This is a genomic window from Aeromonas salmonicida subsp. salmonicida (assembly GCF_001643305.1).
Lineage (GTDB): Bacteria > Pseudomonadota > Gammaproteobacteria > Enterobacterales > Aeromonadaceae > Aeromonas > Aeromonas salmonicida.
Window position 1 is genome coordinate 1 of the sequence record NZ_LSGW01000095.1, and the last position, 57671, is coordinate 57671.

The 57671-nt window shown below is 58.3% G+C and carries 43 protein-coding genes, 6 tRNA genes and 9 pseudogenes (1 of these 58 running past the window's edge); 37 read left to right on the forward strand and 21 right to left on the reverse strand.

Annotated elements, in window-relative coordinates; all coding sequences use genetic code 11:
- Positions 1-927: 927 nt before the first annotated feature.
- Positions 928-1003 (reverse strand) — tRNA-Asn (locus tag AXW79_RS17755).
- A 2-nt stretch (positions 1004-1005) separates the two neighbouring features.
- A tRNA-Asn gene (locus AXW79_RS17760) sits at positions 1006-1081 on the reverse strand.
- A 567-nt stretch (positions 1082-1648) separates the two neighbouring features.
- Here AXW79_RS17760 and dauA point away from each other — a divergent pair.
- Together dauA and AXW79_RS17770 are read left to right on the forward strand one after the other, a co-directional pair.
- A complete protein-coding gene (gene dauA, locus AXW79_RS17765; protein WP_005310683.1) occupies positions 1649-3385 on the forward strand; it encodes a C4-dicarboxylic acid transporter DauA in 1737 nt (578 codons plus the stop codon).
- A 275-nt stretch (positions 3386-3660) separates the two neighbouring features.
- Positions 3661-3748, forward strand: a tRNA-Ser gene (locus AXW79_RS17770).
- 746 nt (positions 3749-4494) lie between these two features.
- Here AXW79_RS17770 and AXW79_RS17775 read toward each other — a convergent pair.
- Positions 4495-4946: pseudogene (locus AXW79_RS17775) on the reverse strand (transposase); the annotation flags it as partial.
- Between the two features lie 72 nt (positions 4947-5018).
- Between AXW79_RS17775 and AXW79_RS17780 the strand changes: the two are divergent.
- The 19 genes and pseudogenes from AXW79_RS17780 to AXW79_RS22500 form a co-directional block, all read left to right on the forward strand.
- Positions 5019-5568, forward strand: a pseudogene (locus AXW79_RS17780) (tetratricopeptide repeat protein); the annotation flags it as partial.
- A 768-nt stretch (positions 5569-6336) separates the two neighbouring features.
- On the forward strand, positions 6337-6840 hold the full coding sequence (gene tssB, locus AXW79_RS17785) for a type VI secretion system contractile sheath small subunit (RefSeq protein ID WP_005310687.1): 504 nt from the start codon (positions 6337-6339) through the stop codon (positions 6838-6840).
- A gap of 37 nt (positions 6841-6877) precedes the next feature.
- A pseudogene (tssC, locus tag AXW79_RS17790) lies at positions 6878-8357 on the forward strand (type VI secretion system contractile sheath large subunit).
- Between the two features lie 6 nt (positions 8358-8363).
- The gene (gene tssE / locus AXW79_RS17795) at positions 8364-8795 is read left to right on the forward strand and encodes a type VI secretion system baseplate subunit TssE (RefSeq protein ID WP_011898822.1); all 432 of its coding nucleotides are present in this window, start codon (positions 8364-8366) and stop codon (positions 8793-8795) included.
- 3 nt (positions 8796-8798) lie between these two features.
- Positions 8799-10565 (forward strand): type VI secretion system baseplate subunit TssF, encoded by a 1767-nt coding sequence (gene tssF / locus AXW79_RS17800; RefSeq protein WP_005310691.1) that lies wholly within the window; start codon positions 8799-8801, stop codon positions 10563-10565.
- The gene (gene tssG / locus AXW79_RS17805) at positions 10529-11533 is read left to right on the forward strand and encodes a type VI secretion system baseplate subunit TssG (RefSeq protein ID WP_005310693.1); all 1005 of its coding nucleotides are present in this window, start codon (positions 10529-10531) and stop codon (positions 11531-11533) included. Before tssF ends, tssG begins: the two co-directional genes overlap by 37 nt.
- Before the next feature lie 40 nt (positions 11534-11573).
- Positions 11574-12797: a type VI secretion system-associated FHA domain protein TagH gene (gene tagH, locus AXW79_RS17810; protein ID WP_005310695.1), complete on the forward strand. Its 1224-nt coding sequence runs from the start codon at positions 11574-11576 to the stop codon at positions 12795-12797.
- Positions 12797-13312 carry a type VI secretion system lipoprotein TssJ gene (tssJ, locus tag AXW79_RS17815; RefSeq protein ID WP_005310697.1) on the forward strand — a complete coding sequence of 172 codons (516 nt, stop codon included), beginning with the start codon at positions 12797-12799 and terminating at the stop codon, positions 13310-13312. Before tagH ends, tssJ begins: the two co-directional genes overlap by 1 nt.
- 2 nt (positions 13313-13314) lie before the next feature.
- Positions 13315-14649, forward strand: coding sequence for a type VI secretion system baseplate subunit TssK (gene tssK, locus AXW79_RS17820; RefSeq protein WP_005310700.1), 1335 nt, complete (start codon positions 13315-13317; stop codon positions 14647-14649).
- A 23-nt stretch (positions 14650-14672) separates the two neighbouring features.
- Positions 14673-15452 carry a type IVB secretion system protein IcmH/DotU gene (gene icmH, locus AXW79_RS17825; protein WP_005310702.1) on the forward strand — a complete coding sequence of 260 codons (780 nt, stop codon included), beginning with the start codon at positions 14673-14675 and terminating at the stop codon, positions 15450-15452.
- Positions 15453-15473: 21 nt separating this feature from the next.
- A complete protein-coding gene (gene tssH / locus AXW79_RS17830; RefSeq protein WP_005310704.1) occupies positions 15474-18116 on the forward strand; it encodes a type VI secretion system ATPase TssH in 2643 nt (880 codons plus the stop codon).
- Positions 18117-18118: 2 nt separating this feature from the next.
- Positions 18119-19657, forward strand: a complete 1539-nt coding sequence (locus tag AXW79_RS17835) for a sigma-54 interaction domain-containing protein (RefSeq protein WP_005310706.1) — start codon at positions 18119-18121, stop codon at positions 19655-19657.
- Positions 19657-20262 carry a type VI secretion system-associated protein VasI gene (vasI, locus tag AXW79_RS17840; protein ID WP_005310708.1) on the forward strand — a complete coding sequence of 202 codons (606 nt, stop codon included), beginning with the start codon at positions 19657-19659 and terminating at the stop codon, positions 20260-20262. Before AXW79_RS17835 ends, vasI begins: the two co-directional genes overlap by 1 nt.
- Positions 20263-20270: 8 nt before the next feature.
- Positions 20271-21686, forward strand: a pseudogene (gene tssA, locus AXW79_RS24065) (type VI secretion system protein TssA); the annotation flags it as partial.
- A pseudogene (gene tssM, locus AXW79_RS23855) lies at positions 21672-25161 on the forward strand (type VI secretion system membrane subunit TssM). The pseudogenes tssA and tssM, both read left to right, overlap by 15 nt.
- Positions 25162-25205: 44 nt before the next feature.
- Positions 25206-26642 (forward strand): VasL domain-containing protein, encoded by a 1437-nt coding sequence (locus tag AXW79_RS17855; RefSeq protein ID WP_005310710.1) that lies wholly within the window; start codon positions 25206-25208, stop codon positions 26640-26642.
- A 291-nt stretch (positions 26643-26933) separates the two neighbouring features.
- Complete coding sequence (locus AXW79_RS17865) at positions 26934-27221, forward strand: type VI secretion system PAAR protein (RefSeq protein WP_005310714.1); 288 nt, start codon at positions 26934-26936, stop codon at positions 27219-27221.
- Between the two features lie 11 nt (positions 27222-27232).
- A pseudogene (locus AXW79_RS22495) lies at positions 27233-27530 on the forward strand (contractile injection system protein, VgrG/Pvc8 family); the annotation flags it as partial.
- Between the two features lie 2 nt (positions 27531-27532).
- Positions 27533-28268 (forward strand): IS1-like element ISAs8 family transposase gene (locus AXW79_RS22500; RefSeq protein WP_085941623.1). Its coding sequence is split into 2 segments (ribosomal slippage): positions 27533-27862 and positions 27864-28268, totalling 735 coding nucleotides; the frame shifts between segments, so codons are not numbered across the junction.
- A gap of 50 nt (positions 28269-28318) precedes the next feature.
- On the opposite strand, the pseudogene AXW79_RS23860 reads toward AXW79_RS22500, so the two are convergent.
- The 4 genes and pseudogenes from AXW79_RS23860 to AXW79_RS17895 form a co-directional block, all read right to left on the reverse strand.
- Positions 28319-28483, reverse strand: a pseudogene (locus AXW79_RS23860) (IS481 family transposase); the annotation flags it as partial.
- A gap of 121 nt (positions 28484-28604) precedes the next feature.
- Positions 28605-28680, reverse strand: a tRNA-His gene (locus tag AXW79_RS17885).
- Between the two features lie 52 nt (positions 28681-28732).
- A tRNA-Arg gene (locus tag AXW79_RS17890) sits at positions 28733-28809 on the reverse strand.
- A 37-nt stretch (positions 28810-28846) separates the two neighbouring features.
- A tRNA-Pro gene (locus AXW79_RS17895) sits at positions 28847-28923 on the reverse strand.
- 203 nt (positions 28924-29126) lie between these two features.
- Here AXW79_RS17895 and folD point away from each other — a divergent pair.
- Entirely contained in the window at positions 29127-29990 is an 864-nt protein-coding gene (gene folD, locus AXW79_RS17900; protein WP_005310722.1) for a bifunctional methylenetetrahydrofolate dehydrogenase/methenyltetrahydrofolate cyclohydrolase FolD, read from the forward strand.
- 110 nt (positions 29991-30100) lie between these two features.
- Here the strand turns inward: folD and cspD are convergent, their stop codons facing one another.
- A complete protein-coding gene (gene cspD / locus AXW79_RS17905) occupies positions 30101-30319 on the reverse strand; it encodes a cold shock-like protein CspD (protein ID WP_005300025.1) in 219 nt (72 codons plus the stop codon).
- A gap of 229 nt (positions 30320-30548) precedes the next feature.
- Between cspD and clpS the strand changes: the two genes are divergently transcribed.
- Positions 30549-30866 carry an ATP-dependent Clp protease adapter ClpS gene (gene clpS, locus AXW79_RS17910; RefSeq protein WP_005310725.1) on the forward strand — a complete coding sequence of 106 codons (318 nt, stop codon included), beginning with the start codon at positions 30549-30551 and terminating at the stop codon, positions 30864-30866.
- Between the two features lie 59 nt (positions 30867-30925).
- Positions 30926-33178 carry an ATP-dependent Clp protease ATP-binding subunit ClpA gene (clpA, locus tag AXW79_RS17915; RefSeq protein WP_005310727.1) on the forward strand — a complete coding sequence of 751 codons (2253 nt, stop codon included), beginning with the start codon at positions 30926-30928 and terminating at the stop codon, positions 33176-33178.
- 68 nt (positions 33179-33246) lie between these two features.
- Here clpA and infA read toward each other — a convergent pair whose 3' ends face one another.
- From infA to aat, 3 genes are all read right to left on the reverse strand, one after another.
- A complete protein-coding gene (gene infA, locus AXW79_RS17920) occupies positions 33247-33465 on the reverse strand; it encodes a translation initiation factor IF-1 (protein WP_005300033.1) in 219 nt (72 codons plus the stop codon).
- 68 nt (positions 33466-33533) lie between these two features.
- Complete coding sequence (locus AXW79_RS17925; RefSeq protein WP_005310729.1) at positions 33534-34250, reverse strand: arginyltransferase; 717 nt, start codon at positions 34248-34250, stop codon at positions 33534-33536.
- Positions 34247-34954, reverse strand: a complete 708-nt coding sequence (aat, locus tag AXW79_RS17930) for a leucyl/phenylalanyl-tRNA--protein transferase (protein WP_005310730.1) — start codon at positions 34952-34954, stop codon at positions 34247-34249. The genes AXW79_RS17925 and aat overlap by 4 nt, the downstream gene beginning before the upstream one ends.
- Before the next feature lie 19 nt (positions 34955-34973).
- Here aat and AXW79_RS17935 point away from each other — a divergent pair, with 19 nt between their 5' ends.
- The gene (locus AXW79_RS17935) at positions 34974-35444 is read left to right on the forward strand and encodes an outer membrane lipoprotein (protein ID WP_005310731.1); all 471 of its coding nucleotides are present in this window, start codon (positions 34974-34976) and stop codon (positions 35442-35444) included.
- A gap of 102 nt (positions 35445-35546) precedes the next feature.
- Here AXW79_RS17935 and AXW79_RS17940 read toward each other — a convergent pair whose 3' ends face one another.
- The 4 genes and pseudogenes from AXW79_RS17940 to AXW79_RS22505 all read right to left on the reverse strand — a co-directional run.
- Positions 35547-36794, reverse strand: a complete 1248-nt coding sequence (locus AXW79_RS17940; protein ID WP_005310733.1) for a diguanylate cyclase — start codon at positions 36792-36794, stop codon at positions 35547-35549.
- A 57-nt stretch (positions 36795-36851) separates the two neighbouring features.
- Positions 36852-37802 (reverse strand): thioredoxin-disulfide reductase, encoded by a 951-nt coding sequence (gene trxB, locus AXW79_RS17945; RefSeq protein ID WP_005310734.1) that lies wholly within the window; start codon positions 37800-37802, stop codon positions 36852-36854.
- A gap of 218 nt (positions 37803-38020) precedes the next feature.
- Positions 38021-38212 (reverse strand): hypothetical protein, encoded by a 192-nt coding sequence (locus AXW79_RS23080; protein ID WP_073536599.1) that lies wholly within the window; start codon positions 38210-38212, stop codon positions 38021-38023.
- A 313-nt stretch (positions 38213-38525) separates the two neighbouring features.
- Positions 38526-38726: pseudogene (locus AXW79_RS22505) on the reverse strand (alanine dehydrogenase); the annotation flags it as partial.
- A 150-nt stretch (positions 38727-38876) separates the two neighbouring features.
- Here AXW79_RS22505 and lrp point away from each other — a divergent pair.
- From lrp to miaE, 8 genes and pseudogenes are all read left to right on the forward strand, one after another.
- The gene (lrp, locus tag AXW79_RS17950; RefSeq protein WP_005300047.1) at positions 38877-39368 is read left to right on the forward strand and encodes a leucine-responsive transcriptional regulator Lrp; all 492 of its coding nucleotides are present in this window, start codon (positions 38877-38879) and stop codon (positions 39366-39368) included.
- A gap of 202 nt (positions 39369-39570) precedes the next feature.
- On the forward strand, positions 39571-42096 hold the full coding sequence (locus AXW79_RS17955) for a DNA translocase FtsK (protein ID WP_005310739.1): 2526 nt from the start codon (positions 39571-39573) through the stop codon (positions 42094-42096).
- Between the two features lie 77 nt (positions 42097-42173).
- Positions 42174-42782: an outer membrane lipoprotein chaperone LolA gene (gene lolA, locus AXW79_RS17960; protein WP_005310741.1), complete on the forward strand. Its 609-nt coding sequence runs from the start codon at positions 42174-42176 to the stop codon at positions 42780-42782.
- A gap of 118 nt (positions 42783-42900) precedes the next feature.
- Positions 42901-44244, forward strand: a complete 1344-nt coding sequence (locus tag AXW79_RS17965) for a replication-associated recombination protein A (protein ID WP_011898819.1) — start codon at positions 42901-42903, stop codon at positions 44242-44244.
- 356 nt (positions 44245-44600) lie between these two features.
- A complete protein-coding gene (gene serS / locus AXW79_RS17970; protein ID WP_005310745.1) occupies positions 44601-45896 on the forward strand; it encodes a serine--tRNA ligase in 1296 nt (431 codons plus the stop codon).
- Between the two features lie 187 nt (positions 45897-46083).
- Positions 46084-46572: a CvpA family protein gene (locus tag AXW79_RS17975; protein WP_005310746.1), complete on the forward strand. Its 489-nt coding sequence runs from the start codon at positions 46084-46086 to the stop codon at positions 46570-46572.
- A 21-nt stretch (positions 46573-46593) separates the two neighbouring features.
- Complete coding sequence (purF, locus tag AXW79_RS17980; RefSeq protein ID WP_005310748.1) at positions 46594-48114, forward strand: amidophosphoribosyltransferase; 1521 nt, start codon at positions 46594-46596, stop codon at positions 48112-48114.
- Positions 48115-48337: 223 nt separating this feature from the next.
- Positions 48338-49085: pseudogene (gene miaE / locus AXW79_RS17985) on the forward strand (tRNA isopentenyl-2-thiomethyl-A-37 hydroxylase MiaE).
- Positions 49086-49241: 156 nt separating this feature from the next.
- On the opposite strand, the gene AXW79_RS17990 reads toward miaE, so the two are convergent.
- The 6 genes from AXW79_RS17990 to pspF all read right to left on the reverse strand — a co-directional run bounded on the left by AXW79_RS17990 (position 49242) and on the right by pspF (position 55763).
- Positions 49242-50027 (reverse strand): peptide ABC transporter ATP-binding protein, encoded by a 786-nt coding sequence (locus AXW79_RS17990; protein ID WP_005310752.1) that lies wholly within the window; start codon positions 50025-50027, stop codon positions 49242-49244.
- Between the two features lie 34 nt (positions 50028-50061).
- Complete coding sequence (locus AXW79_RS17995; protein WP_005310754.1) at positions 50062-51060, reverse strand: peptide ABC transporter ATP-binding protein; 999 nt, start codon at positions 51058-51060, stop codon at positions 50062-50064.
- The gene (locus tag AXW79_RS18000; protein ID WP_005310755.1) at positions 51060-51953 is read right to left on the reverse strand and encodes an ABC transporter permease subunit; all 894 of its coding nucleotides are present in this window, start codon (positions 51951-51953) and stop codon (positions 51060-51062) included. The genes AXW79_RS17995 and AXW79_RS18000 overlap by 1 nt, the downstream gene beginning before the upstream one ends.
- A gap of 35 nt (positions 51954-51988) precedes the next feature.
- Positions 51989-52948, reverse strand: coding sequence for an ABC transporter permease (locus AXW79_RS18005; RefSeq protein WP_005310757.1), 960 nt, complete (start codon positions 52946-52948; stop codon positions 51989-51991).
- A gap of 2 nt (positions 52949-52950) precedes the next feature.
- The gene (gene sapA, locus AXW79_RS18010; RefSeq protein WP_005310759.1) at positions 52951-54546 is read right to left on the reverse strand and encodes an ABC transporter substrate-binding protein SapA; all 1596 of its coding nucleotides are present in this window, start codon (positions 54544-54546) and stop codon (positions 52951-52953) included.
- A gap of 182 nt (positions 54547-54728) precedes the next feature.
- The gene (pspF, locus tag AXW79_RS18015) at positions 54729-55763 is read right to left on the reverse strand and encodes a phage shock protein operon transcriptional activator (RefSeq protein ID WP_005310760.1); all 1035 of its coding nucleotides are present in this window, start codon (positions 55761-55763) and stop codon (positions 54729-54731) included.
- A 195-nt stretch (positions 55764-55958) separates the two neighbouring features.
- Here pspF and pspA point away from each other — a divergent pair, with 195 nt between their 5' ends.
- From pspA to AXW79_RS18035, 4 genes are all read left to right on the forward strand, one after another.
- Entirely contained in the window at positions 55959-56639 is a 681-nt protein-coding gene (pspA, locus tag AXW79_RS18020; protein ID WP_005310762.1) for a phage shock protein PspA, read from the forward strand.
- A 3-nt stretch (positions 56640-56642) separates the two neighbouring features.
- Complete coding sequence (gene pspB / locus AXW79_RS18025; protein WP_005310764.1) at positions 56643-56879, forward strand: envelope stress response membrane protein PspB; 237 nt, start codon at positions 56643-56645, stop codon at positions 56877-56879.
- On the forward strand, positions 56876-57280 hold the full coding sequence (gene pspC / locus AXW79_RS18030) for an envelope stress response membrane protein PspC (RefSeq protein ID WP_005310766.1): 405 nt from the start codon (positions 56876-56878) through the stop codon (positions 57278-57280). The genes pspB and pspC overlap by 4 nt, the downstream gene beginning before the upstream one ends.
- Before the next feature lie 131 nt (positions 57281-57411).
- Positions 57412-57671, forward strand: the 5' end (the start) of a protein-coding gene (locus AXW79_RS18035) for a YcjX family GTP-binding protein (protein WP_005310768.1). The gene runs 1147 nt beyond the window's last position; 260 of the gene's 1407 nt are visible here — the first part of the coding sequence; its start codon is at positions 57412-57414; the stop codon falls past the right edge of the window.

The window sequence follows — 57671 nt, forward strand, 5'->3', positions numbered from 1 at the left end:
AGCGACGAGCATGTCCTTTATCACGGGTGGCATGGATGATTTTGTGAATGCGGCGCAGTTGTGGTCGTGGCAGGGGTGGGAGGGTAGGCATCAACTCAGTCCTTTGGGTGTGGCTTGTTTTGTTTGGCGACTAATGGGATCGCACAAACTGGACTGAGTTCCCTTCCTCCGGTAAACTACTATTCGGAACAGCTATTTAGGTTTGAACTAATATTGGACAATATAAAGGAATAATCACAAGTTTCGGAGTATCAAAACAGCGATTGCAGATTTCGTCAAACTGGATCGCTCACACGAGACGCTCTATTACTCGCAAGGCAGGGCATACATTAGCTCCATGCCTTTGAGGCTTACAAGCCAAGCATCAAAGACAAGAGGGGCGGTAAATATTTCTTGTGAAAGTTGCCGACGGTCGCGTCGGCGTGATGCCCCGCCACCTCGTCGGCATCGACGTGACTTTGCACAACTCCTGGCAAACTCAGCCACAGCCCCAAGCGACCGGATATCCCCCAGACTTGCTCCGGTTTGCACCAAGAACCATTCCTCGTCCCTCGTCCCTGGTGAGCGTCTCCATCTTTCAATCTGTGTTATCTCTACGTCAGTGCCACCAGTTCCGGTCTGAGCATCCCCATGGTCTCCCAGCAGAAAGACCGGAAGCTGTGACCGGAGGGGGTGTCTGGAGGTATTTGCGTCAGGGAAGGGGATGACTTCTGGTTCGGGCTAGATCGTGACCTATTCACCGGCTGAGTTGACCGGATAGGGACCGGAGCCTGCGTTAGTCGGGTTTGAGTCGAGAGAAAACAGGTAGTGTTGCTTGTTCACTGCGAGAGTAATGTGGGGGCATGCAATGAGGGCTTACTGGATCGTCTGGTAACAAGCAAACGACAGACATTAAAAAGCCCAGTCCTGAGACTGGGCTTTGAAATTTGGCTCCCTCGACAGGACTTGAACCAGTGACATACGGATTAACAGTCCGCCGTTCTACCGACTGAACTACGAGGGAATTGGCTCCTCCTACTGGACTTGAACCAGTGACATACGGATTAACAGTCCGCCGTTCTACCGACTGAACTAAGGAGGAATTGCCTGTCTCGTTGAGACGGTGCGGATATTAATAGCCTGTCGACCGGGTGTCAACCCGCGATCCGGCGCAAAAAATGGAATTTCGCCCTGTTTGTCCAAAACTTGGTCATTGTGGACTATTTTCAGCACAATCAGCAGCTTGAGATTGGCCTCTGGTGGCCACGTTATCAATTTTTGCGCTGGTGGCCGATTGCGTTCTGGATGCTCAGTGATGGCCAACCATCCCTGCCCGTTCAATAAAAATGGGGTGGGTGAATGGGAGGACCCATGCCTCATAAACCGCCCTGATGGGAGACAAATGTCTGTCGCGGGTTGTGTGCATTTGGTTAGCAGGCGAAGTGAAAAATCTGCGTAATGGTGATAAAAATCGGCGATATGCCAGCAACAAACCGCTATTTTGCGGTGTAATGGTCATTCATTGATCCTGCCCATCGAAATATTTCCTCGGCTGGAGTATGGTTGCCCCGGATACCATCGCCGTGTCGACAGTTCTGCCGGCCCTTGATGATGATCGGGCGCCGGTTCAATCCGGCCTTTATCTCCCTCTTCTGGTATTACGACATACATGCACAACCAAGCTCCCTTGCAAAGCGTGAAGCTGGCCATTGCTTTACGCCAATCCTGTATTGATGAACCCTATAGCATCCCTCGCTTTGGCCGTGACCTGATCGCCGGCGTCACGGTCGGCATCATCGCCATTCCGCTGGCCATGGCACTGGCGATTGCCAGCGGCGTGCCACCGCAACATGGTCTCTATACCGCCATCATCGCAGGTATCGTCATTGCCGTGACCGGTGGATCCCGTTTCTCCGTGTCGGGGCCGACCGCCGCCTTCGTGGTGATCCTCTACCCGGTGGCCCAGCAATTCGGGGTCGGTGGCCTGCTGATGGCGACCCTGATCTCGGGCTTCTTTCTGGTCGCCATGGGGATGGCCCGACTTGGGCGCCTGATTGAATACATTCCGCCGTCAGTGACCCTAGGTTTTACCGGCGGGATCGCCATCGTGATAGCCACCTTGCAGATCAAGGACTTCTTCGGGCTCCAGGTGCCCGATATGCCGGAAAATTACATAGGCAAAGTAGAGGCGCTGGTACATGCCCTGCCAAGCTGGCAATGGGGTGACACGTTGGTCGGGATTGCTACCCTGGCCGTGTTATTGCTCTGGCCACGGCTGCGCTTGCCGGTGCCCGGTCACTTGCCCGCCGTGCTGGTGGGTGTGGGGCTGGGGTTTGGTCTGCACTACTTTGGTGTCGATGTGGCCACCATTGGCAGCAAGTTCAGTTATACCCTGGCCGATGGGACACAAGGCATGGGGATCCCGCCCATAGCGCCGACTCTGGTAATGCCCTGGGCACTGCCGGGGCCGGATGGTTCACTGGTCGAATGGAACCTGGCGGCCATCGAGCGCTTGCTGCCGGCTGCGTTTTCCATGGCCATGCTGGGGGCCATTGAGTCGCTGCTCTGCGCCGTGGTGCTCGATGGCATGACGGGTCGCAAACACAGCTCCAATGCCGAGCTGGTGGGGCAGGGGTTGGGCAACATATTGGCGCCTTTCTTCGGTGGTATCACGGCAACGGCGGCCATTGCCCGTTCCGCCGCCAACGTACGGGCAGGTGCCACCTCGCCGGTTTCCAGCATAGTGCATGCGCTTGTGGTACTGGCCGCCATTCTGGTGCTGGCACCCTGGCTCTCCTGGTTGCCGCTCTCGGCCATGGCCGCGCTGTTGCTGATCGTGGCCTGGAACATGAGTGAGGCACACAAGGTGGTAGAGCTAGTGCGCCGCGCCCCCAAATCCGATGTGTTGGTGCTGGTGGTGTGTTTGTCGCTGACCGTCATATTCGACATGGTCATTGCCATTACCTTCGGGGTGATCCTGGCGTCGCTGTTGTTCATGCGTGAAATTGCCAAGATGACCAAGCTGCACGATTTGGCCGATCACAAGCGCTATGCCGACGAAGTACCGGCGAATGCCTTGCTTTACAAGATCAACGGCCCGCTGTTTTTTGCGGCAGCAGAGCGTGTCTTTGGCGAGCTGGTGGCTCAGGTTCAGGGGCACAAGCTGCTGGTATTGCAGATGGAGGCTGTCTCCATCCTGGATGCCGGGGGACTCTCTGCTTTCCTGCAGTTTGAAAAGCAGATGACCAAGGCCGGAGTGGAGCTGCGGGTAGCCGAGTTGCAGTTTCAGCCGTTGAAGACATTGGCGCGTGCCAAAGTGCGCCCTGTGCCGGGTCAGTTGGAGTTTTATGGCTCTCTGGAAGAGGCATTGAAAGGCGAGCAGAGTCACGAACAGGCCGCCAGTTGATGGTATGGGATGCAGAGGTGGAAAGATTTTGCGCAGTTGGCTCGTTTCTTGAGCAAACAGATTGAAAACCGCAAAAATTGCATTGACCCCAACACAATGCATCCATTAGATTACGCCCCGTTGCTGCGGCATGGCCCGCAAGCGATGGTGTAACTCAGGCACCTGAAAATGTGAGAGAAATTCTGGTGCGGTGTCTGCAAGGCTGCCCACCGACGAAGTCGGCAAGAAAGCATGCGTAGTGTACTCCGAAAGCCACTTCAAAGAAGTAAAAATTTGGTGAGGTGTCCGAGTGGCTGAAGGAGCACGCCTGGAAAGTGTGTATACGGCAACGTATCGAGGGTTCGAATCCCTCCCTCACCGCCAAATATAACCCGTTGATTTTCAACGGGTTTTTTCATTTCTAGACTTACGTGATTTTTCCTGGATCAACTGGGTGGAACAATCATGTATCTGAGTAAAAATGCCTCCGGCACCTACTACACTCGTCTCCCGCTGCCTAAGTCATTACGTGACCGTGGCTTGCCCTTCGCTATCCGTACTTCCCTTTGCGCCAAAGATCGTCAGCTCGCCGTAGATCAAAATCTGGCTGTGGCAGCTCGAACTCGCGCACTTATCGCGGCTACCCCTGCCGATACTGCCCCCGCAGTTTCTATCGCTGGATCCGCGCCGATCTAGACGCTTTCAAAGCAGCGGGGTTCATCCTTCCTCAAACACCTTCCGCACCTCGTGAACCTTCTGTTGATGCTTCAGCTTGCCCCAGCAGTGGGATCACGCTCACCCACGCACTGGCGAGATTCATCGAGACTAAAACCAGTGAGGGGATCCAGCACAAGTCGGTGGGCAAGCTCCAGCTTCGGATCAACGCCTTCGTCACCTGGGCCAAAGGGGTCAAAGCCGATGAGGTGACACCAACCTTGGCGTAGGAGTACCGCAACATCTTGCTGCGCAAGAGCGACACCAGTTTCAAAACTAAGACCGATTATCTGGCTGCCCTGAAACAGTTTTTCCGTTGGTGCGTGGCGCTGGACTATTGCAGCTGTAACCCTTTCGATGGGCTTACGGCAGGTAAGAGACCGAGCGGACGGGCGGATGAGGAGAGAGTGTGCTGGCATCGCCAGATACAACTTGCGCCACACTTGCCGCTTTTCGGCGCCGTGTTTCCATTCGCCTTCACCAAATACCTGAAGACCAGTCGAATCGATAACCATGTCGGTGATATACCCCTTGGAGGGCTGCCGATAGGCCACTTTCATCGTGCGGACTCGCTTGCTGACAGCTATAGTTCGGTTCATACAGCGCAGCGGCACATTCATCAACTTGAACAAGGAGTCGAGTAGCCCTGAGTCGCTCGCAGAGTGAGGCTGAAAATCCCCCTGAGCATCAGGAAGGTAGAGATGGTCTGGTCGGTGTAGAGCTGGCTGCGGCCCCGTCGCCCGTGATGGTCATAGTGAAACCAGTTGTTCATGGCCTCGGCATCAATCCAGAAGGTGAGTGAGCCACGGTTAATGAGAGACCTGTTGTATTGAGACCAGTTGGTGATGGGGTTAAGCGACTTGCCCATGATGCAGACTTGAAGGGGATGGTGGAGATCAGAGCACCGCCCCTTCAATTAGTTCCACTCAGCAGCATCGATTTGGGAAACAATGCCGTTTATACCACAACTACGTCAGTCACTGAGTCCGAGCTATCTAAAACTGCCCAGCAGGGCCATGGCAAAGCCCAGTATGAACTGGCCAAGCGTTTGGCGGCCAAGCCTGATTATCCCGAGGCGATACGCTGGATGAAGCAGGCGGCGCAGCAATCTGGCCCCTTGGCGGCGGATAGCGATATTCGTGGTGAAGCGGCGTTGCAGGTGGGTCGCTGGTATGGGTGAGCCGAAGAGCCCAACGTTGGCCAATGACTGGTGGCAACGTGCGGCCAAACTGGGTAATCGTGAGGCCAGTTATCAGCTGGGGATGGATTGCCAGCTCCACTATAAAGGCAAATTGGTCAGCGAGTGTCTCGATTGGTTCGAACAGGCGGCCAAACAGGATCATGCCCAAGCGCAACTGATCCTGGGGCAATGGTATGCCAAGCAGTCCGGTGCCGATACAGAGGCCATCAAATGGCTGGAAAAAACGGCCGAGCAGGGTAATCGTGACGCTCAGTACCAAGTCTGGCTGCGTTACGAGCAGGAAAAGGGGGATGACATAAAAAGAGAAGAGTACCGGTCAGAAACTGGCGCAGTACTGGTTTGTAACACTAATAGTGTTGGAGAGTTAGTTAACAATAAGAAATAGATCCCCCATGATTTTATAATACATTTTTGCATAAACAAACAACGTATGCGGCATGGTTTCGGCTAACATTGTTTTCAACAAGTCAATGTTCATTAACCTCTACACTTTTCAATATGATGAAGTTTTTTTGTTCAAAATATCATTTTTTGTTACACAATTTCTTCTTTTTATGCGTCTGATTCTGTCGTTAATGTGTTAATGACAAGGGTAGGTGATAATAAAATGGTCTTTTCGGAAAATAGTAGAGGGTGACTTGATTGATTTTTAAGCTTACTTTATAAAACATATATCTTTATGAGTGGTTAACAGTCAGCGTTACTGTGCAACTAATTGTTTTTTAATTGTTTTTTATTTTTCAATATGTCTTCAATAAAGAGTTGATTGACTTGCTGTAATGCTCGCATATACCATGCGGCGAAAATGGCTCTTAAGCCAATATGACCTCTGACAAAGAGTAGAGGCATGATCGGGTTGTATAGATAACAAGATGCATACTGCGTTTTTGATTATTAGAGCTTTAGCTTTATATGTATCAAAAGTGCATCGTCGGCTGACGAACTCTCCGTCAGGTCTCCCGATGGTACTGTCAACTGTCATTTCTTACAGTTGCTGGTAAGGGCGTTGGCTATAAGCTTTAGGGTCTTTGTTGACCCTTAACTTGGTATTTAGAGCATGGGAAAAGGAATTGATGGTGCCACTGTTGCGCCCAAAGAACGTATCAATATCAAATATGTACCGGCAACGGGTGGTCAGCAGGCGGAAATAGAGCTTCCGTTGACCATGATGGTCGTCGGAAATATGAAGGGGCGTACTGAAGAAACGCCTATCGAGGAACGTCAGACCGTCTCCATCGACAAGAATAATTTCTCTTCTGTCATGAAAGAATCCGCACTGGAACTGAAGTTTTCCGTTCCCAATCGCCTGGAGGAGAACAGCCAGGACGAGATGCCGGTTTCGATCAAGATCCAGTCTCTGGAAGACTTCACACCTGACAGCGTGGCCCAGCAGGTACCCGAGCTGCGCAAGCTGCTGGAACTGCGTGAGGCCTTGGTTGCCCTGAAGGGACCGCTGGGAAATATTCCCTCCTTCCGCAATCGTTTGCAGGACCTGCTGTCCAGTGATGAGGCTCGTGAGCAACTGCTCAAGGAGCTGGATTTGATTAAGCCTGCCGAGTGATCGGTAGGTTGGATTGATTGACGAGAAAGGAAAAAACATGTCTTTGGTCGAAGAACAGGTTCAAGCGGGGGCGAGTGTAGCCTCCTCGTCCTTGCTGGACGAAATCATGGCACAGGCCCGTATCAGCCCGGTCGATGAGGGTTACAGTGTTGCCAAGCAAGGCGTTGCCGCCCTTATTGCCAACATTTTGGACAACGGAACCAGTGCGGAGCCGGTCAATAAGGCGCTGGTAGATAGCATGATTGTCGAACTCGACAAGAAGCTGAGCAAACAAATGGACGTCATCCTGCACGCCAAAGAATTGCAGGAGATGGAATCTTCCTGGCGTTCACTCAAGTTGCTGGTGGATCGCACCGATTTTCGTGAAAACATCAAGATCCAGGTACTGCATGCGACCAAGGAAGAGTTGCTGGAAGATTTCGAGTTCTCCCCCGAGATCACCCAGTCCGGCCTCTACAAGCACGTATATTCCACTGGTTATGGCCAGTTCGGTGGCCAGCCCGTCGGTGCCGTGATCGGTGATTATGCCTTTACCCACAGCTCACCCGACATCAAGTTGATGCAGTATGTCAGTGCAGTGGGGGCAATGGCCCCCGCTCCTTTCATCTCCTCTGTTGCACCGGCCTTCTTTGGGGTCGACAGCTTTACCGACCTGCCGTCCATCAAGGATCTCAAGTCGGTGTTCGAAGGGCCGTCCTACACCAAGTGGCGTTCGCTGCGTGAATCGGAAGATGCTCGCTATCTGGGGCTGACCGCACCGCGTTTCTTGGCCCGTCTGCCATATGATCCAACCGAGAATCCCATCAAAGGCTTCAACTACTCAGGAAGACATCAGCTCGGATCACGACCACTACCTGTGGGGTAATACCGCGTATCTGATGGGTACCTCCCTGACTGACAGCTTTGCCAAGTATCGCTGGTGCCCGAATATTATCGGTCCGCAGAGCGGTGGTGCCATCTACGATCTGCCGGTACATGTCTACGAGGCCATGGGGCAGCTGCAGGCCAAGATACCGACCGAAGTGCTCATCACCGACCGTCGCGAATATGAGCTGTCAGAAGAGGGCTTCATTACCCTGACCATGCGTAAAGACAGCGACAATGCAGCCTTCTTCTCCGCCAACTCGGTGCAAAAACCCAAGGTGTTCCCCAATACCAAGGAAGGCAAAGAGGCGGAGACCAACTACAAGCTGGGTACCCAGCTGCCCTACATGTTCATCATCAACCGCCTTGCGCACTACATCAAAGTGCTGCAGCGCGAGCAGATCGGCTCCAGGAAGGAGCGTCAGGATCTTGAGCGTGAACTGAACGGCTGGATCAAGCAGTACGTTGCTGACCAAGAGAATCCGCCGGCAGACGTTCGCAGCCGTCGCCCATTGCGCGCCGCCCAGATCAAGGTGCTGGACGTGGAAGGGGAGCCGGGTTGGTACCAGGTTGCCATGGCTGTGCGTCCGCACTTCAAGTACATGGGAGCCAGCTTCGAGTTGTCTCTGGTAGGTCGACTGGACAAGGAATAATGCCCGATGCCGTATCTCTCTTCCTGGGATAGAGGAAATGCGGCCAGTCTGTTTGATCGTATCCGGGGGGAGGGGCTGAGCTCTTCCCCCTGTTCGGAAGTTGATGAACTGGTCGATTCTGTCAAACGGCAGCTTGACCAGATTCTCAATACCCGTCCCGGTAATTGCCGCAGTGCCCCTGATCTTGGCGTCATCGATCTCAATGATGCTACTCAGGGCAGTGCGGATATCAAGGGGCGGATCCGTGAGGCGATCCGGCAGTGCATCCGTCGTTATGAACCTCGGATCATTCATGTGGATGTACCGTCACCCGACTATCAGGCGAGTCCGCTTGAGATGTCGTTTCAGGTGACGGCCCACGTGAGGCTGGAGCATATCGAGCAGGTCACCTCGTTCAACGTCCATATGGACAGTCACCGTCACTACCGCATGGTCTGATCAATGTCGCTGGAACATTACTTCAGGGATGAATTGGCTTTTTTGCGCCTGCAAGGGCGCGAATTTGCCGATACCTATCCCGAGCTCACCCGTTTCCTGTCGGAGCAAAATACCGATCCGGATGTGGAGCGCCTGCTGGAAGGCTTCGCGTTTCTCACCGGCAATCTGCGCGCCAAGATCGAGGATGAGTTTCCCGAGCTGACCCATGGTCTGCTCAATATGCTCTGGCCCAACTATCTGCGCCCCGTACCCAGCATGACCATAATGCAGTTTTCGGTTATTCCGGGTGCCATCGCTCAACCGGCGCTGGTCAAGCAGGGGTGTCAGCTCGACAGCCTGCCCATCGACGAGGTGACCTGTCACTTTCAGACCTGTCACGATGCCTGGGTCTATCCGGCAGATATCCGCCATATCTCGGCGCAAAGTGGTAACGATCTCTCCACCATCTCGCTGGATATTGCCCTGCATGCTCCCTTGCCGCTCTGCGAGTTGCAGCTGGACAAGCTGCGTTTCTTCCTCGGTGGCGATAGCTATACCGCCTATGAGCTCTATTTCTGGCTCGCCAACCAGCTCTCCCACATAGAGCTGGAGATCGATGGCAAGCGCTTTCGCCAGGAAGCCAAGGCCCTGAAATCGGTCGGTTTCGAGCGCGACGACGCGCTCCTGCCCTATCCGAACAATGTCTATTCCGGCTACCGGATCTTGCAGGAGTATTTCTGCTTCCCGGAAAGCTTCCTCTTCTTTGAACTCTCGGGCGGCGACTGGCCGAAGCAACCCTTGCCGGTGAGCGAATTCAAGCTCCATTTCTGTTTCGACAGGCCCTTGCCTGCGGAGCTCAAGATCCGGCCCGACTCCTTCATGCTCAACTGTGTGCCGGCCATCAACCTGTTCCAGCACGACAGTGAGCCGGTCAACCTCAATGGCCGTCAGGCGGAATATCCTCTCAAGGCGAGTTATCGCCATGCGGACAGTTTCGAAATCTTCTCGGTGGATCAGGTCGAGGGCTGGGTGGAAGGCAACCTGGGTCGCTCCCGCGGTACGCCGCGTATCTACCAGCCGTTTGAAAGTTTTCAGCACCAGATCGAACGGGCCAAGCACAGGTTGGCACTCTATTACCGGGTGCGGGTCAAAGAGTCGGTCAGCGGGGATGGCTTCGAGCACAACCTCTCGTTTGTACGCGGGGATGAGACCACCACGGTCGAGCTGGACGAATCCATTTCGGTCACGCTGACGTGCACCAACCGCTCCCGAGCTGCCCGTCTCAAGGCTGGCAGCATTTGTGTGCCCACCGGCAGCTCGCCTTCCTTTGCCACCTTTCGCAACCTGATCCGGCCGACCCGGCCGCTGCGTCCGGCGCTGGATGGCAGTCTGCACTGGACCCTCATCTCCAATCTGTCGCTCAACTATGTCTCTCTGCTGCGTCGGGATGCCCTGGTGCAAGTGCTGCGCACCTATGACTTCCCCGCACTCCATGACAAGCAGGCAGAACAGGCATCGCGCAAGCGACTGGCGGGGATTGAGGAGATCGAGACCAAACCGGTGGACAGGCTGGTGCGCGGCATGCCGGTGCGCGGGCTCAAGTCGGTACTCTCCATTCGCCAATCCGCCTTTGGCAGCGAAGGGGAGCTTTATCTCTTCAGCACCGTGCTGGCTCACTTTTTCTCCCTGTATGCCAGCGTCAATGCCTTCCACCTGCTGGAGGTGGTCAATCTCGACAACAAGGAGCGCTATCAATGGCCAGTCCAGATCGGTCAGCACTCCCTGATGTGACCTCCACCAGGGACGCGCCCCGTTTCAATTTCTTCCAGCTGGTTGAACTGCTCAACCGGCTGGACGGTGCCGATCAGGAGCGCGGCCTCGACCATTTGCCGAGTGACGAAAATATCCGCTTCAAGGCGACCGCGTCTCTGGGTTTTCCCACCAGTGATGTATTGCAGGTGGGTCGCGATGGCAAGGGTCGCCATGAGCTTGAAGTGGCGTTTCTGGGTTTGCACGGCAGCCAGTCACCCATGCCAGGTTATTACCTGGATTCGTTGGCGTGGGAGTACGCGCAAGGGGAGCAGAAGCTAGGGTTGTTTCTGGACTTCTTTCACCACCGCCTGCTGACGCTGCTGCACAGGATCTGGCGCAAGTATCGCTATCACGTGCGCTTTCAGGACAACGGCGAGGATGGTTTCTCCCGCCTGATGTTTGCCCTGGTGGGGCTGGGCAATGATGCCGTCTGCCAGAGCCTGCCGGTCAATCGCGCCAAGATGCTCTCTTATGCAGGCATGTTGGCCAGCCCCAGCCCCAGCCGCTCGCCCGAGGTGGTGGCCGGTCTGGTGGCGCACTGTTTCGATCTGGCGGATGTGGAAGTGAGTGCCTGGCAGTGGCGCAAGGTACCCATCCATCAGGATCAGCAAAACCGGCTGGGCGGTGCTTGCGCCACGTTGGGCGGCGACTTCGTCATCGGTGACAAGGTGAACGATTGTGCGGGCAAGTTTTTATTGAAGATCAATGACCTGAGTTTTGGCCAGTTTCTCGGTTTTCTCCCGAACGGGGAACACTTCCATGCGCTGGTGACCTTTGTCTCCTTCATCCTGCGCGACCAATTGGCCTGGGATCTGCGACTCGGCTTTGGCCAGGAGCAGGCCAGGGGGTTGCGATTGGGGGAAGAGCAGAGCGCGCGCCTGGGGTGGAGTACCTTTCTCGGCCAACCGCCGAGCGACCCGTTTGTGACTATCTGTGTACAGGAATAAACGCAGGAAATTCGGTGTAGGAATCAGTGCAGGAGTGAATGTGGACGATTTTAATCAGCAACTTTCCCTGGTGGTGCTCAACAGCGAACAGCTCGATGGCAGCCAGCAGGTGCAGTACCGCTTCGACGAGATGGGGGGCACTCTGGGTGCCTCAGAGCAGGATGATTGGCAATTGCGTGACAGGTTGGGCTCGGTCATGCCAGCCCACGCCCGGATCGAGTTGAACGATGGCCGTTTCTGCCTGTGCGATCTGAGCGGTCAGACCTACATCAACGGCGCGACCTCGCCCATAGGGCGGGCCCGCAAGGTACACCTTGAGCAGGGTGACGAACTGATCGTCGGTCCGTTCCGGATGCGCGCCTATCTGGGGGCCATCTCCCCCGAGCAGAACTTGCATCAGGTGCTGGGCAACCGGCCCTCCGAGCAGCTCGATGAGTGGCTTGCCGGGGAGGAGACCAGTCAAGCCATGGAGGATCCACGCGCCCTCGCCGTGGCACTGCAACATGAACGCTCGGTGCTGACCCCGCTGGTGGATCCTCGCCAGCCGTCACCACTGCGTTCACAACCGGATATGGATGCCGTATCCCTCGCCCCTTTTTCTGCTGTCGAGAACACCATGAACCAAGAATTTCTGGATATGCCCACCATAGAGAATCACCCCGACTACCACCCTCCGCTGGAGGGGGTGGATCACGTGGCGCTGACCCCCTTGATGCGCGGCCTGGGTCAGTCCCTGCAGTTGCAGGATACCCAGCAGGCTCACGACATGCTCGAAGAGATGGGCAAAACGGTGCGCGCCATGGTGGAAGGACTGCTGCAGTTGCAAACCGAACAGGCGGCGCTGGCAGACAAGCACCTGCGTCCCATCGAAGACAACCCGCTGCGCCTTGGCCTCGACTATGACGAGACCCTGGCGGTGATGTTTGCCGAGCAGAAGAGTCCGGTGCACCTGACGGCACCGGCGGCCGTGGCCGAGAGCCTGCGCAATGTGCGCATTCATCATGTGGCGAACCAGCAGGCCATTGGCGCGGCGCTGGACAGCATATTGCAAGCCTTCTCGCCAGAGGCACTGATTGGCCGTTTCGAGCACTACCGCCGTACCGGCGCCCCCGGTGTAGCCGACGAAGGCTGGGCCTGGAACATGTACCAGCACTACTACCGCGAGCTCACTTCTGCCCGTCAGCAGGGGTTCGACAAGCTGTTCCATCAGGTCTATGCCCAGGCATACGACCAAGCCGTGCGTCAGCAACAGGGACTGATTTGATGATACGTGCGCTGATGCTGGGGGCCTGTCTGCTGGCCCTGGCAGGCTGTACCACCATGGGCAAGATGGCCGATGTGGCCATGGACCCGGATATCCAGGTGGGCAGCAATGATGAACAAGCCACCACCCTGGGGCTGAGCCTGCTGGCCGAGCGGGATGTCAATCCCAACGAGAGCGGGGAGGCGGCACCCATCGAGTTCCAGGTGGTGTTGCTGGCCGAAGACTCCAAGCTGCTTGCCACTGATTACGACCAGGTGACCGAGGATGTGGAGAAGGCCCTTGGCAAGAACTACCTGGATCATCAGGACTACACACTGCTGCCGGGCCAGTTCAAGTATCTGCCGCCCATCAAGCTCGATGAGAAGACCCGCTACATCGGCGTGATTGCCCGTTATGCCGATCCGGACAGCGCCGAGTGGCGCAAGGTCATCAAGGTGAAGAGCATGGGGCGAGCCTATCAAATCCTGGTTCATCTGCGTCTGGATGAAGTAGAACTGCAAAAAGAAGAAGAATAACCATGTCGAGTCGAAATCGGGTTATCTGGCGTGAGGGGCTCTTCATCAAGCCCCAGCACTTCCAGCAACAACAAAGACATTCAGAGTATGCGCTGCACGCCAGACTGAGTGCGCTCAGCGACTATTTCTATGGCTTGCAGTCGCTGGCCATCAACGAGGACTACCTGGGGTTTGGCCGTATCGCCCTGGTAGGTGCCACCGGCATACTGCCCGATGGCACCGTCTTCAATATTCCCAATGACGATGTGCTGCCGGCGCCCCTGGAAATTACCGACGCTTCGGTCGCCAACCAGAAGGTTTACCTGGCATTGCCGCTCTCGGTGAACGGGGTCAACGAAGTCAATCAGGGCGGTCAGGTCGCGACCCGCTTGCAGGCCCATCGCCACGATGTGCGCGATCTGCACAGCGAAGGAGGAGATGTTGTCTCCCTGGAAGTGGGGCGAGTCAGCCTGCGGCTGATGCTGGAGCGCGAAGATCGCAGCGCCTACGCCTCGCTCGCCATCGCTCGCATTCTGGACAAGCGTCCGGACGGTGGTCTGGTGCTGGATCCCAACTTCATGCCCTGCAGCATCAGCGTCTCTGCCATTCCAACCCTCAAGCGCTTCCTCGGCGAGTCGGCCGGGCTGGTGGCCGAGCGGGCTCGCAGCCTCTCCCAGCGTATCGCCGCGCCGGGTCAGCAGGGGGTCGCCGATGTGGCCGAGTTCATGATGTTGCAACTGCTCAACCGCGCTCAGCCCCAGCTTTCACATCTGGCGCGTCTTGGCACCCTGCATCCGGAACGGTTGCACGAGGCCCTGGTGCAGATCTGTGGCGAGCTGATGACCTTCACCGATGAGTCCCGTCTGCCGCCCGAGTTTCCTGCCTATCGTCACGACGATCAGCAGGTGAGTTTCGAGCCTGTGATGCTGGCCCTGCGTCAGGCACTGAGCACAGTGCTGTCGCCGCGGGCTGTCTCCATCCAGCTGCGCAAGCACCAGTACGGCGTCATGGTGGCCATGGTCAACGAGAGCGAGCTGATGCAAAGCGCCGACTTCGTGCTGGCGGTGCGTGCCCGCATGCCCCAGGAGCAGCTGCGCAAGCAACTGCTGCAACAGACCAAGGTGGCGTCCAGCGACAAGATCCGCGAGCTCATCAGCCTGCAACTGCCCGGCATTCCGTTGTTGCCGCTGCCGGTGGCGCCGCGCCAGCTGCCCTATCACGCCGGTTACAGCTACTTCCAGCTCGATCGGCAAAGCCCGGCCTGGCAGATGCTGGCGGTCAGCAACACGCTCGCCTTCCACATTGCCGGTGATTTCCCCGAGCTCGACATGCAGCTTTGGGCCATTCGCAGCCAGTGATCGCATCAAGGAAACAAGCAGAGATGACCACGGACATTATCAAGAACGAGCAACTCAGCGATCTGCTGTTCGATCATGCCGAGCAGCTGGACATGGACTCGGACTACTGGTTCCGCCTGCGCGGCCAGAGCATCAACCCCATGATTGATGCGGTGACCCCCTTGCTGGGGCTGGTACAGCGGGTGCGCCTGCTGTCGAGCTACGACCGGGTGCCGGAGCTCTATCAGCGGGTGGTGACCGAGATCCAGGCCATAGAGCAGGAGCTGATGGCTCAGGGTTACGAGAACGGTGTGGTGTTGTCGTTTCGCTACATCCTCTGCACCTTCATCGACGAGGCCGTCATGGGTCGCGACTGGGGTAGCCAGAGCGAATGGTCGGAACACTCCTTGCTGACCCGTTTCCACAACGAGACCTGGGGCGGGGAGAAGGTGTTCGTGCTGCTCGCCCGTCTGCAGGAAGACCCGGTGCGTTATCGCGACATCCTGGAGTTCATCTATCTGTGCCTGTGTCTCGGTTTCGAGGGGCGCTACAAGGTGATGAGCAAGGGGCGGGACGAGTTCGAGCGTATCGTCAAACAGTTGCACAAGCAGCTGGCCCCCGAGACAAGCGGTGAAGCCCCCAGCGTCTTTCACCTCGACCTCGGTCGTCAGGCTTCCCGTTACAGACTGCGCAAGCAGATTTCCCTGCGCAGCCTGTTCATGGGAGGCGCGCTGATCCTGGCCATTATCTTTGGTCTCTATCATCACCAACTCAATAACCAGACCCAGGACGTACTGCGTCAACTGGGCGAATTATTAAAATAATTATTCTGAGGAGAGCACGCCTTGATTCGTATAGAGCTACCCGTACTGGTGGAAAGACTCAACCCCATCTGTCGTCATATGCTGGAGGAGGCTGCGGCCCTCTGCGTCAACCATCAGGGGGCGGAGATCCGCATCGAGCACCTGCTGCTCAAGATGCTGGATACCCCCTTGTCTGATGTACGCCAGATCCTCAAGCGGGCCGACGTCGGGGTCGACGAGCTCAAAACCCTGCTCCAGCCTGCTGGTGCAGACAGTGGTTATGCCCAGGGTTACCCCTCCTTCTCGCCGCTCCTGGTGGAGTGGTTGCAAGACAGCTGGCTGCTGGCTTCCGCCGAGCTGCAGCACGCCCAATTGCGCAGTGGCGTCATGCTGCTGGTGCTCTTGATGACCCCCCAGCGTTACCTGCCAGGCTCTGTGACGCGCCTCTTGGCCAACGTCAACCGCGAGCTGTTGCGACAGCAGTTTGATGAGTGGGTGAAAGAGTCCGCCGAGACCCAAGTTACTGTTTCTACAAACGGCACCTCGACTCAGGCAGCCCTGCCAGCCGATGCCAGCCTGCTGGCCCGCTTTACCATCAACGTGACCGAGCAGGCACGCCAGGGCAGCCTGGATCCCGTGCTTTGCCGGGATCACGAGATCGATCTGATGATCGACATCCTCTCTCGGCGTCGCAAAAACAACCCCATCGTCGTGGGGGAGGCCGGGGTGGGCAAGAGCGCCCTGATCGAGGGGCTGGCCCTGCGCATCGTGGCGGATCAGGTGCCTGAAAAATTGCGCGAGGTGGAGCTGATGACGCTCGACCTTGGTGCCATGCAGGCCGGTGCGTCGGTCAAGGGAGAGTTCGAGAAGCGCTTCAAGGGGGTAATGCAGGAGGTCAAGGAGGCGGTGCGTCCTGTCATCCTCTTTATCGATGAGGCCCACACCCTGATCGGGGCTGGCAATCAGGCCGGTGGGCTGGATGTCTCCAACCTCATCAAGCCGGCGCTGGCCCGGGGCGAGCTGCGTACCATAGCCGCCACCACCTGGGGTGAGTACAAGAAATACGTGGAGAAAGATGCCGCCCTCTCGCGCCGCTTCCAGCTGGTGAAGGTGGGCGAGCCCAATGCCGATGAGGCTACCGTGATCCTGCGCGGCCTGCGCAGCATCTACGAAAAGGCCCATGGTGTGCTGATCGACGAAGAGGCGCTGCAAGCCGCTACCCAGCTTTCCGCCCGTTATATTTCAGGTCGTCAGTTGCCGGACAAGGCGATCGACGTGCTCGATACCGCCTGTGCCCGGGTGGCCATCAACCTGACTACGCCGCCGCGTGCCGTCAGCCATCTGCAAAACGCATTGCGTCAGCGTGAGCTGGAGATCCGCCAGCTGGAGCGCCAGAGTCTGATCGGGCTGGGTGACAACACAGAGCGACTGGCCGAGCTGCAGTCTGCCCAGCAGACCAGCCGTGATGCCCTGCGCGAGCAGGAAGCCAAGTGGCAGCAACAACAGGGGCTGGTGCATCAGATTGTTGAACTGCGCGCCGCCCTGCTCGCCGATCAGCAGGATGAGATGCTGACCAGAGAGGCGCTGGATCTCGCTGATGCGCCTCTGGATCCGCAAGCGGCTGCCGAGCAGCTTGCCGGGCTCGAGCGCGAGCTGGCCGAGCTGCAACAGGGTGAGGTGCTGGTCTCGGCCCATGTCGACAAAACCCAGGTGGCGGCCGTGATCGCCGAGTGGACCGGGGTGCCGCTCAATCGCATCTCGCAAGGGGAGCTGGATGTGGTAACCCGGCTGCCGGAGTACTTGGGCGAGCTTATCAAGGGGCTGGATGTGGCGGTGGCCCATCTGCACAAACACCTGCTGACCGCCCGCGCCGACTTGCGCCGCCCGGGCCGTCCGCTGGGGGCCTTCCTGCTGGTGGGGCCAAGCGGGGTCGGCAAGACTGAAACTGTGTTGCAGATTGCCGAGCTGATGTTTGGCGGTCGCCAGTATCTGACCACCATCAACATGTCCGAGTATCAGGAAAAACACACAGTCTCCCGCCTGATCGGCTCGCCTCCCGGCTATGTCGGCTTTGGCGAAGGGGGCGTGCTGACCGAAGCCATTCGTCAGAAACCCTATTCGGTGGTGCTGCTGGACGAGGTGGAAAAAGCCCATCCGGACGTGCTCAACCTCTTCTATCAAGCGTTCGACAAGGGCGAGCTGGCCGACGGGGAAGGGCGCATCATCGACTGCAAGAACGTGGTTTTCTTCCTCACCTCCAACCTCGGCTTCCAGACCATAGTCGATTACGCCGAGCAGCCCGACGATCTGCTCAATGCGCTGTATCCGGAGCTGGCCGCCTTCTTCAAGCCGGCCCTGCTGGCACGGATGGAAGTGATCCCTTATCTACCGCTGGGTCACGACACGCTAGTGCAGATCGTGGGTGGCAAACTCAACCGACTGGTCAAGCTGCTCAAGGAGCGTTTCGGTGCCGAGGTAGTGCTGGAGGACGAGGTGGCGGAGGAGATACTGCGCCGCGCCAATCGCAGCGAGAACGGGGCCCGCATGCTGGAATCCGTCATTGACGGTGCCCTGCTGCCGCCTGTCTCCCTGCAACTGCTGCAGCGCCTCTCGGCCGGTGAGCCCATCAAGCGGGTGCGTTTCTCTGTGAGCGAGCGCCAGTTCGTGGCCGAGGTGGAGGGCTGAACATGGAACAAGCCCTCGCATTTGCCCTTGCCTTGACCCAGCAGCGCGATGAGCAGCACCTGTGTCATTGGTGGAGCTCGACCCTCAATGCCAGCTTTCAGCCCAAGGGGATACTGCTGGGCATGCTGGATGTGAGCGGCCGTCAGCTCGAATGCAGCGGCTGGGTCAAGGGGCAGGCGGTGTCGCTGGCGCTGGCGGTGGATGACTTTTCCCATCCGCTCGCCTATGTGCTGCACAAGGCCCAGTCCCGTACTTGGGACTCCCTGCACGGCGGCGCCCGCATCGAACACGCCGCGTTTCGCACCCTGCTGGCCAATCTGGGCCAGCAGTGCGGCCTGCATGCCTTTCCCCTCAATGATGGCAACGGCAAGCCGTTCGCCGTGCTGGCCATGATGGACAGCGGTGAGGTGCTGCAAGAGTGGGCGGCCCGCCCTGAGCTTGCCCAGTTGTCACAGGTGTTCTGCAACCAGCTCACCCTTATCCGTGATCTGGGGCTTAGCCGCCGGGATCAGAGCGTGCTGCGCGACTCCTTGCGCCAGATGAAGGGGGAGGGAGAGCGCCAGCGCCAGTATGAGAAGCTGCTGGGCGATCAATTGATCGGCCAGTCGGCGGTGATCCGCGGGCTGCGCGAGCAGATAAGCCTGGCGGGCCGGCACAAGCTGACCGTGCTCATTCAGGGGGAGACCGGCAGCGGCAAGGAGGTGGTCGCCCGGCTGGTGCACCAGTGCTCGGATCGCGCCGCCAAGCCGTTCGTGGCCATCAACTGCGCCGCCATTCCGGAGAACCTCATCGAGAGCGAGCTGTTCGGTTACCAGAAGGGGGCCTTCTCCGGCGCGCTGTCTAACAAGACAGGGCTGGTGGCCCAGGCCAACGGCGGCACCCTGTTTCTGGATGAAGTGGGCGACATGCCCGCCGCCATGCAGGCCAAGCTGCTGCGGGTGCTTGAGACTCGCAGTTACCGGCCGCTCGGGGCCGAGCAGGAGTGCCACTCCGATTTTCGCCTCATCGCCGCGACCCATCAGCCGCTCACCCGCCATGTGGAGGAGGGGCAGTTCCGGGCCGATCTCTATCACCGCCTCTGCCAGTGTCTGCTGCTCATCGCCCCCCTGCGGGAACACATGGATGACATCCCCCTGCTGTGCCAGCACTTCATGGCCCAGTTTGCCGCCCAGGATGGCAAGACCCTGGCGGGGCTGCAGCGCAAGTTCTTGAAGCAACTGCAAAGTTATGACTTTCCCGGCAATGTGCGCGAGCTGCGTAATCTGCTGGAGGTCGCCTGTGCCCACACCCGTCAGGGGGAAGAGGTGGTACTGGAAGCGCTGCCCCCCGAGCTGCGCGAGCGGGTCTGCGTCGAGTTGCCCGGTTCCATGGATGATTACAACCACATTCGGGATCTGCGCCGGGCCATGCAGCAGTACGAGGCTTCCGTCATCGAGGCGCGTCTGCGCTACTTCCAGGGCAATCGCATGCTGGTGGCCGAGAGTCTGAATATTCCCAAGCGCACCCTGGATCACAAGTGCCAGAAACTGGAGGTGAACTGATGAGCGCCCTTGGCCTTTTGCCCCTGTTGCTGGCGACCGGCAGCGCATTACCCCCACAAGACATGGCCAGCTTGCAGGCGTGTCGCCGCGAGCCATCGCCGCTGATCCGGCTGGCCTGCTACGACGCCATTGGCAATGGCCTCGCCCAGACGAGCGAGGGCGGTGCCTCCAAGTCTGCCGCCTGGCAGGCCATCTGGGCACAGGAGCAGGCCCGCAAGCCAGAGAGTGCTCCCTTCCTGCTGCAAAGCGATGCGGGGCGTGGCAGCGAAACCCTCACTCGCCCAGCCTTGCGCGGGGCGACCCTGGCCATAGGCTGTGTCGACAGCATTACCCATATCCGGTTAAGGCTTGATGCCCCCTGGGTTGGTGAGCGGGTACAGATTGAACTGGATGGCCAGCCCAGCCGCAACGCCCAGAGCTGGTTTATCCGGGATCAGGGCCTGCTGCTGGAATATGGCCGTGGCTTGCCCGCCATCGAGGAGCTCAAGCGCTGGATAGGTCATCGCGAGCTGCAGGTGAAGGCCGACAACGGCGCCTTGTTCCGGGTCGATCTCAGCGGTTTGAAAGAGGCGCTGCAGCCCCTGCGCCAACAGTGTCGCTGGTAGGGGGCGCCATGAGCTATCAACACCCCTGGTGTGCCCGCTTGCTCACCAGTTTGCCGGAAGATCAGATAAAAAGTGCCGTGCTGGCCGACGAGCCGCGCTGGGATTATGTGGAGACCGAACTGGTCAAGCTGGGCTCCCTGGCCCACAGCCAGGTGGATCTCAATGCGGTGGCCGAGGCGTGCCTCGGCCTGCTGGAGAGCCGTACCAAGGACATGCGGGTGCTGGCCCAGTTGCTGCGCTGCCTGCAACATCCGGCCAAGGCGACCCCTCTGGGGGCCGCGCTCAGTTTGCTGGAGTCCTGGATCCGGGCCTACTGGCTGCAAGCCTGGCCCGGTAATACCAGCCAGAAACAACGGCTGATGGTACAGATCGTCAAACGCTTTGAAGGGGCTTTGCCGCGGGTGAGCGAGAGCGCCTCGCCGGCTGAACTGGCCCAGTTGCTGGCCCAGGCCGAGCAGCTGGAGGCTTGCTGGCTGGCCCAGTGCCCGGACAAGGGCGAGCTGCTCGATCCCTTGTTGATGGGGCTGAAACGGGCCCAGCGCCAGCAGGTTGCCCAGGCCCAGGCAGATGCCGGTGGCCAACCTTCAAGCAGCACTGTTGCTGCCACCGCCAGTGCGAGTGGCATGTCGGGAACCATGGTGCTCAGTGGCAGCAGCAAGGGCTCCGGGGTCGAGATTGACAGCTCCAACGATCGTGCCTGGCGCCAGACCCAGCTCAAGGTGGCCGAGTTGCTTATCGAGCGCCAGCCGGAAGCGGCGGTGGGCTATCGTCTGCGTCGCCACGCCATCTGGGCAGGGATCACCACGCCACCCATGACGGCTCAGGGCAATAAAACCCAGCTGGCCCCCATGTCGGTGGACATGGTGGATGAGTACCGCGCCGCTCTGGCCACACTGGAGCGGTCCGCGCCGGATCTGGCGCTCTGGCAGCGGATCGAACAGAGCCTGACCCTGGCGCCCTACTGGTTCGAGGGGCATCGGCTCTCGGCCGAAGTGGCCCATAAGCTGGGGTTTGGCACCGTTGCCCAGGCCATAGCGCAGGAGCTGGATGGTTTCTTGCAGCGTCTGCCGGCGTTGCGGGATCTCACCTTCAGCGATGGCAGTCCCTTCCTGTCACCCGAGTGCAGCCGCTGGTTGCAGCCCGCCAAGGTGGGTGGTGCAGGTGGGGATGGGGAGTCCAGTCTGGCCGAAGAGGTTGCCCTGCGTCATGGGGAGCTGGGGGTGGCTGCGGCCCTCACCCTGCTCGATGAAAGGATGGCGCAGTTGAAAGAGCCAAGAGCCCGCTTCCATGCCCAGTTGGTGCAGGCGGAGCTGTTGGCGCAGGAAGGCATGAATTCGCTGGCTAGCCAGCACTATCAACACTTGTGGCAAGAGGCAAGTCGCCTGGGATTGGCGCAATGGGAGCCCGGGCTGGTCAGTCGCCTGGAAAGCCATGCGGCCCCGTTGTCGAAATTGAAACCCTCCTGGCCCCTGCTCGGCGTGGTGCTCTGGGGACTTGCCCTCATTCTGGTGTGGTGGTTGGGTCCTCGCCTCGAGATCCGCGGCGCCAAACCGTTCGAGCCGCTGTGGGGGCGGGTGGTATTCACCCTGCTCTGGCTCTGGCTGATGCTGGGGATCCTCTCCTGGCGAGTGTGGCGCAAGATGCAGCAACTCAAGGCCGAGCGTCAGCATGAAACCGTGCTGGTGCAGGATCCGGTGAAAGGGCTCATCGACAAGCACGCGCTGTTTCTCAATCGCTGGTTGCAGGCCCTTGGCGAACACCTGGGCAAGGGCGCGCTCTACGCCATGCCCTGGTATCTGGTGCTGGGTCTGCCCGGCAGCGGCAAGAGCAGCCTGATCCACAGAGCCAATCCGGCCAACAAGCTCAACCCCAGACTCGATACCGAGCTCAGGGACGTGGCGCAGGATCAGCTGATCGATTGCTGGCTGGGGGAGCAGGCAGTGATGCTGGATCCCGCTGGTGAGCTCTTGTCTCAATCCGAGCCGGAACTCGATCCGCTGGCGCGCAAGCATGAGCGGCTCTGGCTGCACCTGTTGAACTGGCTTTCCGAACACCGCCGCCGCCAGCCCCTCAACGGTCTGGTGCTGACCGTGGATCTGGCCTGGCTCTCCGGCGCCAACGTGGCCGAACGCAAGGCTTATGCCCAGCTGATGCGTTCTCGCCTGCAAGAGGTGTCGGCCACCATGAATACCCGGTTGCCGCTCTATGTCACTTTTACCAAGCTCGATCTGTTGCGTGGTTTCGATGTGGTGTATGAGCAGCTCGACAAGGAGGCCCGCGAGGCCGTGCTGGGGGTGACCTTCAACCCGGCCGACAGCCGTGGAAAATCCTGGCAGCAGGATCTGGCCCTGTTCTGGGATCAGTGGGTGGACAACCTTAACCAGAACCTGCCCGAGCTGATGCTGGCACGACTCGATGCCACCCAGCGCAACGCGCTTTTCTCGTTCGTGCGTCAGTTGGCGGGGCTGAAGGATTATGTGACTGCGCTGCTCGATGAGACGCTGCAAATTGAGGAGAGCAAGCCACTGCTGGTGCGCGGCGTCTATATCAGCTCCGTCTATCAGCAAGGGGTGCCGTTCGATGCGTTTGCCCAGGCGGCCTCCCGCCGCTACAACCTGCCAGAGCCCATTCACTCGGCCCTGCGCGGGGAGTCCAATACCTATTTCGTGCGCAAGTTGTTCTCCTCCATCATTTTTCCTGAAGCCCACCTGGCCGGGGAGAACCGGCTGCATACCCTCTATCGTCGTCGGCGCATGGCCATTGGCCTCGGTTGCCTGTCACTCTTTTCGGCGGCCCTGATCGGCGGTTGGCACTACTTTTATCGGGTCAACGAAGAGGCCGGTCGCAATGTGTTGACCAAGGCGCAAGCCTTCATGGAGACCAACGAGGTCGTCGATGAGCATGCCTTCGGTGTGAGTCAGTTGCCCCGCCTAAACCTCATCCGCGAGGCGACCCTCGCCTTTGGCAACTACCGCGAACGCACGCCGCTGGTGGCGGATCTGGGTCTCTATCAGGGGGACGAAATCGGTCCTCATGTGGAAGGCTCCTATCTGCAACTGCTGGGTCAGCGCTTTTTGCCAGCCCAGATGCAGGGGCTGCTGGAGGATCTCAATCAGGCTCCTGCCGGCAGTGAGGAGAAGCTCTCCATACTGCGGGTGATGCGGATGCTGGATGATGCCTCCGGTCGCAACAAGGACCTGGTGGAGCAGTACATGGCAAGCCGCTGGCAGCGCGCCTTCCCGGGGCAGGGCGCTGTGCAGGAGCAACTGATGGGGCACCTGGATTACGCCCTCGACCATACCGACTGGCATGGTGCCAGGGCTGAACGTGATCAGGCCGCCATCATTGCCTTCGCGCCGTTCAAGGAGCCTGTCTACGGCGCCCAGCGCGAGCTTGGCAAGTTGCCCATGTATCAGCGGGTCTATCAGAACCTGGTGGTGAAGGCGAACGACGTATTGCCGCCGGATCTCAACGTACGTGACGAAGTGGGGCCAACCTTTGACACCGTCTTTGCCCTGCGAAGTGACAATGCAGGGCAAGTGCCACGCCTGTTGACCTGGCCCGGTTTCAACGACTTCTTCCTCAAGCAGGACAAGGCGTTGATTGATCTCACAGCCATGGATGCCTGGGTGCTGGGTCAGCGCAGGCTGAGTCAATTGAGCGAGGCGGATCGCAAGGAGATCGGTCGTCAGGTCAACGACCGTTATGTCACCGATTACGTCAACCAGTGGCAAAAACTGCTGACCAATCTGGACGTGCAGACCCTTGAAAGCCCGGAGCAGGCACTGGACGTGCTCTCTGCCATTACCGGCAACGATCAGCCTTTCCAGCGGGTACTGGCTTCGTTGGATGACAACACCCGGATCCGAAAGATCTCGGATGTGGAAGGGGATCCTGCGCAGGCCATCACGGCCCGTATCGGCCGTCCCTTCATGGCGACCAATGCCGCCCTTGGCGGTCGTGGCGAGCAGGGGCCGCTTATTCAGGAGGTCAATCAGAAGCTGGTGGAGCTGCAGCACTATCTGGAACTCATCGTCAACGCCACCGGGCCAGTCCGCCCTCAAGGCTGTGCAGCTGCGTCTGACCAACAAGTACGCCGATCCCGTGTTCGCCCTGCAGCAATATGCCCGCAGTCTGCCAGCTCCGCTAGATCGCTGGGTGGGGCAGCTCTCCGAGCAGAGCTCTCGTCTGGTGATCGACTTGGCCATGTCGTCCCTTAATCGAGAGTGGCAGGACAAGGTACTGGCACCGTTCAACAGTCAGCTGGCCGGTCGTTATCCGTTTGATCCGGGCTCAACCAAGGATGTGCCGCTGTCCGAGATGGAGCGCTTCTTCGCACCGAACGGCACCCTGGACAGCTTCTATCAGGTCAACCTCAAGCCCATGGTGGAGAGTGGCCTGATGGAGGGTGAGTTCAGTTCGCCCATCCAGACCGAGCTGGTGAAGCAGCTGGACAGAGCCGCTCGTATCCGCCAGATCTTCTTCACCCAGCAGGGCAACCTGGAGGTGCAGTTCGCCCTCGAGCCCATCGAGCTCACCGCCAACAAGCGGCGCAGCGTGCTGAACCTGGACGGTCAGTTGCTGGAGTATGCCCATGGCCGTCGCATCAAGGTGCCGCTGGTGTGGCCAAACACCATGCGTGACGGTGCCGAGAGCAAGATCACCTTGGTGCCGGCAGCCAGGGAACGCTCACCGCGCAGCGAAGGCTTCGTCGGCCCCTGGGCCATGTTCCGACTGATGGACAAGGGGGAGCTGACCCAGGTCAATGAAGCCACCTTCGATGTGCGCTTCCCGGTGGATCAGGGTTCCATGACCTATCGCGTCTACACCGACAGCGCGCAAAACCCCTTCACCGGCGGCCTGTTCAGTCAGTTCAGATTGCCTGAATCTCTCTATTGATAAAGTGGGGGCACTGTGTGCCCCCTCAAGCTTTGGAAGCCGATATGTCACAGAATCAACAAGGTCAGCAGGCGCTGAAAGTGGGGCGCGATCCTCGCATGTTGCCGGAATACGAGGCGTTGCGCAGCGAGATCAACAAACTCAGCCACGCCTCCCGCCCCGAGGTGGACTGGCTCAAGATCCATCGGCTCGCGAGCCTTATCTTTGAAAAGCACGGGGTGGACCTGCAGACCGCCATCTACTTCACCCTGGCGCGGTCGCGCCTGCAAGGGCTGAACGGCTTTACCGAAGGGTGCGAGTTTCTGGCCAACCTGATAGTGACCCAGTGGGAGAGCTTCTGGCCACCTGTGCATCAGGAGCGAGCCCGTATCGAGATGCTGGACTGGTTCATTGCCCGTATCAGCGACGTGATCCGCCAGTACCAGATCAGCCACGAAGACAAGCGCCTCGTCTATCGCTGCGAGCGGGCGCTGCAACTTATCAGCGAGAAGCTGCACAACGTGGGCTTGAGCCGTATTCCCCGGGTTGAAAATCTGGTGCACTTCATCGAGGGGTATACCCATCTGTTTGATGAGACCGAGATCGTCATCGTCTCCGATGAGCCCGGTCTCAAGGAGGAGCTGCAGATCCCGCCCATGGTGTTCTTCAAGTCCGACATGGAGCACGACAGCCCTTCTTCTTCAGCGCCCTCTTCCAGCACGCCACACCTGCCCCAGGGCAGCATACTGATTGGTCGCGAGAAGGGGCAGGTCAAACCCACAGTGCTCAAAATTGAACAGCACCGCAAGCAGCGGCCCGCCTGGTTCTGGTTTGGCTGTGGTCTGCTCAGCTGCGCCCTGCCTGTGATGGGCTGGCTTGGCTGGCAACATCAGCAGCAGGAGAAAACAGTGGCTGCCCAGCGCTTGCAGCAACCGGCCGCCGAGTTGCCACGGGCTCTCAGTTATGACGATATCCGCCAGGCGCGCATCGTACTGGGCGAACAGACCCTGCAAGGCATGGAAAGCGAGCTGGTGTCCCGTTATCAAGCCCAGCTGGGACGGCTTGAGCAGACCTCGCCGCTCTACTGGTATCGCTATGGGGAAGGGCTGCGCAACTCGCTGCAGATGCTCTATCCCGACTCGCTGGCGGTCAAGGCGCTGGGCAAGCAGTGGCAGACGGCGTTGGCAGGTCAGCAGGGGGATGTGGTCAGCGTACCGACCTATCTGGATGCTCGCGCCGGTGTCGACGCCTTGCTCGATCAGCTGCTGGAGCTGGAGCGTCAGCGCAAGACGGTGACCATCTCCTATCTCAAGTCCCAGCTCTATGAGGTGCAGAAAAACCTGATGCAGGATATCCCGTTCAGTCTGCGCCTGAGCGAACTGGAGGCGAGAAAGGCATCCCAGGAGCCCGTCACGGCAGCCGAGCTGAAAGGTCTGGAGAACGACCTGAAAGCACTCAATATCCGCCTCTACCAGTTGCAGCAGAGCAGTGCAGGCAGTTGATCATGCTGCGCTGAGCAACAAGTTGCGTGTCTTATGGTGTGTTCGACTGCCAACGCAATCTCTGGCCTGGCGATCACACTGTCTTGCGCAAACTATTGCAGTCGCCCCTGCCAGCCTTGAGGTCCATGAACCTAATGGACTGATTTAAAAAAGTATTATCGGCGTCTTTGTCATGGCACAAAGGCTGCTGGGTAGCCACCCCAAGTGTATCTGAGCCCATGGTCACGACGGTGAGCACGAGGCATGGTGGGAGCCCCAATGGCGGCTCCCTTGCCCATACGGAGAGTTCATATGTGTCCCTCTATTGCATTGCTCGGTGACGTAGGCACCGACCACGATGGTTTTCACCCATCCCCAGTGATTGCCGCGAGCCCCGATGTGTTCCTCGATGGCAAACCGGTGGCCCGGCAGGGCGATCCGCTGGCGCCCCATGACAAGCCCAATAATCCCCCCCATCCGCGCAGCATCTCGGGTGGCGTCGGCACCGTTCTGGTCAACGGCAAGCCCATCGCCGTGACCGGTTCCGCCATCGGTTGCGGTGGGGTTGTGATTGGCTCGGGCAGCGGACAGGCAGGATAAGGAACAGCGTTATGGCAGACAGCACAGGATTACAATTTACCGTCAAGGTAGGGGCGCTGCCCGAGAGCACTTTCGTGGTGGCCGAGTTTGCGCTGGAAGAGGCGCTGAACAGCCCGTTCCAGTTGCGGTTGGAATTGGCCAGCCCCCAGCCGGATGTCGATTTTGCCGATGTGCTGGACCAGCCGTGCGAGCTCCTGGTGTGGTACAACGGTGAGTTGCAGCGGCGGGTGTGCGGGGTAGTCAGTGATTTTGCGCAAGGGGACAGCGGCTTTCGCCGTACCCGCTACCAGCTGCTGGTGCAGCAGGCGGTGATGCCTCCATCGGTTGATGCGGCATGGTGGGTTCCTTTGAGGCTCAGCAATTCATGGTATACATCACCTCACTGTCCTCGTTTCAACTCCGACCACGTATATCGCCACGGTAAGACTCCTGCCGGTCACGTTCGCTATCGTTGTCCAGCCTGCCCCCACGTTTTTCAGCTCACCAACACCTATGAGGCCCGTAAACTCGGCGTTAAAGAGAAGATTGTTGATATGGCGTTCAACGGGGCTGGTGTCCGTGATACTGCTCGCGCCCTTAACACTGGCATTAACACCGTCCTGCGCGCCCTAAAAAACTCGCCCCAAGGCAGTAACCTCCGAAAAGGTAGTGCTGGATGATGTCGCGCTTATCTGTGAACTCGATGATCAATGGGCGTATGTAGGTAACAAAAATAATCGCCACTGGCGTTGGGATACCAAAAGAAAACGTGTTGTTGCCTACACCTTCGGCCCGCGCAACGATGAAAAATGCCGTAAACTGCTGAGCCTGTTGGCCCCTTTTCAGTTTGGCTTTATCACCAGTGATAACTGGGATAGCTACGCCAGAGAAGTCCCCTGCAAGATACATCTGACTGGGAAAATCTTCACGCAACGTATCGAGCGTAATAACCTGACGCTTAGAACGCGCCTCAAGCGACTAGCTCGCAAAACCATCTGCTTTTCTGGCTCTGTTGAGCTCCACGATAAAGTCATCGGCGCCTTCATCGACAACCATCACTTCAACTGATTGGAGGCATCACCCGTTACCAGTTCTTCGATGTAGAGGACTTCTGTTTAGTGTTCGCGAAACTCGAGGTTGAAGTGATCGGACAGGCGAATCTGCTCGTCATTGAGTTCAATCATCTGTTCTCGATGGGGTTTATCGAGGTAGAACAAGCGGTCGAGTTTGGAGGGCAAGCAGTGACGTTGCGACACGCCACTGACACAGTCTGCCCTGACGCTGAAGTGAGCGCCTGCGCGCCCCGCTGCGAGTATTTTTACAGGCAATCGTTAGCACACAAGGAGGGGAGTTATTTCTACTGGATTTAAATGGGTAGGATTGGATGTTTTTGAAAGCAGGAAATGGGGTGGCTGATGGGGCTCGAACCCACGACAACCGGAATCACAATCCGGGACTCTACCAACTGAGCTACAGCCACCACTGAAAATATCCATTAATACTATCCATCCCGGAGAGAGAGGATTTATTAATGGTGCGCCCTGCAGGATTCGAACCTGCGACCCACGGCTTAGAAGGCCGTTGCTCTATCCGACTGAGCTAAGGGCGCTCTGTATCGATTAGCCAAGGTGGCTCATCGATGAACTTGGTCGGTGATAAAGGATTCGAACCTTTGACCCTCTGGTCCCAAACCAGATGCGCTACCGGGCTGCGCTAATCACCGAAAATTTCTTGTCCAGCATACCGATAGCGGCGATACTGGGCAACGGGCGGGCATCATACCCAAGCGGGAAAGGCAGCGTCAACGTATTTTTCCGCTAGTAAATTCAAGTGCCTACTTATTGCCCGCCCAGCGAGCGCTGCTAACACCCGCGCCAAAAAAATGCGACAATGCGCGGCAGTTGAACACATGGTGAGTGAAGAACGATGTCTGCCAAAATCATTGATGGAAAACAGGTTGCGCAAACGATTCGCAATCAGGTCGCAGCGCAAGTCCAACAGCGGTTGGCACAAGGGAAACGGGCGCCAGGTCTGGCGGTGATCCTGGTCGGGGTGGATCCGGCGTCTCAGGTCTATGTCGGCAGCAAGCGCCGCGCCTGTGAAGAGGTTGGGTTTATCTCCCGCTCTTACGATCTGAGCGCGACGGCGAGCCAAGAAGAGCTGCTGGCCCTGATCGATCGGCTCAATGATGATGCGGATGTAGACGGCATTCTGGTGCAACTGCCGCTGCCGGCTCATTGTGATACGACTCAGGTGCTGGAGCGTATTCGTCCCGACAAGGACGTGGATGGCTTTCACCCCTACAACGTGGGCCGTCTGGCGCAACGCATTCCGGCACTGCGCCCCTGTACGCCCAAGGGCATCATGACCCTGATAGAGACCACTGGCGTCAAGACTCATGGTTTGCATGCTGTGGTGGTCGGTGCATCCAACATAGTGGGGCGCCCGATGACGCTGGAGCTGCTGCTGGCTGGTTGCACCACGACCACCTGCCACCGCTTCACTCAGGATCTGGAACAACAGGTGCGTCGTGCCGACTTGCTGGTCGTGGCCGTGGGCAAGCCGAACTTCATTCCGGGAGAGTGGGTCAAGCCGGGTGCCCTGGTGATCGACGTGGGCATCAATCGTCTGGCTGACGGCTCTCTGGTGGGGGATGTGGAGTTCGAGACGGCGCGTAATCATGCCTCTTTCATCACACCGGTTCCGGGTGGTGTCGGCCCCATGACGGTAGCGAGCCTGATGGAAAATACCCTGAGTGCCTGTCAGGACTATCACGACCAGGCACTGTGATGATGGGTGAAGCCTGCATCTGATTGGCTTCACGCTCGCACTCAAAGGTCACAATAAAAAACCCGGCAACCTTGCGGTTCGCCGGGTTTTTTATTTATCCAATTTGACTCTTACATGTTCTGTGCTTCGTTTGGCACGATGACAGAGGCGTGATTTCCTTTCGGCCCCTGCTGCAGTTCGAAGTTGACTGCCTGACCTGCTTTTAAGGTCTTGTAACCTTCCATTTGTATCGTGGAGTAGTGGGCGAAGATATCTTCACCACCCCCTTCCGGACAGATAAACCCAAATCCTTTTGCGTTGTTAAACCACTTGACTGTTCCGGTTGCCATACATCTACATCCTTTTATTGATTACCCTGAAGTCGTTGAGTAACCTGCGCCAGCCCTTTATAACTAGTAGCATACGTCTATAGCAGACGGGCGCCGATTAGCAAGTAACCAATCTAGTCTAACTTTTGAGCGAGTCAAGGAGTTGTTAACAACTGATGTGATCTGGTTAACAAGTCTATTGACAATCTTGTGTTAGACGGTAGTAATCTAGAGGTACCGAAGCGCGACTATGAGCAAGCAGAAAGAACTCTTTGCTAATGAAGAGATTGCACAAGCAGAGAAAACGAAGCTGCAACCGCCACCCATGTACAAGGTCGTCCTGAACAACGACGATTACACACCGATGGAGTTTGTGGTGGAGGTGTTGCAAAAGTTCTTTGGTATGGATTTGGACAAGGCTACCCAAGTGATGCTGAGTGTGCATTATAGTGGTAAGGGAGTCTGTGGTACGTTTACCGCCGAGATTGCCGAAACCAAAGTGGTCCAGGTCAACACCTATTCACGTAACAACGAACATCCACTGCTATGTACCATGGAAAAGGCTTGAATCTGATGACTTGATGGCGAGAACGACACCACATTGTTGCTGTACTAGGGGAGGTGCCTATGTTGAATAAAGATCTAGAAAAGACGCTGAACGAGGCTTTCAAACTGGCCCGTGACGAGCGCCACGAATTCATGACTGTCGAGCACCTGTTGTTAGCCCTGCTGGATAACAGCTCAGCCCATGAGGCGTTGAGTTCGTGTGGTGCTGATGTGGAACTGATGCGCAAAGAGATCAGCGCATTCATCGGTCAAACAACCCCGCTTATTCCCCGCGATGATGAAGACAGAGAAACCCAGCCCACGCTTGGCTTCCAGCGAGTGCTCCAGCGTGCTGTCTTCCATGTGCAATCCTCCGGCAATACTGAGGTCAGCGGCGCCAACGTGCTGGTAGCCATTTTCAGTGAGCAGGAATCTCAGGCGGCCTATTTTCTGAAAAAGGCCGAGATAAGCCGGCTGGACGTGGTCAATTTCCTCTCCCACGGAGTGCGAAAAGACAGCAAGCCCGACAACAGCAGTAACAACGCCGAGTCTGATGACGATGTCTCTGCTGCCCAGATTGAGAGCTTTGCCACCAACCTGAACCAGCTGGTGCTGGAGGGGCGTATCGACCCGCTCATCGGCCGCGATCAGGAACTGAGCCGTACCATCCAGGTATTGTGCCGTCGCCGCAAGAACAATCCGCTGCTGGTGGGTGAAGCCGGTGTTGGCAAGACAGCCATCGCCGAAGGCTTGGCCTATCGCATCGTCAAGGGTGATGTGCCCGAGGTGATTGCCGGTAGCACCATCTATTCACTGGATATGGGGTCCTTGCTGGCGGGCACCAAGTATCGTGGTGATTTCGAAAAACGCCTCAAGGTGTTGCTCAAGCAGATTGAGCGCCAAGAAGGGGCCATCCTCTTCATCGACGAGATCCACACCATTATTGGGGCCGGTGCGGCTTCGGGTGGCCAGCTTGACGCCGCCAACCTCATCAAGCCGTTGCTCTCCAATGGTTTGCTGCGCTGTGTCGGGTCGACAACCTACCAGGAATACTCCCAGATCTTCGAGAAAGACCGTGCCTTGGCCCGTCGTTTCCAGAAGATCGATATTGTCGAGCCGAGTGTGGATGACACCACTCGCATTCTGATGGGGCTCAAGAGCCGTTACGAATCGCACCACGGTGTGCGTTATACCGTCAAGGCGATCCGTGCTGCGGTCGAACTCTCGGCCAAGTATATCAATGACCGTCATCTGCCTGACAAGGCCATCGATGTGATCGACGAGGCCGGGGCAGGGCAGCGACTGCTGCCGGTGAGCAAGCGCAAGAAAGTGATCAATGTGCCGGAAATCGAAGCCATCGTTGCCAAGATTGCCCGTATCCCGGAGAAATCTGTTTCTTCTTCCGACAAGGAGGTGCTGAAGAACCTGGAGCGCAATCTCAAAATGGTGGTGTTTGGCCAGGACAAGGCCATAGAGGTGTTGACCGATGCCATCCGGCTGTCACGCTCAGGTCTTGGCAATGAACGCCGCCCGGTGGGTTGCTTCCTGTTTGCCGGCCCGACCGGGGTGGGCAAGACGGAGGTCACCCAGCAGCTTGGCAAGGCGCTCGGAGTGGAAATGCTGCGTTTTGATATGTCCGAGTACATGGAGCGCCATACCGTCTCACGTTTGATTGGTGCCCCTCCCGGTTATGTCGGTTTTGAACAGGGCGGCTTGCTGACCGACTCAGTGCTCAAGCATCCCCACTCGGTGGTGTTGCTGGACGAGATTGAGAAGGCTCACCCGGATGTGTTCAACCTGCTGTTGCAGGTAATGGACAACGGGACCCTGACGGACAACAACGGGCGCAAGGCGGATTTCCGTAACGTGATTCTGGTGATGACCACCAACGCCGGTGTGCAGGAGACCCAGCGCAAGTCCATTGGCTTCCAGCAACAAGATATGAGCCACGATGCCATGGCGGTGATCAACAAGACGTTCAGTCCTGAGTTCCGCAACCGGCTGGATCACACCATCTGGTTCAACCATCTGGATATGCAGGTGATCCACCAGGTGGTCGACAAGTTCATTGTCGAGTTGCAGGTACAGCTGGATGCCAAGGGCGTGTCTCTTGAAGTGTCCGAGGGTGTCCGCCACTGGTTGGCCGAGAAGGGATATGACAGGGCCATGGGAGCCAGACCCATGGGACGGGTCATCCAGGAACACCTCAAGAAACCACTGGCCAATGAAATCCTGTTTGGATCACTGGTTGATGGAGGGGTAGTGAAGGTTGAGTTGGTAAATGACAGCCTCAGCTTTGACTTTCAGGTCAATATTGAAGCTGTCTCCCACTAAGCACTGATAGTTAGAAAGCGACAAAAAACCCCAGCCGAGAGGTTGGGGTTTTTTGCTGAATTCCTGGCTTAGCGAGAGCGGAAAACAATACGTCCCTTGGAGAGATCGTACGGAGTCAGAGCTACCGTTACTTTGTCCCCAGTCAGGATACGGATGTAGTTTTTGCGCATCTTGCCGGAAATATGAGCGATAACCACGTGACCATTTTCCAGTTCCACACGGAACATGGTATTGGGCAGGGTTTCGAGAATGGTGCCCTGCATCTCAATACTGTCTTCTTTAGCCATTGAATCCTCTTGATAAGCCACAACAAAAATCCGCTGGATCATGCCGGATTTAAGGCTATGTGTAAAGTTTACTCGGGCTTGGTGTCGATATTTTTCCATTCCCCCTGTATCAGCCGCTCGTGAGGCAGGTATTGGCGCTTGTAATTCATCTTGCGGCACGCCTCCACCAGATAGCCAAGATACAACCAGGTGCGACCTGTGCGCTTGGCCAGATCCAGCTGACTCAGAATGGCAAAGGTACCGAGGGAGCGATCGGCGTGAGCCGGATCGAAAAAGGTATACATGGCGCTCAAGGAGTGGGGGAGCAGATCCGTGGTAGCGACCCCGATCAGCCGGTTGTCCTTGCGCATTTCGAGGTAAAGTGGCGGCATCCAGTCGCAATGCAAAAAGCCCTTGTATTGGGTCCGGCTGGGGGGATACATGCTGCCGTCATGGTGACGCTCGCGAATGTAGCGCTCGTAGAGCTGGTAATACTCGGGCTTGTCGTCATAGCTGAGTACCAGTTCAAGATCCTGATTCAACTGCCGGATCCGCTTCTGGCTGCGGCTCGGCACAAAGCGTTCGCTGTGAATGCGCAGCGACTGGCAGGCACTGCAGGCCGGGCAGTGGGGCCGATATATGTCATTTCCGCTGCGCCGAAATCCCGCCGTCAGCAACCGCTCATAGCCGCTGGCATTGAGCAGGTTGTGGTCCATCAATACCAGCAGTTGCTCCTGTTCATGGCCCAGATAGCTGCATTGATGCTTGGGGGTCAGACCTACTTTTAGGATCACTTCTTCTGTCATAGGCTGATGCTCCCCGCTTGCCAGCAGTTATCTGCCAACGGCTGCCGGCTCAGTTTGGTCAGCGCCGTCAAAAACGTCTCTCTTGGCCACTCCTGGATCCCCATGGTAGCCAGAAAATCATTCTGCATCTGGCAATCGATCAGTGCACCACCGTGGCTGGCGAAGTGGTGACAGAGCGCCACCATGGCTAGCTTGGCGCCGTTGTCGATGCGGCTGAACATGGACTCACCGCAGAAGAGGCGGCCGAGGGAGAGGCCATAGAGGCCAGCTTGCAACTGGCCATGCTGCCAGATCTCGACGGAGTGGGCATGGCCAAGGCGATGAAGTTGTCGATAGGCGTCGATCATGGGCGTGCTTATCCAGGTTCCACTGGCGCTGCGACGGGGGGCGGCGCAGGCCGCTATTACCTCATTAAAGGCGCGATTGATGGAAATATCGAATGAGGTGCGGCGGATAAATTTGCGCAGGCTGCGACCTATGTGCAGCTGTTCGGGGATGATGACCCCTCTGGGATCCGGCGACCACCACAGCAACGGCTGGTGGGGCTCATTCCACGGGAAGATCCCCTTGTGGTAAGCTGCCAGCAATCGTTCAGGGGAGAGATCCCCGCCGATCGCCAGCAGGCCGTTGGGTTCATCCAGTGCGTGCTCGGGGTCGGGAAACCAGCACAGCGCATCATCCAATTGGGTAAGATAGCGAGACATAAGGCGAAGAGGTTCACAGATGAAGGCCATTATCCTGATAGTATCCAGCTTGCTCTGCTTTGTCACTGCGCCTGCCGGGGCCCAGGTTTACGAGCGCAACACGGCGCGGCCCGTCAATCAGGTGGTGTTTGGCCAGGTGGAGACGGTACGCAACATCACCCAGCGCCAGATCCTGGAGTCTGAACATTCCGGCTGGAAAACCCTGGGCGGGGCCGTCCTGGGTGGACTGCTTGGCAACCAGTTTGGCGGCGGCCACGGCCGTGAAATTGCCACCGCCGTGGGGGCACTGGCAGGGGCCGCTGCCGCGCAGCATTATCAATCAGGTGGATCCGTGGTGGAGAACAAGCTGGTAGAGCTGCTCATTCGCAACGAGCAAAACGGTTTGGTCAACGTTATCCAGGATTACGATCCGGCCATGGTGTTCATGAACGGAGACAAGGTGCGCATCCTCTATTTCGACGATGGGGTACGAGTCGACAAGACCTACTGAGACAGGGCGCATCGAGCGAAGCAGGGAAGAGGGAAGGGGAGCAACCCGACGGTCTCCATTGACAGGAGCCAGTCGGGCGGTACTACACGGAACTCATCTAGCTCATGCAGATGAGCCCTGAGACACTATCTTGTCGCGACCTGTGTTTTTTGCCTGATAGAGCAGGCGATCCGCTTCACTCAGTGCCTCGTCCATGGAGACTCGCCCGACATTGATCACCCCGAAACTGGCGCGAACGAACAGTGGCGTCTCCCGTGACAAGGGTTGCTGACGCAGTTGTTGGCGCAGTCCCTCCAGCCGTTTGAGCAGCACTGGCACTGTGCAATGGGGCACCATAAGGGCAAACTCCTCCCCCCCAAAGCGGGCAATCATGGCATCGGGGAAGAACTGGGTCAGCAACCGGGTGAGGTGGCAGAGCAGTTGATCGCCGATGGCATGACCCCAGTGATCGTTGACCTGCTTGAAGTGATCCACATCGAGGACACACAGCGCGAGCGGCGTCTGCTGGCGCTGATGCTCCTCAAACCACTTTTGCCCCTCGTTGAACCAGTAGCGCCGGTTATAAAGCCCGGTCAGGTAGTCGCGGTTGGCGGATTCCTGAATGCTGTTGAACTGCTCAAGCGCCTCCAGGTTATGGCTGACCCGACACTGCAACTCTTCCGGCTCGAACGGCTGGTTGAGAAAGTCGTTGGCCCCTTGCTTGAGGTAGCGAGCAGACAAGCCCCGTTTGTCCGACACCGAGATCCCTATGATGGCGAGCTGCTGCTTGCTGTAGCGCTCTCGCAGCATCCGTACCAGGCTGATGCCGTCAATTTCCGGCATGTAGTAGTCGACCAGTACCAGCCGGATGGCCGGATTCTGCTCAAGGGTGGTCAGGGCTTCGCGGGCATGGCTCGCCTCGTGGACCAGCAACAACTGCTTGCGTAGCTGTGCCATGGTGCGGTGGCGGGAGGTGCGTGAATCATCGACGACCAGCACTTCAATCTGCTGATTGAGATAGAGGCGATGCACCAGACCGACCGCGTATTGCAGGGAGTGACGTGAATCTTTCATCACATAATCCAGCACCCCTGCTTCCAGCCAGGCCTCCCGCTTGTCTTCGCTGATGTCGGCGGTGAGGATCACCACTGGCAAGCCTCGTTCCAGCAGCACCTTGACGGCTTCCCCGCTGGGAGCATCAGGCAGGGTGAGATCCACTAGCGCGACCACGTATTCGTCTCCCTGGCAGTGACGTGCCCCCTCCAGGGTATCGAAGGCATCAATCTCCAGGCCAGTTTGCTGCGCGATGGCCTGGATCAACGTGCGACGGATCGTCATGCTATCTTCGACAATCAATATTTTCTGTTTCATCCGGCTCCTTAACGTAAAAAGGCATGCCTCACGGCATGCCTTTTATATCCCTTGCGCTTATTGCGCGTCCAGATATCGCTCGGCATCGAGAGCGGCCATGCAGCCGGTGCCGGCAGACGTGATGGCCTGACGGTAGTTGTGATCGGCCACGTCGCCGGCGGCAAATACCCCTTCAATACTGGTCTGGGTGGCAAAGCCGTCCAGTCCGCCACGCACGATCAGGTAGCCGTTTTGCATCGCCAGCTGGCCCTCGAAGATCTGGGTATTCGGCTGGTGGCCGATAGCAATGAATACGCCCATCAGCGGCAGATCCGTGGTGGTGTCATCCTGCGTGCTGCGCAGGCGCACACCGGTCACGCCCATCTGATCCCCCAGCACTTCGTCCAGGGTCTGGTGGGTGTGCAGCACTATGTTGCCGCTCGCTACCTTGTCGTGCAGAAGCTTGATCAGGATCTTCTCGGCGCGAAACTCATCGCGGCGGTGAATGAGGTGCACCTTCTTGGCGATGTTGGCAAGATAGAGTGCTTCTTCCACTGCGGTATTGCCGCCGCCGATCACCGCCACTTCCTGGTTGCGATAGAAGAAGCCGTCACAGGTAGCGCAGGCGGAGACGCCGCGTCCCTTGAAGGCCTCTTCGGAAGGCAGTCCCAAATATTTGGCGGAGGCGCCGGTGGCGATGATCAGCGCATCGCAGGTGTATTCGGCGCTGTCGCCCTTGAGGCGGAACGGACGCTGGGTCAGCTCCACTTCATTGATGTGATCAAACAGGATGCGGGTATCGAACTTCTCCGCATGGGCCTTCATGCGCTCCATCAGGGCTGGACCGGTCAGACCTTCGGAATCACCGGGCCAGTTTTCCACCTCTGTGGTGGTGGTCAGCTGACCACCTTGCTGCATACCTGTGATGAGCAGAGGATTCAGGTTGGCGCGGGCTGCGTAGACGGCGGCGGTGTAACCGGCCGGGCCTGACCCCAGGATCAGCAGTTTGCTGTGAGTGACTTGGCTCATGATGTGATTTCCGAGACGTGATGAGTTTGCGCGATTGTAGGTAATTCGTGATATGGGGTCAAAGGTCAGTGAGTCGATTGTGCCAATCGACCATAGGTGCAGGCTGATGCTCATTTTGAGGTGAAAAGGGTCCATTCTGGACGGATCCTGACTCAGAGAAGTGCGTTTGCCGACGCCATGTTGGGCGTGGCTTGCGAGATCGCTCGGGATGGCCTTGGTTACCCCGGTATTTCGGCTGCGTTGTCGTGTCTTGCCTCGTTGGAGAAGCCGTCAACCGGATGTGTACGGGTGAGGGGGCTTCTCGTCTTTGCCCGTATCTGTGTCATGTCGACGATGGCCGAACCCGGCTTCATGCGGACAATATGGTCATGGTTGACAACTCTTGGCGCAGTGGCGCCCGGTGCCATCATTGCGTAGCTGAACACTGTCTTGACCACTTCAACAGCAAGATGACCCTCAGCAGAGTACCAAGACAGTCAGGCAGAAGAGGAGCATGCGGGCTATTCAAATGAATAGAGATGCGTTCAGCCACTTTCTTCGTCATGGGCGGCAGCGTCAGGTCATTTCGGGCGGATGGTTTAGAGGGGGCCGCGATTGACGGATAGGGTCAGTGCCCGGGACCCAATGCAAACAGGTGGCACAACGGGATTAAAAGAGGGGATGTTCCCCGCGGATCAGGCATGCTTGATGTGCGGAGTTATCTGGTCTGGATGATCATCCGGTCTGGGCGAAAACGGCTGCTGCAGAGACCAAAATATCGGCACCGACAGCGCGATAATCTGCCTCATCCAAGCCAATGCCGCTTCCTGCGCCGCTTTGGACGAAAACAGTATGGTTTCGTGCTGTCAGTTCACGTACACTGGCCGGAACCATGTCTAGGCGATATTCATGGTTTTTTATTTCTTTAGGTACACCGATAATCATGCTATCCCTCGTCTATCGACCGGTGTTTTATGTTGCTTCAAGGTTACGTAACATTTGCGCCTAGCATATTCAGGTATTGACAGGATTTGTGACCATAATTATAAAATGACTGGTGATTCTTACCAAAAAATAGCCAAAGGATGGAATAAAATGATGGAAGCTAAGAGTCGGCTAAAGGATTTGGACAGGATTGACCGCAACATTCTGAATGAACTGCAAAAGGATGGCAGGATTTCGAACGTTGAGTTGTCCAAGCGAGTTGGCCTGAGTCCTACACCGTGTCTGGAACGGGTTCGTCGCCTCGAGCGACAAGGTTATATCGAAGGATATGCCGCTATTCTGAACCCTCATTATCTGGATGCGTCTCTGCTGGTGTTCGTGGAAATTACCCTCAATCGCGGTGCGCCGGATGTGTTTGAACAGTTCAACAAGGCTGTTCAGGTGCTTGAAGAGATCCAGGAGTGCCATCTGGTCTCCGGCGATTTCGACTATCTGCTCAAGACCCGCGTCAGCGACATGTCGGCCTATCGCCGCCTGCTGGGGGAAACCCTGCTGCGACTGCCCGGCGTCAATGACACCCGCACCTATGTGGTGATGGAAGAGGTCAAGCAGAGCAGTCGTCTGGTGATCAGCACCCGTTGAGTTGGGTTATGCTGTGGCTTGCCAGGCTAATGACAAGTCACGACAGTCAGAAACGAGCGGCCGGTCCGCTCGTTTCTTCTTATCGAGTTGGTTGTGAATATGGCCCAGCCCATCAGGCACTGGCTGACAATCGGTGGGCTTTTCAGGGATACTAGGCCCCCTTATCCCCCCGCATTATATGTTTTCAGAAAGGAGCCGGAGTTTGGCCGATAAAAAGCTGTTTACTCCTTTATCAGGTACACAACGGATCTTCGAAGCCGTCTTGATCGCCATCACTCTGATGGCTGCCTATCTCTTGCTTGCCCTGTTGTCCTATCATCCCGCCGATCCCGGTTGGTCGCAGACCTCCTGGCAAGGGGAGGTGAAGAACCTCGCCGGTAGCGCGGGGGCCTGGCTCGCCGATATCACCATGTTTACCTTTGGGGCTTTCTCCTATCTGGTTCCCCCCCTGGTGGTTTTATTGGGCTGGAGCCTGTTCTGGCGTCCGAGCCGGCTGCTGGATGTGGACTATCTCACCCTGTCGGTGCGCATCGTCGGCTTCGTGCTGACCGTGCTCGGCATGTCCGCCATTGCCAGCATGAACTTCAATGACATGCAGAATTTTTCCGCCGGTGGCCTGGTGGGGGACGTGATCGCCTCCGCCGTGGTGCCGCTGTTTGGCGGCGTCGGTGCCAATCTGATGCTGCTCTGCTTCGTGGCAACCGGCATCACACTGTTTACCGGCTGGTCCTGGCTCACCATAGTCGAGCGGATTGGCGCCACCTGTACCGGTTCGGTCAGCGCCATCTACCACTTCCCCACTACACTGGGTCGCTGGTTGACCGGTGGCTGGCGTCAGCCCCGTTACGAGGGAGCCGATCCCTTACTGGAAGGGGGTGTCGGTGCCCTCGAGCTCGATGATGAAGACGAGGATGAGCCGCACTCCAGCTGGACCCGTCGTCCCAAGGGTAACGGTACCGCCAAGGGCCAGAAGGCAACCTCCGATGAGTGGCTGCCGGAGCTCGATGACGATACCTTCCAGTTCGACCCGCAGTTTGATGATGAAGATGACGAGCCGGCACCCGTGGCCAAACCCAAGCGCGCTGCCGCTGCCACTGCCCGTCGCCAGCCGGCCCTGACCACGGCAGATGACGAGGATGACGAATTCGATCTGCCCTGGGCCGAGGGTGAGGATGAGCCGGTCGCACCGGTTGCCGCCGCGCCGGGCAAGCCCAAGCGCCGTGTGCAACTGAGCATGCCTCCCTTGCCGAGCATTGAGCTGCTGGACAGACCGCCCGCAAAGACTCAGATGATGAGCAAAGACGAGCTGGACCGTATGGGCTGTTTGGTGGAAGCCAAGCTGGCCGACTACAACGTGCAGGCCAAGGTGGTCGGTGTCTATCCGGGCCCTGTCATCACCCGTTTCGAGCTGGATCTGGCCCCTGGCATGAAGGCGAGCAAGATCACCAACCTGTCGCGGGACTTGGCCCGCTCCCTCTCCGCCAGCAGTGTGCGGGTGGTGGAAGTGATCCCGGGCAAGACTTTCGTCGGTATCGAGTTGCCCAATCGGGTGCGCCAGACCGTTTACCTGCGCGAGACCCTCGATTGCGATGCTTTCCGCGATAGCCGCAACCCCCTTACCATGGGGCTCGGTCAGGACATTGCAGGGGAGCCCGTGGTGGTGAATCTGGCCAAGATGCCGCACTTGCTGGTGGCCGGTACGACCGGTTCGGGCAAGTCGGTGGGGGTCAACACCATGATCATCTCCATGCTCTACAAGTCGTCCCCGGACGATCTGCGTTTCATCATGATCGACCCCAAGATGCTGGAGCTCTCTGTCTACGAAGGGATCCCTCATCTGCTGACCGAGGTGGTCACCGACATGAAGGATGCTGCCAACGCCCTGCGCTGGTGTGTGGGCGAGATGGAGCGCCGTTACAAGCTGATGTCGGCGGTCGGGGTGCGTAACCTCAAGGGCTACAACGACAAGGTATTGGCCGCGGCTGCTGAGGGTGAACCGATGCGGGATCCCTTGTGGCGCCCGGGTGACTCCATGGATCAGATGCCGCCGGAGCTGGAAAAACTGCCCCACATAGTGGTGGTGGTGGACGAATTTGCCGACATGATGATGATTGTCGGCAAGAAGGTCGAAGAGCTTATCGCCCGTATTGCCCAGAAAGCGCGGGCCGCCGGTATTCACCTCATACTGGCGACCCAGCGTCCCTCTGTGGATGTGATCACCGGTCTTATCAAGGCCAACATACCGACCCGGATCTCGTTCCAGGTGTCGAGCAAGATAGACTCACGTACCATTCTGGATCAGGGCGGTGCTGAATCCCTGCTTGGCATGGGCGACATGCTCTACATGCCGGCCGGTACCTCCAACCCCACCCGTGTCCATGGCGCCTTCGTCGATGATCACGAGGTACACAAGGTGGTGGCGGACTGGAAACTGCGCGGTGAACCTAACTACATCGAAGAGATCCTCTCCGGTGAGTCAGGCGGTGAGGGCGGCAGCAGCGAATATGGCGGTGGTGGCGATGAAGAGCTCGACCCCCTGTTTGACGAGGCGGTGGCCTTTGTGGTGGAGTCGCGCCGTGGCTCGACGTCCAGCGTGCAGCGCAAGTTCAAGATTGGTTACAACCGTGCGGCTCGTCTCATCGAGCAGATGGAAAATCAGGGTATCGTCAGCTCGCCGGGCGGCAATGGTCAGCGCGATGTGCTGGCACCGCCGCCGGTACGGGACTAAGGCTCACCCTTCCTCTACCCTGGCCATGCCTTCACCGGGTGTGGCCTTTTATCGAGAGCGTCTTCATGAAAAGCGTGATGAAAAAACAACTGTTGATAGGGTCTGTGTTGCTGGTTGCCAGCAGCCAGGTGTGGGCGGATGCGGCCAGCAGCCTCAAGCAGAAGCTGGCCGATGTGAGCCTCTTCTCCGCCAAGTTTGCCCAGACCGTCTACGACAGCAAGGGCAAAGAGCTGCAAAAGGCTGGTGGTGATCTGCTGGTGCAGCGCCCGAATCGTTTCAACTGGCATACCACCTCGCCGGACGAGAGCCTGATCGTGGCGGATGGCAAGGACGTCTGGGTCTATGACCCCTTCGTCGAGCAGGTAACCGCCCTCAAACTCAAGGATGCGGTCCTCAATACCCCCTTCATCCTGATCGCCGGCAACGACGACAAATTCTGGAAGCACTATGACGTGACCCAGGAAGGGAATGTCTACACCGTTACCAGCCGCAACAAGGATGAGCTGATTGCTTCCTTTCGCGTCACGTTCGACAGGCAGAACAACATCAGTCGTTTCGATGTGAAAGAGGCACAGGGGCAGTGGAGCGAATTCACCCTGAGCAGTTTCAACCGCAAGCCGGTGCTCAAGGGCAACGAATTTGTCTTCAAGATCCCGAAGGGGGTCGAGCTGGACGACCAGCGCTGATGAGTAATTTCTCTTTGGATGTCTCGTCGGGCCATCACCTGCTGGCGGCCCGCATGATGTCTTTGGATCTATCGTCGTACTGTCCTCCACTGGCGGTCGGCATGACGCTGGATGGTCAATGCAGATGAGCAATTTATCGCTGGATTTTTCGTCGGACTTTCGTCCGCTGGCGGCCCGGATGCGGCCGCAAGACCTCGACCAGTACATAGGTCAGCAGCATATCCTGGGGCCTGACAAGCCCCTGCGCAAAGCGATCCTGGCCGGTCACTGCCACTCCATGATTTTGTGGGGGCCGCCCGGTACCGGCAAGACCACCCTGGCGGAACTGATGGCGCACTATTGTCAGGCGGAGGTGGAGCGACTCTCTGCGGTGACCTCCGGCATCAAGGAGATCCGCGCCGCCATCGACAAGGCAAAGGAGAACAGCTGGCGCGGGGTGCGTACCATATTGTTCGTCGATGAGGTGCACCGCTTCAACAAGAGCCAGCAGGATGTGTTCCTGCCCCACATCGAAGATGGCACCATCACCTTTATCGGTGCCACCACCGAAAACCCCTCGTTCGAACTCAACAACGCACTGCTCTCCCGGGCCCGGGTCTATCTGCTCAAGCGGCTGGAAGAGGACGACATCCTCGCCATGATCGATCAGGCAATGACAGACTCCCGCGGCCTCAATGATCCGGCACTCACCTTTGCCCCCGGAGTGAAGGAGGCGCTGGCCAAAGCCGTGGATGGTGACGGGCGCAAATCCCTCAACTATCTGGAGCTGCTGGCCGACATGGCCGAGACCAATGGGGCAGGGGAGAGGGTGATCGACAGTGCCCTGCTCGCCGCCGTGGTGGGTGAGCATGTGGCGCGCTTTGACAAGGGCGGCGATCACTTCTACGACCTCATCTCGGCGGTGCACAAGTCCATTCGCGGCTCTGCCCCCGATGCGGCGCTCTACTGGTATGCCCGCATGGTGAGCGCAGGTTGCGATCCCCTCTACATCGCCCGCCGCTTGCTGGCGATTGCCTCGGAAGATGTGGGCAATGCCGATCCGCGTGCCATGCAGGTGGCGTTATCGGCCTGGGATTGCTTCCACCGCATCGGTCCGGCCGAAGGGGAGCGGGCCATCGCCCAGGCCATCGTCTATCTTGCCTGCGCCCCCAAGAGCAATGCGGTCTACACCGCCTGGAAAGCAGCGCTTAACGACGCCAAAAACCTGCCCGATTTCGAGGTGCCGCCGCACCTTCGCAACGCACCCACCAAGCTGATGAGCGATCTGGGCTATGGCGCCGAGTATCGCTATGCCCACGACGAGCCGGGTGCTTATGCCGCCGGCGAGAGCTATTTCCCGCCGGAATTGGCTGGCAAGCAGTACTACCAGCCCATGGATCGCGGTCTCGAGAAGCAGATCGCCCAGAAGCTCGATTATCTCCACGAGCTGGATAAACAGAGCCCACGCAAGCGGGACATCTGACAGGGCGAGCCCGCCGATGTGCATTCGCCCAAGTGTGCTGGGTGATACCCGGGGCTATATGAGCCTTGCATCGTAAGGGGGCCAGCAGGGGGCGTATTTGCCCTCACATGGCAGGTAACGTCAGTAAAAACGACATAAATAGTCCCTGTTCGCGCGGGGGGGCGGTCTGATACACTGCCCCTCTGACCCCGCTTGTCTTGGCCTGATGCCATCTTCTTGATTTCGAAGGCCTGATTTTGAAGGCCCGAAGCTGAAGACGATAGGGGTGCGCCAACCGATGTTAACTTCCGGATCTGTTCTCTCGCCCGGTCATGATGACCCAGGCCCAGATCCCATTTTAAAAAAGTAGGTAAACCATGCTGGATCCCAAATATCTGCGTAGCGAGATCGATGAAGCTGCCGCTCGTCTGGCTACACGTGGCTACGTTCTGGACGTAGCGGCTGTCAATGCTCTGGAAGAGAAACGCAAGGATCTGCAGTCCCGTACCCAGGAGCTGCAGGCCGAGCGCAATGCCCGCTCCAAGTCCATCGGTGAGGCTGCCCGTCGTGGTGAAGATGTGGCCCCGCTCAAGGCCGAGGTGACCAAGATCAACGACGAGCTTGAAACCAGCAAGATTGAGCTCGACGCGCTGCTGACTGAGATCAAGTCCATATCCGACGCCATCCCCAACCTGCCGAGCGAGACCACGCCGGTGGGGCGCGACGAGAACGACAACGTGGAAGTGCGCCGTTGGGGTACCCCACGTCAGTTCACTTTCCCGGTTCGCGATCACATCGATCTGGGTGAAGCGGCCAAGGGCGTTGACTTCAAGAACGGCGTCAAGCTGTCCGGTGCCCGCTTCGTGGTGATGAAGGGCCAGATTGCCCGCCTGCACCGCGCCCTGGCGCAGTTCATGCTGGACCTGCACACCCTGCAGCACGGTTACACCGAGTGCTACGTGCCTTATCTGGTGAACCCGGACAGCCTGTACGGTACCGGCCAGCTGCCCAAGTTCTCTCAGGATCTGTTCAATACCGGGATTGAGGGCGAAGGGGAAGATGAGGGCAAGATGCGCAAGTTCTCCCTGATCCCGACCTCCGAAGTGCCGCTCACCAACATGGCCCGCGACGAGATCTTCGATGAGCAGGAGCTGCCCATCAAGATGACGGCCCACAGCCCTTGCTTCCGTTCCGAAGCCGGTTCTTATGGCCGTGACACCCGCGGTCTCATCCGCATGCACCAGTTCGATAAGGTCGAGATGGTGCAGCTGGTTCACCCGGAAAAATCCTGGGAAGCGCTGGAAGAGATGGCCGGTCACGCCGAGAAAGTGCTGCAACTGCTGGAGTTGCCGTATCGCGTGATGGCGCTGGCCACCGGTGACATGGGCTTCTGTGCCGCCAAGACCTACGATCTGGAAGTGTGGCTGCCGGCTCAGAACACCTACCGCGAGATCTCCTCCGTCTCCAACTGCACCGATTTCCAGGCGCGCCGCATGCAGGCTCGCGTGCGTATCGACGGCAAGCCTCAGCTGCTGCACACCCTGAATGGCTCCGGCCTGGCAGTGGGTCGCACCCTGGTAGCCGTGATCGAGAACTACCAGCAGGAAGATGGCCGCATCGCCATCCCGGCAGCGCTGCAATCCTACATGGGTGGTCTGACCCACATAGGCTAAGCGCACTCGCGTAAATACAACGCCATGGCCATGCCATGGCGTTGTGCATTTGGGCCCGGCACAATCGTTTCAACGCTGGGGAAGGTGCCGCTGTCGGCACTTCTTTGAATGTTTAACACATTTTTATCAAGCATTGCGCAATCGTTTTTGTTAGACTGCGCCGCAATTTCGCAGGACACTTTTTCCTATGGTCTGGATTGATTACGCCATCATCGGCATCGTCGGTTTCTCCGCCCTCATCAGCCTGGTGCGCGGCTTCGTCAAGGAAGCCATGTCGCTCGTCACCTGGTTTATCGCCTTCTTCATCGCCAGCCATTTCTATCCCGATCTCGCCGTCTATTTCACCTCGTTCTCCGATCCCCTGGTACGCAACGGCCTGGCCATCGCAGCCCTGTTTGTGGCGACCCTGATCCTGGGCGGCGTGGTGAACTACGTGGTGGGTCTGCTGGTGGAAAAGACTGGCCTGTCAGGAACGGATCGGGTGCTCGGCATCTGCTTCGGCGCCATTCGCGGGGTACTGATCGTCAGTGCCCTGCTGTTTTTTATGGATACCTTCACCAGCCTCTCCCAGAGCGACTGGTGGGTGGCGTCCAAACTGGTTCCCGAGTTCAAGCCGGTGATCCAGTGGTTTTTCGGGTTCATGCTGAACTCGTCCAGTTTTCTTAAACAGGTATAGTGACTTCGAGGTAGCAAAGACATGTGTGGTATTGTCGGTATAGTTGGCACCACCCCCGTCAATCAGGCCCTCTACGACGCCTTGACGGTGTTGCAGCACAGGGGACAGGATGCCGCCGGGATCGTGACCATAGACAGTGGAAACTTCCGGCAACGCAAGGCCAACGGCCTGGTGAAGGACGTGTTTGAAGTGCGTCACATGCAGCGACTGAAGGGGCATATCGGCATAGGTCATGTCAGATATCCCACCGCAGGCAGCTCAAGTGCCGCTGAAGCCCAACCTTTTTACGTGAACTCTCCCTACGGAATGGTGCTGGCCCACAACGGCAACCTCACCAACGCTAAGGATCTCAAGGAGCAGCAGTTCAAGGTGGCCCGTCGTCACATCAACACCACCTCCGATTCGGAAGTGCTGTTGAACGTGCTGGCCCACGAGCTGGATCTCTGCGACAAGATGGCGCTGCGTCCGGAGGATATCTTCTCTGCGGTGCGCAAGACCCATCAGCAGATCCGTGGCGCCTATGCCGTGGTCTCCCTGGTGATTGGTCATGGCCTCATCGGATTTCGTGATCCCAACGGCATTCGTCCGCTGATCCTGGGTCGTCGGGCAGACGAGCAGGGCCAGGTGGAGTACATGCTCGCCTCCGAGAGCGTGGCGCTTGACGCCATCGGTTTCGAGACGGTGCGTGATGTTGCGCCGGGTGAAGCCATCTACATTACCGAGCAGGGCCAGCTCTTCTCCGAGCAGTGTGCGGAAAACCCGCAGATGAGCTCCTGCATCTTCGAATATGTCTACTTCGCCCGTCCCGACTCGTGCATCGACAAGGTCTCCGTCTACGCCGCCCGCCTCAACATGGGTCGCAAGCTGGGCCAGAAGATTGCGCGCGAGTGGGAAGATCTCGATGTGGATGTGGTTATCCCCATCCCGGAGACCTCCTGTGACGTGGCGCTGGAAATAGCCCATACCCTGAACCTGCCGTATCGTCAGGGCTTCGTGAAGAACCGCTACATAGGCCGTACCTTCATCATGCCGGGCCAGACCCAGCGCAAGAAATCGGTACGCCGCAAGCTCAACGCCATCAGCTCCGAATTCAAGGGCAAGAAGGTGTTGCTGGTGGATGACAGCATAGTGCGCGGTACTACCTCTGAGCAGATCATCCAGATGGCTCGAGAAGCGGGCGCGGCCAAGGTTTACTTCGCCTCGGCGGCACCGGAAATCCGTTTCCCCAACGTCTATGGCATCGATATGCCGACCGCCAACGAGCTGATCGCCCACGGCCGGGAAGTGGAAGAGGTGTGTGCACTGATTGGTGCCGATGGCCTGATTTTCCAGGATCTGGAAGATCTGGAAGAAGCGGTGCGGGAGATCAACCCTGAGCTGCGCCACTTCGAGACTTCGGTGTTTAACGGTCACTATGTCACCTCAGACGTGGATCAGTCCTATCTGGATCACTTGAACGCCATGCGCAGCGATGACAACAAGGCGGTGCGTGAGTGGCAGGAAGGCACCAGCAATCTGGAAATTTTTAACGAAGGCAGTTAAACGTTTTCGTTGTCAATGACAGAGATGAGATGGGGGCTGCGGCCCCCATTGTTGTGTCTGGGCAATGGGGGAGGGATGTTATCTGATTGAAAAAAAAGCACTTATGCAGCCGGGTGTGGGCAGTGACGGCGGGATCCGCTAGCATAGTCACCCTGTCGCGCCCTTCGCGCAGTCGTATCCACTCGACTAAATGCCGTATCAACCAGAACAGACGAGAATTCAGATGGATGATTTGTTAGCCCCCGTGCGCCAGTTTTTGCAGTGCGAGACCCCGGACGAGTGGGTGGCAATGGCGCGCGATCCCGCCCATCTGCCCACCCTGCTTATCGATCACGCCAACTGCGAGAACAAGGCTGCGCTCACCGCCCACAGCCTGGTGCGTCGCTACTGCCTGCCCAAGGGAAAACGTCATCTGCTGCCCAAGCTGGAATTCTATCGGGAGCTGGATGCCATCCCGGAGAAGGCCGAGATCCTGGGCAAGCGCAGCATGGGGGAGTCCGATCGCACCGTGTTTGAGGAGCTGGCCCGCAACCCGCTGCTGTTTCCCATGGTGCGCCTCATCCAGGAGGAGCTGCACCACTTTGAGCAGGTACTGGCGCTGATGGCCGCGCGCAACATCCCCTATGGCCCCGTGACCGCCTCCCGCTACGCCCGCAACCTGATGCAGCATGTACGCACCCACGAGCCTGCAACCATAGTCGACAAGCTGATCATCGGAGGCGCGCTCCTGCGAGCGTTTTGCCAAGCTGGCGCCCCATCTGGACGAGGAGCTGGGCCGCTTCTATGTCTCCCTGTTGCGCTCCGAGGCGCGCCATTATCAGGACTATCTGGCCCTGGCCGAGCAATATGCGGGTAAGGATATCAGCGAGCGGGTAGCGTATTTTGGCAAACTCGAAGCCGAACTTGTCTGCTCGCCGGATCCGCAATTCAGGTTCCATAGCGGGCTGCCTGTCAGATCTGACAGTTGTTGATGTCAAGGGGGCTGCCTACCATGGCCATGTTCCTACTACGAGCGACGCATCATTTTTGAGCGCAATTCCCGGCCCCTGAGCCGGGATTTTTTTGCGCGTTTTCAAGCAGGTGAGTAGGGGAGAGTGCCGGTGCCAGGGCTGGCACCGGCCACGGGATCAGCGGCGGTATTCGTTGTTGTAGTTCTGGATCAGGCGGCGGGTCACCTCATGCTGGGGATCGGCGAACACCTTGAGGGTTTTGCCACGCTCCACCACTCGTCCGTCGTGCATCACCAGCACCTCGTCACTGATGTGGCTGACCACCCCCAGATCGTTGGCTACCAGCACATAGCTCAGTCCCATGGTCTCCTGCATCTCCAGCAGCAGGTTGATGATCTGGGAGCGTACCGAGATATCCAGGGTGGAGAGCGCCTCATCGGCTACCACTATCTTGGGATTGAGGATCAGCGCCCGTGCCAGCGCCACCCGCTGTTGCTGACCAGCGGAGAGCATCTGGGGGTAGAAGAGGGCGTGATCCGGCAGCATGCCCACCATACGCAGGGTCTGCACTACCTTGTCGTGGCGCTCCTCGTCACTCATTTCGGTGTTGAGCCGCAGCGGTGTCTCCAGGATCTGGCCGACCCGGATCTTGCGATTGAGGGAGGAGTTGGGGTCCTGGAAGATCATGCGCAGCAGCTTGCAGCGGGTCTGGTAGTCGCCATGCACCAGGGTCTGACCCTCGATGGCGATGTCGCCGCTGGTGGGCTCTATCATGCCGGCCAGGATCCGTGCCAGGGTACTCTTGCCGGAGCCGGCTTCACCGACGATGGCCAGCGTCTGGCCCACGTCCAGATCAAACGAGAGCGGCTTGATGGCTTCCACCGCCCGGCGGCGAAACAGGCCGGTGCGATTTTGATAGGTCTTGCTAAGGCCTCTGACCTGCAACAGGGAGGGTTCAATCACAAGCTGTGCTCCTTGACGGGGGCGTTAACGAACATCATTTTTTCGGCTCATCCATGTTCAGCGGGAAGTGGCAACTGAACTGGTGGCCCTTGATCTTGCTCATCAGCGGCGTCTGTACGCACTGCTTCTGGGCATAGGGGCAACGGGGACCAAGTCGGCAACCTATGGGCAGATGCTGCAGCGGTGGAATGACACCGGGCAGGGTTTCGAGTCGCGACTTGTGGCGCACCAGCTTGTCAAAGTCGGGAATGGACTTGAGCAAGGCATCGGTATATGGGTGGTGTGGGGTATCCAGGATCTGATCCCGGGTACCGACCTCCACCATCTGGCCGCAGTACATCACATTGATGGTGTCGGTCAGGTTGGCGATGGCGGCAATGTCGTTGCTGATGATGAGAATGGTGGTGTTGCCCAGCTTGTTCATCTTGTCCAGCAGCCGCAGGATCTGGGAGTGGGTGGTGGACTCCATGGCGCTGGTGGGCTCATCGGCTACCAGCAGGCGCGGCTTGTTGGCAATGGCCATGGCGATCATCACCTTCTGACACATGCCGTCAGAGAGCTCGTGGGGATAGGCGCGCATTACCTTGCGGTGATCCTTGACGCCGACCCTGTGCAGCAGCGCGATGGCCTTTTTCTTGCGCCACTGGAAGCGTTGCCAGAATTTCCCTTCAAACGAATCGGTCGGGATAGCCTCTTCCAGCTGGGCGCCAATCTCCCCGGACGGATCCAGGCAGCTGATGGGGTCCTGAAAGATCATGGCTATCTCGCGGCCCATGATCCGGCGCCGCTCCTTGGGGGCCATGGTCAGCAGATCCATGTCGTTGAAGCGCATCCGGTCGGCACGTACCGTCCAGTTGTCTTTCTGGATGCCGACGATCACTTTGGCAATCAAGCTCTTGCCGGAGCCGGATTCCCCCACCAGGCCGCGGATCTCCCCCTCGGTCAGGGTCAGGCTCACCTTGTCCACCGCCTTGACCTTGCCCTGTGGCGTGTCAATTTCGATGGTGAGGTTGCGTATGTCGAGCAAGGGCATTAATCATTCCCCTCTTTGAGTGCTTCACGGATGCCTTCACCAACTAAATTGGTTACCAGCACGCTGAACAGTATGGCCATACCCGGCAGGGTCACGGTCCAGGGGGCGAGATAGATGAGATCGCTCGAGTCGGCCAGCATGGCACCCCACTCCGGCTGGGGAGACTGGGCACCGAGGCCGAGAAAACCCACCGCCGAGATATCGAGGATAGCGGCAGAGAGGGTGCGAGTGGTCTGGGCGACCAGGGTCTCCACTATGTTCGGCAGTATGGCCAGACGCATGATACGAAATGGGGGCGATCCATCGAGGCGGCTGGCAATGATGTACTCCTTTTGCATCTCGGTGTGAACGGCGTTGTAGGTCGCCCGGATGAAGGGAGGGATCAGCGCCAGCGTGATGGCGATCAGGGTGTTGAACAGGCCTGGCCCCAGAATGGCGACCATGATGATGGTCAGCAGCAGGGAAGGGATGGAGAGCAGGGTGTCGAGCAGGTGGTGCAGTACGCTCGATTTGAGCCCCTTGCTCATGCCGCCCAGGATGCCGATGGCGGTGCCGGCCACCATGGCGATCAGCACCACCAGCAAGGCATTGCCGAAGGTGAAGCGCGCGCCCACCACCAGACGGGAGAGGATGTCACGGCCCAGATCGTCTGTGCCAAGGAAGTAGTCTATGTTGCCGCTGTTGGCCCAGGAGGGGGCCAGCAGCAGGCGGGAGCTGTGTTGATCATCGATGCCGTAGGGCACCAGCAACGGGCCAATGAGGGTGATGAGCAGCAGGATCACGAAGCACCAGAGTGCCCCCATTGCCAGTGGATTGCGGCGATAGGAGGCCCAGGTCTGCTCCAGCGGGGAGAGGATCTTGAGCTCGGGGTAGAGGCTAGTCTTGTCTTGCATAGGATTCCTGGCTCCAGGTCATGCCATGAGCACGTTCAGTCTTGTTTTGCATAGAGTTCTTTGCGCCGCGCCGGATAGATGATGGTGGTGAGCAGCTCTGTGCTGACGCTGGTAAAAATGACGAAACCAGCCACTACCAGGGTGGCGCCACGGATGGCGGCATAGTCCTGCAGGGCTATGCTGCTGATGAGCCAGCGGCCGATCCCGTGCCACTCGAACACCACCTCCGTGATCATGGCGGAGGTGAGCACGCTGCCCAGCTGCAGACCCAGCAGCGGCAACACGGGGGGCAAGGCATTCTTGAGGCCATGGCGCCAGACAATCTGCCGACGGGAGAGACCACGGCTTGCGGCTGCCTTGATGTAGTTCTGCTTCATCACGTCGATGAGGGAGCTGCGCACGTGGCGGATCACCTCTGTGGTGGGCACCACCGCCAGCACCAGCGAGGGCAGGATCAAGTGGCGCAGGGCGTCGTGCAGCGCCGCCTGGCGCCAGGGTTCATGGCTCATCAATACGTCGATCAATGCTATGCCGGTAATGGAGGGCACGTCATAAAGCAGACTGATCTGGCCGGAGGCGGGCAACCAGCCGAGATCCAGCGAGAAGAACATCACCACCAGCAACGCCAGCCAGAACACAGGTACAGCGTAGCCGATGAGGCCGGCGGTCATGATGGAGAGATCCAGCGGCTTGCCTTGTGAGAGTGCCGCCAGGGTGCCCAGCGGAATGCCCACCAGCAGCGAGATGGCAAATGCCGTTGCACAGAGGATCAGGGTGGCCGGGAAGTAGTGGCGGATCTCGTCCAGCACAGGTAGACCAGAGACACTGGAAAGCCCCAGATCCCCGTCCAGAATGTTGCTCAGAAAGTCAGGATAACCGCTCCAGAAGCTGGCTTGCAGGCCGATGAGCCGATAATCCAGCAGGTAGGCGACAAAGGTCAGGGCCAGCAGGGTAATGAGCAGCAGGCTGATGCGGCGCAGAATATAGAGAAACATGCTTACTCCCTGTGTGCTTGGTAGAAGACGGTGCCGCCAAAAGGCATCAGGGAGAGCCCCTCAATGTCGCTGCGACTGACCTGGGTGCGCAGGGCATGGGCCAGCGGGATGAGCGGCAACTGCTCGTTGAGCAGGGTCTGGGCGTAATAGTAGTTGCGCAGCCGGAACGCCAGCTGGGGGGTGGTCACAGCGTCATCCAGCAGTTGATCGAAGGCCGGGCTGCACCAGCGGCTGTAGTTGTTGCCACGCTCGACGGCGGTGCAGCTCAGCAACTGGCGAAAGAAGTTGTCGGGGTCGGCGTTGTCGGCAATCCAGCCCGACAGCAGGCTGTCATAGTGGCCATGGGCGAGGCGCGTCTCGATGACAGGCCATTCCTGCTGCACGATTTTCAGCTTGATGCCGACCTTGGCCAGATCGCTGCGCATCAGCTGGGCTGTCTTGAGGGCATCCGGGTTGTAGGGGCGCGAGCCTGGCTGTACCAGCACCTGCATCTCGAATCCGTGCTCAAACCCGGCCTCCTTGAGCAGCTGACGTGATCGCTTCAAGTCTTGCTGACGCATAGGCAGAGAAGGATTGTAGCCCCAGGAGAGGGGAGGGAGCAGGCTGTTGGCCGGTTGTCCTGTCTCGAAGTAGACCGCTTGCAACAGGTTGTCGATATTGATGGCACTGGCGATGGCCTGACGTACCTGTACCTTGTTGAAGGGTGCCTTGCGGGTGTTGAGGGCAAGGAAGGCCACGTTCATGCCCGACTGTATGGACAGGCTCAGCTTCGGGTTCTGCTTGATCACCGACAACTGGCTGGCAACGGGGGTACTCATCACATCGCACTCGCCCGTCAGTAGCTTGGCCAGTCGCTTGGCGGATTTTGGCGTGATGTCATAGACCAGTTGTTCAATCTTGGCTTCGCCGCCCCAGTAACCCGGGTGGCGCAGGTAACGCACATATTCGTTGTGGCGATACTCCTTGAAGCTGAACGGACCTGTCCCGACCGGTTGAGTGTCCAGCAGTGCCTGTGTGCCGGCGCTGCGCATCTGGTCGGCATATTCGGCGGAGAGCACTATGGCGTAGTCGCTGGCCAGCGTGGCGAGGAAGGAGGCATCCGGCCGATTCAGTTCAAACACCACCTGCTGCTGTCCCTTCTTGTAGATCCGCTTGATCAGTTGATCCAGCCCCAGGCTGTAGAAGTAGGGATACTCGCCCCCCGAAATGGCGTGATAGGGGTGCTGCTTGTCCAGCAGCCGCTGCCAGGTGAACAGCACATCGTCGGCATTCAGGTTGCGTGAGGGATTGAACCAGGGGGTGTGGTGAAAGGTGACGCCCTTGCGCAGAGTCAGGGTGTAGGAGAGACCATCTTCACTCACGTTCCAGCGGGTGGCGAGCCCCCCTTCCAGCGCCAGCGTGTTGGGGTTCACCTCCAGCAGACGATCGTAGAGCGGGCGGGAGCTGGCATCCAGGGTCACCCCGGAGTTGGAGACCTGGGGATTGAAGGTCTGGGGCGAGCCTTCCGCACAGTAGATGAGTCCCGTCCTGGACGCGTCGTCTTGTTTCTGACAACCGGTAACCAGCACCAGCAATCCAAGCAGCAAGGGTTTGAGCATTCTCATTGTAGAACCATGTTTTTATACAAATGTGCCAGCATCGGGGCTGGCGAGTTGCAGGAGTCGGCCTGAACCGGGCTTACTGTGGTTTCAATCCGCATCGTTATCACTATCCTGCAGCGGGTATTTGCGCCGCATGCCACGGCACTGGTGATAGCGCAGGGCCAGCATTTCCTGTGGCGTCAATCCGCATCGTTATCACTGTCCAGCAGCTGGTATTTGCGCAGCATGCCACGGAACTGGTGATAACTCAGGGCCAGCAACTGGGCGGCTTTGCGCTGATTATACTGGGATTGCTGCATGGCTTGCTTGAGTAAATTAATCTCGTACTCCGCCACCGCGTTTTTGAGATCCAGCGGCAGGCTCTGAGCGGCCGGGTTAGCCTGTGGCAGGCCCTCACTGGCGATGTGCGTGGCAGGGGTGCCTTGCGCACGGGGGCGCCAGGGGGAATCGAACGGGTTGAGCACCAGATCCGAGAGCGGCAACTGGGGATTACCCTGACGATAGATGCTGCGCTCCACCACGTTCTTGAGCTCCCGCACGTTGCCGGGCCAGGGGTAATCCAGCAGCAGCTGGGTCGCCTTGCGCGAAAATCCGGCAAACAGGGGATAACCCAGTTCCCGGGTCATGCCGTGGGCGAAGTGCTCCGCCAGCATCAGTATGTCCTCGCGCCGCTCCCGCAAGGGGGGCAGAGTGATGACATCAAAGGCAAGCCTGTCCAGCAAGTCGTGGCGAAAGTGCCCCTTGTCGGCCAACGCCGGCAGATCCTCGTTGGTGGCACACACCAGCCGTACATCCACCTTGAGGGCCTTGGCCCCACCCACTCGCTCGAATTCACCGTATTCGATGACCCGCAGCAGTTTTTCCTGTACCCGGGCGCTGGTGGTTGCCAGCTCGTCGAGGAACAGAGTGCCGCCATCGGCGCGCTCGAACCGGCCCTGATGGCGCTTGGCGGCGCCTGTGAAGGAGCCTGCCTCGTGGCCGAACAGCTCGGTTTCCAGCAGGCTCTCACTCAAGGTGGCGCAGTTGATGGTGACAAAGCTTTGATCCCAACGCCCCGAGAGATAATGTAGGCGATGGGCGATGAGCTCCTTGCCCGTTCCCCGTTCGCCGATGATCAGCACGGGTTTGCGCAGCGGTGCGAGGCGGGAGGCCTGCTCAATGATCTCGAGGAATGCGTTGGATTCCCCCAACAGGCTTTCCGTGGCCGTGCTCATAGTGATCCCTGTCAGTTGTAAAAGCTGGTCAATCTTACCAAAAGTTGGTGATTTTAATCATCACTTGCATGGGGTATCTTGAAACTCGACCCATAGGCCCCATATAAATCAACAAGTTAAATTCTGTTCCAGATTGGCACACAAGTTGCCATTGTCAATGGAGAAATAACGTATGCCAACCACAGGAGTTCTATCATGAGTATTTTTTCCCGTCTGGCCGACATCATCAATTCGAACCTGACGTCCCTGCTCGACAAGGCAGAAGATCCCCAGAAGATGGTGCGCCTGATCATCCAGGAAATGGAAGATGAACTGGTGAAGGAGCGCTCCAATCTGGCTCGCTTCCTCGCCAGCCAGAAAGAGATAGGCCGTCAGGTCAGTCGCCATCAGGAGCGAGTGAACGAGTGGCAGGGCAAGGCCGAGCTGGCGCTGGCCAAGGGGCGCGAAGATCTGGCGCGTGCCGCCCTTATCGAGAAGAAGAAGCAGAGCGAGCTGGCCGAAACCCTCTATCGCGAGCAGCAGGCAGTGGACAGCGGCATCGAGAAACTGGGTGACGAAATACGTCAGCTGGAAGCCAAGCTGGAAGATGCCCGCAGCCGTCAAAAAGCGATGGCGATCCGCACCGAAGCTGCCAGCAGCCGCCTCAATGTGCAGAGCCAGGTTGCCCGTGGCGACAGTCAGGCCGTGGTCAGCAAATTCGAGCGCATGGAGCGTCGCATCGACGAGATGGAAGCCCGTGCCGATCTGGGACAATCGGACAAGGCCCTGGCCCAGCAGTTTGCCGAGCTGGAAGCCGACGATCAGATAAGCAAGGAGCTCGAGGCCATGCGTCAGAAGCTGGGCCAGGGCGACACCACACCAAAACAGGGAGAGTAACGGATGGAAGATCTGCTGGGCGTATTGATGGTTCCCATGGTGGTCTTCATGGTGGTGGTGGCCCCTATCTGGCTGGTGCTGCACTACAGAGCCAAGGGGCGGATCGGTACCGGTCTCGCCGATAGCGAACGGGAGCAACTGCAAGGCTTGCTGGCCCGCGCCGAGAAGATGCAGGAGCGGGTCGGCGCGCTGGAGTCCATTCTGGATGCGGAAGTCCCGGGCTGGAGGAACAAGGTATGAGTCCATCGAATCGGGAGGGGCGCAATCTCTATCGCGACCCCCAACAGGGCAAGATAGCCGGTGTGTGTGCCGGACTTGCCGACTACTTTGGGGTGGAGACCTGGATCGTGCGGCTGCTGGCCATCAGCGGTCTCATCTTTGCAGGTTTCATCACCTTCACCGCCTACATAGCAGCCTGGTTTCTGCTCGATAAAAAGCCGGTCACCCTCTATCAAAACGAGGAGGGAGATTTTGCCGAGGTGCGCATGAAGGCGCGCAGCTGGCAGGCGGGGATCACGCCCCATCAGGCACTGGGCCGTATCGCGCAGGAGCTCGATACTCTGGAGCCCAGGCTGCAGCGCATCGAGAAGCTGGTGACCTCCAAGGAGTTCACCCTGCAACGGGAATTCAGCAAGCTGTGAATCCGTGACGGTTCGATGACGCCTGCCGGACTCATCGAACCTGCATGACCAATCTGGTTGGCAGGTTCGGTGAGTGCAACCGGGTCGTACGATCGAGAATAAATGGGACAAACGGGAGAACGGGATCCGCTTTGATACGCAACAAACTCGAACAAAAATGGTCGCTCTTGCAGCACAAGGCCACCGACGTGGTGAACCGGGTACGGGATCGTCACATACGACTGGCAGTGACGGGTCTTTCCCGCAGCGGCAAGACCGCCTTCATCACAGCGCTGGTCAACCAGCTTGAACATGCGGCCATCGATGGCCGCTTGCCGTTGTGGGATGCCCAGCGGCAGGGGCGGATCCTGGGCGCCCGTCGGGTGCCCCAGAAAAATGCCCATATTCCCAC

Excerpts from the sequence above, each read along its gene's own strand:
- dauA (WP_005310683.1), top strand. The coding sequence starts at position 1,649 with ATGCACAACCAAGCTCCCTTGCAAAGCGTGAAGCTGGCCATTGCTTTA.
- tssB (WP_005310687.1), top strand. The coding sequence starts at position 6,337 with ATGGGAAAAGGAATTGATGGTGCCACTGTTGCGCCCAAAGAACGTATC.
- tssE (WP_011898822.1), top strand. The coding sequence starts at position 8,364 with ATGCCGTATCTCTCTTCCTGGGATAGAGGAAATGCGGCCAGTCTGTTT.
- tssF (WP_005310691.1), top strand. The coding sequence starts at position 8,799 with ATGTCGCTGGAACATTACTTCAGGGATGAATTGGCTTTTTTGCGCCTG.
- tssG (WP_005310693.1), top strand. The coding sequence starts at position 10,529 with ATGGCCAGTCCAGATCGGTCAGCACTCCCTGATGTGACCTCCACCAGG.
- tssJ (WP_005310697.1), top strand. The coding sequence starts at position 12,797 with ATGATACGTGCGCTGATGCTGGGGGCCTGTCTGCTGGCCCTGGCAGGC.
- tssK (WP_005310700.1), top strand. The coding sequence starts at position 13,315 with ATGTCGAGTCGAAATCGGGTTATCTGGCGTGAGGGGCTCTTCATCAAG.
- icmH (WP_005310702.1), top strand. The coding sequence starts at position 14,673 with ATGACCACGGACATTATCAAGAACGAGCAACTCAGCGATCTGCTGTTC.
- AXW79_RS17835 (WP_005310706.1), top strand. The coding sequence starts at position 18,119 with ATGGAACAAGCCCTCGCATTTGCCCTTGCCTTGACCCAGCAGCGCGAT.
- vasI (WP_005310708.1), top strand. The coding sequence starts at position 19,657 with ATGAGCGCCCTTGGCCTTTTGCCCCTGTTGCTGGCGACCGGCAGCGCA.
- AXW79_RS17855 (WP_005310710.1), top strand. The coding sequence starts at position 25,206 with ATGTCACAGAATCAACAAGGTCAGCAGGCGCTGAAAGTGGGGCGCGAT.
- AXW79_RS17865 (WP_005310714.1), top strand. The coding sequence starts at position 26,934 with ATGTGTCCCTCTATTGCATTGCTCGGTGACGTAGGCACCGACCACGAT.
- folD (WP_005310722.1), top strand. The coding sequence starts at position 29,127 with ATGTCTGCCAAAATCATTGATGGAAAACAGGTTGCGCAAACGATTCGC.
- cspD (WP_005300025.1), bottom strand. The coding sequence starts at position 30,319 with ATGGCAACCGGAACAGTCAAGTGGTTTAACAACGCAAAAGGATTTGGG.
- clpS (WP_005310725.1), top strand. The coding sequence starts at position 30,549 with ATGAGCAAGCAGAAAGAACTCTTTGCTAATGAAGAGATTGCACAAGCA.
- clpA (WP_005310727.1), top strand. The coding sequence starts at position 30,926 with ATGTTGAATAAAGATCTAGAAAAGACGCTGAACGAGGCTTTCAAACTG.
- infA (WP_005300033.1), bottom strand. The coding sequence starts at position 33,465 with ATGGCTAAAGAAGACAGTATTGAGATGCAGGGCACCATTCTCGAAACC.
- AXW79_RS17925 (WP_005310729.1), bottom strand. The coding sequence starts at position 34,250 with ATGACAGAAGAAGTGATCCTAAAAGTAGGTCTGACCCCCAAGCATCAA.
- aat (WP_005310730.1), bottom strand. The coding sequence starts at position 34,954 with ATGTCTCGCTATCTTACCCAATTGGATGATGCGCTGTGCTGGTTTCCC.
- AXW79_RS17935 (WP_005310731.1), top strand. The coding sequence starts at position 34,974 with ATGAAGGCCATTATCCTGATAGTATCCAGCTTGCTCTGCTTTGTCACT.
- AXW79_RS17940 (WP_005310733.1), bottom strand. The coding sequence starts at position 36,794 with ATGAAACAGAAAATATTGATTGTCGAAGATAGCATGACGATCCGTCGC.
- trxB (WP_005310734.1), bottom strand. The coding sequence starts at position 37,802 with ATGAGCCAAGTCACTCACAGCAAACTGCTGATCCTGGGGTCAGGCCCG.
- AXW79_RS23080 (WP_073536599.1), bottom strand. The coding sequence starts at position 38,212 with ATGATGGCACCGGGCGCCACTGCGCCAAGAGTTGTCAACCATGACCAT.
- lrp (WP_005300047.1), top strand. The coding sequence starts at position 38,877 with ATGATGGAAGCTAAGAGTCGGCTAAAGGATTTGGACAGGATTGACCGC.
- lolA (WP_005310741.1), top strand. The coding sequence starts at position 42,174 with ATGAAAAAACAACTGTTGATAGGGTCTGTGTTGCTGGTTGCCAGCAGC.
- AXW79_RS17965 (WP_011898819.1), top strand. The coding sequence starts at position 42,901 with ATGCAGATGAGCAATTTATCGCTGGATTTTTCGTCGGACTTTCGTCCG.
- serS (WP_005310745.1), top strand. The coding sequence starts at position 44,601 with ATGCTGGATCCCAAATATCTGCGTAGCGAGATCGATGAAGCTGCCGCT.
- AXW79_RS17975 (WP_005310746.1), top strand. The coding sequence starts at position 46,084 with ATGGTCTGGATTGATTACGCCATCATCGGCATCGTCGGTTTCTCCGCC.
- purF (WP_005310748.1), top strand. The coding sequence starts at position 46,594 with ATGTGTGGTATTGTCGGTATAGTTGGCACCACCCCCGTCAATCAGGCC.
- AXW79_RS17995 (WP_005310754.1), bottom strand. The coding sequence starts at position 51,060 with ATGCCCTTGCTCGACATACGCAACCTCACCATCGAAATTGACACGCCA.
- AXW79_RS18000 (WP_005310755.1), bottom strand. The coding sequence starts at position 51,953 with ATGCAAGACAAGACTAGCCTCTACCCCGAGCTCAAGATCCTCTCCCCG.
- AXW79_RS18005 (WP_005310757.1), bottom strand. The coding sequence starts at position 52,948 with ATGTTTCTCTATATTCTGCGCCGCATCAGCCTGCTGCTCATTACCCTG.
- sapA (WP_005310759.1), bottom strand. The coding sequence starts at position 54,546 with ATGCTCAAACCCTTGCTGCTTGGATTGCTGGTGCTGGTTACCGGTTGT.
- pspF (WP_005310760.1), bottom strand. The coding sequence starts at position 55,763 with ATGAGCACGGCCACGGAAAGCCTGTTGGGGGAATCCAACGCATTCCTC.
- pspA (WP_005310762.1), top strand. The coding sequence starts at position 55,959 with ATGAGTATTTTTTCCCGTCTGGCCGACATCATCAATTCGAACCTGACG.
- pspB (WP_005310764.1), top strand. The coding sequence starts at position 56,643 with ATGGAAGATCTGCTGGGCGTATTGATGGTTCCCATGGTGGTCTTCATG.
- pspC (WP_005310766.1), top strand. The coding sequence starts at position 56,876 with ATGAGTCCATCGAATCGGGAGGGGCGCAATCTCTATCGCGACCCCCAA.